We start from the raw sequence: 57,671 nt of genomic DNA, 5'->3' as shown, positions 1-57,671 counted from the left end.
TGGCAATACGACCATTGCCGCCGCCATCTGCCTTGCCCTGTTTGGCGGAGTTGCCGAGGACTGGGCAGGACCGGGCACCGGCTCGGTTGGCGAGCTAATGGAACGCAAGCTTGCCGCCATCCGTCAGGCGGTTGCACTGCATCAGGCTCACCTCAAGGATCCGTTTGAAGTCCTGCGCCGTCTGGGCGGACGTGAAATTGCCGCCATGGCAGGTGCCATTCTGGCAGCCCGCATGGAAAAAATTCCGGTCATCATTGATGGTTTCGTCGCAAGCTCTGCGGCCGCGATCCTCTTTGCCGCCAATCCGGAAGCTATTGACCATTGTTTGTTTGGTCATGTCTCGGCCGAGCCGGGTCATCGCCGCCTTTTGGACAGAATGGGCAAGAAGCCGCTGCTTGATCTGGGAATGCGTCTGGGTGAGGGCACGGGGGCAGCCGTTGCTGCCGGTATCGTCAAGGCCGCAGCCCTTTGCCATAGCGGAATGGCAACCTTTGAACAGGCTGGTGTGGCCAAGTCCCAGGCCTGATTGGAAAAAGCAAAAGCCCGGGATTGTCCGGGCTTTTGGCAATCGACTGCATACCTGATCCTGATCAGGCCGTTTCCTTGTCGAGGATCATATAGTCGAGCGGCAGCTCGGTCGTATATTTGATCTGCTCCATCGCAAATGACGATGACACGTCGCGGATTTCAATCTTGCTGATCAGTCGCTTGTAGAACTGGTCATAGGCGGCAATATCCGGCACGGCGACGCGCAGAAGATAGTCCACATCACCACTCATGCGATAGAATTCGATGACTTCCGGAAACTCCTGCACCACTTCGGAAAAGCGCTTCAGCCATTCGTGGCTGTGCGAGCCGGTGCGAATGGAAACGAAGACTGTCACACGGGCATTGACACGCACCGGGTCAAGAATGGCCACACGACGCTTGATGACCCCATCTTCTTCCAGTTTCTGAATGCGCCGCCAGCAAGGCGTGGTCGAAAGCCCCACTTTCTTGGCAATATCGGCCACTGCAAGGGTTGCATCTTCCTGCAGAAGGCGCAGAATTTTCCGATCAAGCCTGTCCATGCGTCTTCGTCCCGATTTTAGAAACTGTTTCCCGATTTACCTGCCTTGGTAAAAGTTAATACCTTATGGCGGGCTCCGCAATGAATGAACAGGAAAAATATTCTTGTGAGGATGTTTTTTGTAAAAATTAATTGTCAACATCAAGCAGGCGGCGAATTTTAGCGCGCAGCTCTGGCACAAGCTCGGTTTCAAACCATGGATTGCGCTTCAGCCAGCCGCTGTTGCGCCATGATGGATGCGGCAGCGGCAGGATGATGCGCCCATGTGCATCCGGCGTGAACAGAAACTGACGCCAGTTCTCGACTATCGCGCTGAGACGGGTGCCGCGATATTGCGGCAGGTGATAGGCCAGTGCATATTGCCCGATGACCAGAATGAGCTTCAGTTGTGGCATGGCGGCAAAAATGCGGTCATGCCAGATGCGGCGGCATTCACGCCGTGGCGGCAGGTCGCCGCCATGCTTGTCATAGCCGGGAAAACAGAAGCCCATCGGCACAATTGCCAGTTTGCGTGCGTCATAAAATTCTGCGCGGCTGGTTCCAAGCCATGCGCGCAGACGATCGCCGGAGGGATCATTGAAGGGCAGAGAGGTATTGTGCACGCGAATGCCCGGTGCCTGACCGCAAATGGCGATGCGGGCGGTTTGCGACAGGACGCAGACCGGGTTCGGTTCGTGCGGCAAGGGGGGCTGAAACATGGGCGCGTCGCGACAGATGCGGCAGGCTCTGATGTCTGATTGCAGATTTGCGAGCTTTTCCATCACCTCAGCCTGAAAATCCATCCGTTATATTCGGTCTGGGAATATGAGCGCGGGAAGAGCATGAACGCATCTGGCATCGTGTTCATGACCGGCGCTCATGCTGCCTGCGCCAGTTCCTGGGAGCTTCGAATGTACTTGCCCATATGCCGCGCCGGTTCTTCCGGGCTTCCTGCTCCTCTGTCTGATAGGCGCCATAGGAGACAGCCCATCCCTGTTCCACCATCCATTTGTTCAAGTCAACTGTGCCGAGAAAACATGTGCCCAGGGCGCGTTCATATTTGTCAGTGCCACTGATTTCACAGCGAATCGCCGCAGAGCCAATCTTGTCGGCCAATGCTGTCCTGGACTGATGACCACATTGGACACTGCTCTGATCCAGTCTGCACAATTGCTTGATTTCAGGCGCATCAATACCTTTCAATCGAATGCGCTTGCCTGCGATTCTGACTGTATCACCATCAATGATTGTGGCTCGCCCTGTAATGACTGCTTGGGCGCTGGACGTATTCTGAAACCTTAAAATGATTGCAATCAAAACAAAAAATATCAATAAAACCAAAAGGAAATCTAGCAATCTTAATGTTTTTCCTTTACTTTTCCAAAATCTCTGACGTTGCCGAAGGGAGCGCATGGTTCTGGATATCCGTGCTGGCGCGCTCATATTGCGCACCGTAAAGAGGAAAAGAAGCAATGGCCGATGGCAAGGATAAGGCCAATCATCATATGCGGAGAGAATGGCGAATTTGTTGTTAATCCGCAACAGTTGCAAAGGATGCTTCTTTCCGTTCAGTCAGGCGTTGCATTTTGCCAATTTCCCGCCACAAATCAGCGTCACCCGATAATCAAGGCAAAACTGTACGACATATCGTTTGGTCATCCTCCAGCTTGCATGAATGGGCTGAAACCATGACAGGACGGTCTGTGGGCAGTGGAGGTGTCGTGGTGGATTGGTTTCAGGAATTTATCCACTTGCCTGACCTCTGTGCTTGAATTGGGCAATGGCATTTTTCGGACAAGATCGGGTCTCAGTCTTGTCGAAATGAAAGGCTAGTTTGTCGAAGTGATTGTTTTGAACCAGTGTGAAAGACCGGCAAAGTGATGCGCAGTCGACGTTTTTCATATAGTGCAATGGCACTCCTGCTTGGCCTTTCCCTGGCCTGTGCCAATGCTGTCGCTTTCGACCTGAACGACGATACCGAAAAGTCGCGCAGCCCGTTCGAACTGTTCAAATTCGGTTTTTCCGCCTACAAGAACGGCCACAAGGATGAAGCGGTCAAGGCGCTGACCTATGCAGCAGAGCGTGGCCATCAGGGCGCCAAATGGAAACTCGCACGCATGTATGCCGATGGCGATGGCGTTGCTGAGAACGACTACGAGGCCTACAAGATATTCCAGAAAATCGTGCGCGAGGGCGCAGAGCCGGGTTCGGAAGATGGCCCCTATGTAGCCGACGCGCTTGTGGCCTTGGCCGGATATCATAGGACGGGCATTCCAGGTTCACCGATTCGGCCAGATCCGGCAATTGCGCGTGATCTTTATGTGCAGGCCGCATCCAATTATGGCGATGCATCCGCCCAGTATGAATTAGGCCTTATGCTGCTCAAGGGCGAGGGTGGTGAAAAGAATCCCGTGCAGGCTGCACGCTGGTTCCAGCTTGCTGCAAAGAAGGGCAATGCCAGTGCCCAGGCAATGCTTGGCAATATGCTGTTTCAGGCTGGCAAGACTGTGCGTGGCCTTGCCATGATGACCGCAGCCATTGCACGCTGTCCCGTGCAGGATTGCGACTGGATCCGCGATATGCAGGAGCGCGCATTTTCGATTGTGGGCGAGGCAGAGCGTCGCAATGCTATTGCACTTTCCGCCACTGTAGACACCAAGAGTGATTTCTGAGTTCAGGAATTTCCAAATCAAGGTGTGCGGCCTTTGGATGGCTGCACAATGATCATTCAAAGCGCCAGTGTAATGGCGACCGGAACGTGATCGGATGGCTTTTCCCAGCCACGTACATGTTTTTCGATATTGGCTGCGACAAGATGATTGGCTGCTTCCGGTGAGAGAAGCAGATGGTCGATGCGGATGCCATTGTTCTTTTGCCATGCGCCGGCCTGATAATCCCAGAACGTATAGACACCTTCATCATCCGTCGTGGCGCGGACAGCCTCGGTAAAGCCCAGATTCTTGAGCCGCCTGAAGGCCTGACGTGATTCTGGCTGAAACAGCGCATCCCCCCGCCAGGCTTTTGGGTTCCTTGCATCCTGTGGTTCGGGAATGACATTATAGTCGCCCGCAAGCACGAGTGGCTCTTCCAGGGCAAGCCGTTCCTTTGCCCAGTTTTCCAGCCGCTGCATCCAGCCGAGCTTGTAGGGAAATTTCTCTGTCTCGATCGGATTGCCGTTTGGCAGATAGAGAGACACGACACGGACGACTCCCTTGCCGGTCGAATAGACGCCTTCGATAAATCGCGCCTGTTCGTCGCTGTCATCGCCCGGAAGGCCGCGATTGACCTCATCCGGGGATTTTCTGGAAATCAGCGCAACGCCGTTAAACCCCTTTTGGCCATGGGTCTCAACGTGATAGCCAAGTGCCTCGATCTCCAGACGCGGAAACTGCTCGTCGACCGACTTGATTTCCTGTAGGCAGACAATATCGGGATCGGACTCCTTCAGCCAGTGCTGAAGGTTTTCGATGCGCGCCTTGACGCCGTTGATGTTCCATGTCGCGATTTTCATGCCTTCAGGATTAGGCCTTTGCCGGAGCAAGGGCAAGCACAACCACGCAACCGCCATCTTTCTCCACGCAGATTTTGCGTGCGGGCAGAAGCAAACCCCACTGTTTTGCCCAAAAGAAAACGGCTGAAACAGCCGGTTGCAATGGGTCTCTATAGTCTGACGGATTCAGATTGCAAAGCTTGTGCCGCAGCCGCAGGATGCCGTGGCATTGGGATTTCTGATCTGGAAGGATTGCCCCATCAGATCATCAACGAAATCGATTTCCGACCCATCCATATAGGGCAGGGAAACCGAGTCGATCAGCACCCTTGCGCCATCCTTTTCCAGCACGATATCGTCATCGGCCTGTTCGCTCACCAGATCATATTTATAGGAAAAGCCCGAACAACCGCCGCCTTCAACCGAGACGCGCAAGGCTGTCTTGTCCGGATTGGCGCTGAGAATCTTCGCAATGCGCTTGGCTGCTGCGTCGGAAACGGTAATGCCTGTCATGTCGATTTTTCCGTTTGCAATTGCGTCGATGCGGTTAATCTGTCGATGCTTCGACCAATCGCCGCTTGCCATTGATATTGGCTGATAGCTATGAACGCGACGATCGGAAGTCAATAACAGCTGCTGTTCATGTAATCATATTACGGTGAGGAGTTTATCGCAATGTCACTGGAAGGTATTGGCTTCGGCTACAGGGAACGCGCGCCTTATGCCTGTGACCCTGTGCAAAGCCGTGGCCGTCTGGTGCCGGAAGCAGAAAGCCCGACCCGTACGCCGTTCCAGCGCGATCGTGATCGCATCATTCATTCAACAGCATTCCGGCGTCTGAAGCACAAGACGCAGGTCTTTATCGCCCATGAGGGCGATCATTATCGCACGCGTCTTACCCATACGATCGAAGTGGCGCAGATTGCGCGTGCGCTGGCGCGTGCGCTCAGGCTGGATGAGGATCTGGCCGAAGCTGTGGCGCTGGTGCATGATTTTGGTCACACGCCCTTCGGTCATACGGGTGAAGACATGCTGAATGCCTGTATGAAGGATTATGGCGGTTTTGACCACAATGCGCAGTCGCTGCGCATCGTCACCAGGCTGGAACATCGTTATGCCGAATTCGATGGCCTGAATCTGACATGGGAAACGCTGGAAGGGCTGGTCAAGCATAATGGCCCGCTGACGGGCAAATATGCCATTCATGGGGATGTGGCTGTGCCGCAGCCCATTCTGGATTTCAATGCCCGTTTTGATCTGGAACTGTCGCGCTTTGCCAGTCTGGAGGCGCAATGCGCAGCCATCGCCGATGATATTGCCTATAATGCGCATGATATTGATGATGGCTTGCGTTCGGGCCTGCTGACGCTTGAGGCGCTGGATGAGGTGCCGCTGACGCACAGGCTCATGACTATCGTGCGCGAGCGCTATCCAGGGCTTGATGCCGACAGGGCGGGGCATGAACTGGTGCGCCGCCAGATCACGGTCATGGTCGAGGACGTGATTGCGGAATCACAATACCGCATCAGGCAGGTCAGGCCGCAAAGCGTTGCGGATGTGCGCTGCCAGGATCGCGCGCTGGTCGGTTTTTCCCCGGCCATGAAGGAAGATGAAAAGATCCTGAAACGCTTTCTGTTCAAGAATCTCTATCATCACCCCAGTGTCATGCTGCGCAGACAGGCTGCAGATCGCATTTTGCGGGATCTGTTTGAGGCCTGTATGGCAGATCCCTATATCATGCCGCCGGAGTGGTGTTCCGACATGGAAACGCTGGATGAAGCCGCACGTGCGCGCCGCATTGCCGACTATCTGGCGGGCATGACGGACAATTATGCCGTGCGCGAACACCGACGATTGTTTGACCACACACCAGAATTGGCTTAATCGGAACGCAACAAGGCAAAAGAACGCGGCATCATATGCCCGGTTTTCTGCTTCTCTTTACACGACCGATTCCGTCGCAAGCTGACAGCGTTGCAAAACGGGATCATGACAGGACAGACCATGAATATCTTTGCAGATTTCGGTACGCGTATCAAAAAGACGTTGCAAGATCTTGATCTGAAATCAAAAGATGGCAGCGCGCTTGACCTGTCGCGTATTGGTGTCGAACCGCCGCGTGATCCGTCGCATGGCGATATTTCAACCAATGCTGCGATGGTTTTGTCAAAGGCTGTCGGCCAGAACCCGCGTGAACTGGCAGCCACGATCGCCGCAGCCCTCAAGCAGGATGAGGATGTCGATTCGGTTGATGTCGCAGGCCCGGGCTTCATCAATCTGCGCCTGAAGCAGAGCTACTGGCAGCGTCAGCTTGCCAATATGCTTGCCGCAGGCACCGATTTTGGTCGCTCGACGCTTGGGCAGGGCATCAAGGTCAATGTCGAATATGTTTCGGCCAATCCGACCGGGCCGATGCATGTTGGTCATTGCCGCGGCGCGGTTGTAGGCGATGTTCTGGCAAATCTGCTGAAATTTGCCGGCTATGATGTCGTCAAGGAATATTACATCAATGATGCGGGCGCGCAGATCGATGTTCTGGCACGTTCCGCCATGCTGCGCTATCGCGAGGCACTGGGCGAACAGATTGGTGAAATTCCGGCAGGTCTTTATCCGGGCGATTATTTGGTGCCGGTCGGGCAGGCTCTGGCCAGGGAATTTGGCAACAAGCTTCTGGAAATGCCGGAAGATGAAGCCTTGAGTCTCGTCAAGGAGCGCACGATTGATGCGATGATGGCGATGATCCGCGCCGATCTGGACGCGCTCAATGTCCATCACGATGTGTTCTTTTCCGAACGCAAGTTGCATGCCGATCATGCCCGCGCAATCCGCAATGCCATCAATGACCTGACGCTGAAGGGGCATGTCTACAAGGGCAAGCTTCCGCCGCCGAAGGGCCAGCTTCCGGAAGACTGGGAAGATCGCGAACAGACCCTGTTCCGCTCGACCGAGGTGGGGGATGATATTGATCGTCCGCTGATGAAGTCGGATGGCAGCTTCACCTACTTTGCTGCCGATGTTGCCTATTTCAAGGACAAGTTTGATCGTGGTTTCAACGAGATGATCTATATTCTCGGTGCTGACCATGGCGGCTATGTCAAGCGTCTGGAAGCCGTTGCGCGCGCTGTCTCCAGTGGCAAGGCCAAGCTTACCGTTCTCTTGTGTCAGCTCGTCAAGCTGTTCCGCAATGGCGAGCCGGTACGCATGTCCAAGCGGGCAGGCGAATTCGTCACGCTGCGCGATGTGGTGGATGAGGTTGGCCGCGATCCGGTGCGCTTCATGATGCTTTACCGCAAGAATGACGCACCGCTTGATTTCGACTTTGCCAAGGTAACCGAACAGTCCAAGGACAATCCGGTCTTCTACGTGCAATATGCCTCGGCGCGCTGCCATTCGGTGTTCCGTCAGGCGGCCGAACAGCTCGGCCTGGCCGAGCTTGACCGGGCAACCATGGCCAAGCATCTGGGGGAACTGACCGATGAGAGCGAAATTGCACTGGTGCGCAAGCTTGCCGAATATCCGCGCCTGATCGAATCAGCTGCCATCCATCAGGAGCCGCACCGTCTGGCTTTCTACCTCTATGATCTTGCGAGTGCCTTCCATTCGCAATGGAACAAGGGTACGGAAAATCCGGACTTACGTTTTATTAAGGTTAACCAGCCTAATTTGTCATTGGCTAGGTTAGGGCTGGTGCAGGCTGTTTCCGATGTGCTGACCTCCGGACTGACGATTATCGGTGCGGACGCGCCAACGGAAATGCGCTAGAATAGCGTTTCAGGAACATCATTCTGGAGGCGCTGTTTGAACAGGATCCCGGCATTGACGCCCCGGTGATGCGGGGCGGGGCAATGGGATTGGTCGGCTGCCGCGCTTGTCGGTTTGTGACTGACAAGGCTGTGGCAAGGGTCGAACGGATGGGATGTCAGCGTTGACGCAAGTCGCAGGCCTCCCTTCGGCGCATGGCTGCTGTCAACTTTTGCCCATAATGCCTAGCTATAAAGCTTTGGTTGGGACGTATTGCGGCGTCCAGGGTTAGGGTTAGGAATCAAGTCATGACGGACAGCGGTGCCAAGTCAGGTCACGAAAATCGCCCGTTGCACGAAGATGATCCGCTGATGGAACTATCGCGGATTTTCAGCTTCGACAGGCCTGCTGCAGGCAGTGCTGATCAGAATGCGCGTCATGTGAATGATCCTTATGCTGGTGACGGGGGTGTTGACCCGGTACTTGATCTGGAACGGGAATTATATGGTGATTTTGACAATTTCCTGACGCCGTCACATCCAGCCGATGAACAGCCGCATATCACGGGCCGGCAGCCGTCTGATTTCCATTCGGAAGGCCATCATCCTGTGCTTGAACAGGAGTTTTCCCATCAGGATGCGGATATTGATTTCTCGCTCGATCCCCTGGAATTGAGTCTTGATGATGATCTGCCGCCTGCGCCGCAGGCACAGTCAGGCGCGCCTGAAGTCATGGAATTTGTCGATGTGGAGCAGGGCGAGGCCATCGATCCGTTCAATTTTGATGATGTGATCGAAGGCGGCTCCCATTATGCTGAGGAGACTGCGCAGCATTCTGTCCGTTATGAGGCGCAACCTTATGACGATACCGAGCCGCATTTCGCACATGAGCGGCATACGCCAGAACAGCATGATTATGCCGAGCATGAGCCGGTAGCGCATGTGGCAGAAACACATGATCATGCGCCGTCCGACAGGCAAGGGCATGAGCCGGAATGGCATGAGTCTGCGTCGGACTGGCAGTCGGATATACCGGTGCAGGCATATGATGTCGGCCATCAGGCTGCTGCGCCACAAGAACCTGCTCTATCGCTTGAAGACGAGTTGGAACGACTGCTGTTTTCCAGTGATGGCACTCATGATCCCGAGACACAGCAGCGGGATTACGCCGCAGCCCATCAGGACCATCAGCCGGTCGTAGAAGACAATCATGCCGCAGCAGTTGATTACCAGCCTGAGGCTGAACCGGATATCAGCTTTGATGAACATGATTTCCGGCTGGAAGAAGTCGATCTTGCCGAAGAAACGGTGCATGATGAGCCTGAGACAGGTGAAACGGCCGCTTATTCACGTCTGGTCGAGCCCTCCGGTTTCCCGCGCTACAAGCTGAGCAATTTTGCCACTGGTGAGCAGTCAACAAGCCGCCATGCGCAAGACGCATCGATGGGACAGGCAGGCGAAAATGCGTTTTCGTCAGGCGACGATGACGAGCATGACCTCTCACTTGACGATGATTTTGCCTTTGAGCCGCAGCAGACACAGGCGGCAGACGGCGCAGAGGCAACAGAGGATGATCTCTTCAGTCTGGACGGTCTTGAGCTGACCGATGATGATTTTGATTTCGAGCCATCCGGTGATCACCTTGCTGCTCAGCAGGATGAGATCAGTCTGACGACTGATGATCTCGACATGGATGATTTCTTCCAGTCGGATATGCGCAGGGTAGCTGAAGCAGACGAACACGCATTTGCGGATGCTTCGGCAGAACAGGTTGCCAGGGCGGATGATGACAGTGTGCCGTCTTTTACATCCCTGTCTGGCCAGAAGAGCGCGGCTTTCACTCCGCCGCCTGAGATTGAAACCCTCTCGGTTTCCGAAAGCAAGGTCGAGCAGACCCATGCCTTTGATCTGCCGGAAGTGGATTATGGTGAGGAAGAGCCTTCCGCCCGCCTTGCCGAGCTGGAAGCCGAGTTTGCCGACGTCTTCAACACGATTGAAGTGGATGAAACGGCAACCCAGACCGAAACACAAAGCGAAGCCGACAAGGCATTCGAGGATATTTTCCGCGAAAGCGCCTCAACCTATCTGCCGGGCGGAAAGCTTGCTGCCACAACCGCAATGGGACTTGATGCGGCCGCAGATTCCTATATTCGCGCCAAGACGGCGTCGCAGTCTTCCAGCAGTGCAACGGCAAGCTCGGAGGATTTCTACAACCATTGGGCCATGCAGGGTTCGCAGGCACTGGAAGGCGATGATTATGGCGCGCGTGCCAGCATGCCGGCCGAGGACGATCTGGGCAGGGCGGCAGATGCCTATCGCGAACGCCCGGTACGTGGCCGCCGCGGCTTGATCTTTGCCACGATTGCCGGCGTTGCCGTGTTGTTGGGCGGTGTGGGCTATCATTTCCTTGCCGATGGCGGTTCGGATGAGCCTGTGCTCATTCGCGCTGATGATCAGCCTGTCAAGGTACAGCCGGAAAATCCGGGCGGGGTTGTTGTGCCCAATCAGGACAAGGCAGTCTACGACCGTGTCAGCGGCACCTTGCCGGACAGCCCGGAACAGAAGCAGCTGATTACAACCGGAGAAGATCCGATTGATATTTCCGGTACGGATGACAGCGAATCACCTGAGGATGAGGGCCAGGGTGAAAATGTTGCCAGCGCACAGCCTCCTGCAGAGAGGTCGGAGCCTGAGCCTCTGATCAAGCCGCGTGAAGTGGAAACCATGGTTGTCCGCTCGGATGGAACGATTCTGCCGCCTTCAGCAAAAGAGCCGGCCGTCACGCAGCCTGCAACACCAGAACCGGAAGCAGTGAAGAGTGCTGAAAGCCCGGCCAGCGAAACGGCCGGTCGCGATCAGATCGCGGAAATTGCCGCTGGTGGCGATCCGGCGCCCGAGCCGATTAGGCCGCCGGAAACGGCTGCAAAACCTGAAGAGCAGACTAAGCCAGCAGAACAGGTCAAGCCGCCTGTCAAGGCGCCGCTTGTGCCATCGCGTCCGGCACAGCAGCCGGTCACTGTCGTGGCCAAGGTGCCGCAACGCGCACAGGCTGAAACGGCACCTGCCCAGGCGGCGCAACCGGCACAGCCTGCCGCGGCTGTGGGGGCTGCCAATGGTGGCGGTTATTTCATTCAGGTTTCCTCGCAGCCTTCCGCTGAACTTGCGCAGAAATCCTATGCCGATATTGCGCGCAAATATGGTAGCGTGATTGGCGGACGCAGCGTCGATATCAAGCGCGCCGATATTCCGGGCAAGGGCACATATTATCGTGTACGTGTCAGCGCCGGCTCGCGCGAGGATGCAACGGCACTGTGCAATCGCCTGAAAGCTGCCGGCGGAAGCTGCCTTGTAACGCGGTAATGGCCGTTGGCATGGATCATCTGATCCCAGGGCGCGTTCTCTGTATGAAAAAATGAGAAAAGGGGCGACTGGTTCGCCCCTTTCTTGATAGCAATGGTTCTGTCTCACTTGTTACGACGCAGCATGCATCGGCGAGCTTCAGGGGAATTTTCACATGGTTGAATGCAAGGCTTGGATTGCCGGTCTGTCCGGAACGAAACTGACGGCCGATGAAATTGCCTTTTTCCGGGATGAGGCTCCATGGGGCTTCATTCTGTTTGCCCGCAATATTGAAAGCCTTGAGCAGGTGGCTGATCTGACCGCGCATTTGCGCGATCTGACGGGTCGGCCGCAATTGCCGATCCTGATCGATCAGGAAGGCGGTCGTGTTCAGCGGCTGCGCCCACCGCTTGTGCCCAATTACCCGTCCGCATCTGAGATCGGGGCAATTTATGCGCGCAATCAGGAGGCCGGCCTGCGCGCGGCCTGGTTGCAGGCGCGTCTGCATGCCTTTGATCTGCTGAAGCTTGGCATCAATGTGGACTGTCTGCCTGTGCTGGATGTGCCGATCGAGGGCGCGAACGATGTGATTGGCACGCGCGCTTATTCGCGTAATCCGCATGCAGTGGCAACCCTTGGGCGCGCTGCGGCTGAAGGCTTGCTGGCGGGGGGAGTCCTTCCGGTCATGAAGCATATGCCGGGCCACGGTCGTGCCTTTGTCGATACGCACAAGGAACTGGCGCGGGTAAATGTGCCTTTGAGTGAGCTTGTTGCACATGATTTCGTGCCCTTCATGGCGCTGAATGATCTGCCGATGGCCATGACGGCGCATGTCGTGTTTGAATGTCTTGATCCGGCAAATCCGGCAACACTTTCGCCAACCATCCTGAATAATGTCATGCGTGATCTGATCGGCTTTGATGGCCTGATCATGAGCGATGATCTGTCGATGAAAGCGCTGTCGGGTGATCTGGGCGACCTGGCGGAAAATATCATCACGGCCGGTTGCGATGTCGTGCTTTACTGTGCAGGTATCATGGAAGAGCTGGTAAAAGTCGCAGCACGCGTTCCGCTCCTTGATGGGGTATCAAGGGAACGCGCCGATATTGCCGAAGTCTTCGCCGGTGAGCCGGATTTGTCTGACGAGGAGGAATTGCGCGAGGAATTCTCGCAATTCTTTGAATTGACAGCATAATGGGGCAGGCCGAGCTGTCAGCGTCGGGGCAGGGGGATGGCATTGGCCTGAAAACCATGGTCGTGATGTTCACTGCGCAGGCAAACAGGCCGGATTTCAGGCTGTTTTGCATTGACGTAAGTGATTTCTCACCTTAATTGAGTGTGCAAATCGCCGTGGGTTCGGTTATCAGCGTGTAGTTGTGCCACAAAAACGCTGCAAGGTGGGCCACAATGTTGGAACTTGATGATCGAAACCCCGATTTGCAAGGCTTTGTGTGACAGAAACGATAGTGAATGGCTGTCATTCACGCCTGTCGCATAAGGCAGAGGAATTTCTATCCCGCGATGTGGCGGATCGCCGGAGACGGCGGGACAATAAGAGAAGTGAAGGTTTGAACATGCAGGTTACCGAAACGCTCAATGAAGGGCTGAAGCGCGAGATTAAAGTCGTGGTTCCGGCCGGAGATCTCGAAGCCAAGCTCGCAGAGCGGCTCGAAACTGCGCGTGGCCGCGCTCGCATCAATGGCTTCCGTCCGGGTAAGGTTCCGGTCTCGCATCTGCGCAAGATGTACGGCAAGTCCTTCATGGCTGAAATCATCAACGAAATCCTGAACGATTCGACCCGTTCGCTTCTGGCTGAGCGTGGTGAAAAGTCGGCAACCCAGCCGGAAGTCATCATGTCGGAAGACGAGAAAGAGGCCGAAAAGGTTCTCGAAGGCAAGGCCGATTTCGTTTTCTCGCTGAACTATGAAGTTCTGCCGAAGATCGAACTGAAGGATTTCACCAAGATCGCGGTTACCCGCGAAGTTGTTGATATTTCGGACGAGGAAGTCGATGAGCAGGTCAAGCGCATTGCCGATTCGACCCGCACCTACGAACCCAAGAAGGGCAAGGCTGAAAAGGACGATCGTGTCACGATCGACTATCTCGGCAAGCTCGACGGCGAGCCGTTTGAAGGCGGTGCCGACAATGATGCCCAGCTCGTTCTCGGCTCCGGTCAGTTCATCCCGGGCTTTGAAGATCAGCTCATCGGCGTCAAGGCAGGTGATGAAAAGGTCATCACCGTAACCTTCCCTGAAGACTATGGTGCAACCCATCTGGCTGGCAAGGAAGCAACCTTCGACATCAAGGTCAAGGAAGTTGCCAAGCCGAATGAGCTTGTTCTCGATGACGAGGTTGCCAAGAAGCTCGGCATTGAATCGCTGGAACGTCTGCGTCAGATCGTTCGCGAGCAGATCGAAAGCCAGTATGGCCAGATCACCCGCCAGAAGGTAAAGCGTCAGATTCTCGACGCGCTTGATGCGGATTACCAGTTTGAAATTCCGCAGAAGCTGGTTGAGGCCGAGTTCAACAATATCTGGCGTCAGATCAATTTCGATCTGCAGCAGGCAGGCCGTACCTTTGAGGATGAGGAAACCACGGAAGAGGCAGCCCGCGAAGAATATCGCAAGCTTGCCGAACGCCGCGTCCGTCTCGGTCTCGTTCTGTCGGAAATCGGTGAAAAGGCTGGGGTAGAAGTCAGGGACGAAGAGCTGCAGCGCGCTGTTTATGATCAGGTTCGTCGCTATCCGGGTCAGGAAAAGGAAGTCTACGAATTCCTGCGTCGTACGCCGGAAGCCGTTGCCAATCTGCGTGCGCCGATCTTCGAAGAAAAGGTTGTTGACCATCTGCTCGCCAATATCTCGGTTACCGACAAGAAGGTCACCAAGGAAGAGCTGACGGCCGAAGACGACGAAGCTGAAGCAAAGCCTGCCAAGAAGGCCGCACCAAAGAAGAAGGCTGCGTCCAAGAAGAAGGCCGATGAGGGCAAGTCGGAAGAGGCCTGATCAAGTCTGTACCTGTCAGGAAAAGGCCGCGCCAAGCGCGGCCTTTTCGTTTGTCGCGTCATTTCGGGCGTGAAAAGCTTGCGTCATCTGGCGCTTTGTTCTAGCCAGTAATCAATCCATTTCAGCCCAATCAGAGTGTTGACGAACAAGAATGTCTATTATCGATACGCGCACGCCTGAACCCAAACGCTTCATCTCTGGCGCCACCGGCGACTGGGAAGTTGTCATCGGCATGGAAGTCCATGCACAGGTGACGTCCAAATCGAAGCTGTTTTCCGGCGCTTCGACCGAATTCGGTGCGGAGCCTAATTCCAATGTATCGCTCGTTGATGCGGCGATGCCTGGCATGCTGCCGGTGATCAACATCGAATGCGTCAAGCAGGCCATCCGCACAGGCCTTGGTCTGAAGGCCAAGATCAATCTGAAGTCGGTTTTTGACCGCAAGAACTATTTTTATCCTGACTTGCCGCAGGGCTATCAGATTTCGCAGTACAAGCAGCCGATTGTCGGAGAGGGCAAGATCACGATTTCGGTCGGCCCGGACAACAAGGGTCAGTTTGAGGATGTCGAGATCGGTATTGAACGTCTGCATTTGGAACAGGATGCCGGCAAGTCGCTGCATGACCAGCATCCGACCATGTCCTATGTCGACCTCAATCGCTCTGGCGTGGCGCTGATGGAAATCGTCTCCAAGCCGGATATGCGCTCATCTGACGAGGCACGTGCCTATCTGACCAAACTGCGCACCATCCTGCGCTATCTTGGCACCTGTGACGGAAACATGGATGAAGGCTCCATGCGCGCGGACGTGAATGTCTCGGTCCGTCGTCCGGGCGGCGAATTCGGCACGCGCTGCGAAATCAAGAACGTCAATTCGATTCGCTTTGTTGGTCAGGCGATTGAATATGAAGCCCGCCGCCAGATCGCCATTCTGGAAGATGGTGGCGTTGTCGAGCAGGAAACCCGTCTGTTCGATCCGGTCAAGGGCGAGACACGCTCCATGCGCTCCAAGGAAGAAGCGCATGACTATCGTTATTTCCCGGATCCTGACCTGCTGCCGCTTGAACTGGATCAGGCCTTTGTCGATGAACTGGCCAGGGACCTGCCGGAATTGCCGGATGAGAAAAAGCAGCGACTGATCGAAACCCAGGGCATTTCGGTTTACGACGCGTCGATTCTGGTCACGGAAAAGGCCATTGCCGATTATTATGAGGCTGTTGCTGCAGGACGCGATGGCAAGGCTGCTGCCAACTGGGTCATCAATGATCTGCTTGGCGCCCTCAACAAGGCCGGCAAGAGCATTGAAGAATCACCCGTCAGCCCTGAGCAGCTCGGTGCGATCATCGACCTCATCAAGGAAGGCACGATTTCGGGCAAGATCGCCAAGGATCTGTTTGAAATCGTCTGGAATGAAGGCGGTGATCCGAAGAAGCTCGTTGACGAGCGCGGCATGAAGCAGGTCACCGATACCGGTGCGATCGAAAAGGCTGTTGATGAGGTGATAGCCGCCAATCCGGACAAGGTCGAACAGGCCAAGGCAAAGCCGACGCTTGCTGGCTGGTTCGTTGGTCAGGTCATGAAGGCAACTGGCGGCAAGGCCAATCCGCAGGCCGTCAATGCGCTCGTCAAGGCCAAGCTCGGGATTGAAGAATAATGTGGGTCAGAAGCGCCAGTGAAGCCGATCTGCCAGCCGTACATGATCTGCTGGTGGCAACTTGGCGCGCCACATTTGATGATATTCTTGGCCGCGAGATCGTCGATGCCGTGACAGGACACTGGCATTCGATCGAGAGGCTGAAAGCCAATCTCTCCAAACCTTATTCGGAATTTCTTGTTGCGGATAATGGCAATGGCGTGATTGAGGGCATGGCATTTGCCTGTCAGACGGATGCAGACTACGCATCCCTGCATCAGCTCTATGTCGCACCGCAAGCGCAGGTGCATGGCATCGGGACGATGCTGCTTGCGGAAGCGGAAATGGCCTTTCCGGATGTGAAATCCATGCGCCTTGAGGTGATTGAACGCAATGTCAGGGCTGTGCGATTTTATGAACGCAAAGGCTATCAGCGCATCGGCCGCAATGAGGATTGGGGGGATCCGACCTGCAGGGAGCCGGTTCTGATCATGGAAAAGCCAATCGCAGGCTGGCGCATGTGAAGCATGGGATAGTGTAACATGAATGGCAACTTGGCTCTTGCCTTGAGAGCGCGATAGGGCCATAAGCGGAAAAAACCCGACGTATCGTTCGCGGTCAATTTGGATCTGGATAGGCCATGAAGGAATTTCTTAAGCAAGTCTTCACCTGGTGGAACGGTCAGACGATCGGTACGCGCTTTCATACCTGGCGCAAGGGTGAACGCGTTGGTGAAGATGAGTTCGGCAATGTTTATTATCAGGGCGGCAAGGACTCTGAAGGTCGCACCCGCCGTTGGGTAATCTATAATGGCTATGCGGAAGCAAGCGCCATTCCTCCCGGCTGGCATGGCTGGATCCACCACCGTGTTGATACGCCGCCAAGCCAGGAAGACTACAAGCCGCGTCCGTGGCAAAAGCCGCATCATATCAATCTGACCGGCACGCCGCTTGCCTATCGCCCGAAGGGAGCGATTGCACGCCCTGGTACCGAGCAGAAGGAACGTCCGCGCGTCACCGGCGAATATGATGCCTGGACGCCTGGCAACTAGGCTGGGCTTTGCGTCAAGCGGTTGCCTTCTGCCTGTTCCTGCACGCCGATGCATGGCCGGCGGCTCGGATGTAGGAAGGGTTGTATGGCTTCATATTCTCACCATTATGCGATGGCATGAATGGGTGCCCGCATAAGCCAGGATCAACAACGAGAGACGTGGATAGATTTTGAGCCTATATTCTTTCCATAAAAGTCGTTGTTTTCATAAGCGACTGTCGCGCCCTGCGGCAATGTCGCTTCTGTTGGCGCTGGCTGCAATTGCCTGGACGCCAAGGGCTGAGGCCGAGCGTATTTCCAATCCTGTGGCTGAATTTTCAGGGCTAGACAAGATTACGGGCCGTATCACGACCTTTGATGTCTACATAAATGAGACCGTGCAGTTTGGCGCCTTGCAGGTGACGCCAAAGGTCTGTTACTCGCGCACGGAAGATGAAAGCCCGCGTACGGACGCCTTTGTCCAGGTTGAGGAAATCACGCTCGATCGCAAGATAAGACGCATTTTCAATGGCTGGATGTTTGCCGACAGCCCGGGACTGAATGCAGTCGAACATCCCATTTACGACGTCTGGCTGAAGAGCTGCAAGCAAAGCTCGGATGTGCCGCCGCCGCAATAAGGCTGCTTCAGACTGTCAGCAGAACCGGGTTCCGGTTTGTGATGTGCCGTCACTGGCAATGCAAGACACAAGTCAGTCGGTGAAGCTGGCATATCCGTTCAGCGCTTCGGCGAGAAGTGTTTCATATTGCTTCCGTTCAATTTCGATCGCGCCGAATCGTTGCAGATGCGGGGTGATGAATTGCGTGTCGAGCAGGACAAAGCCGCGCTTTTTCAGATGATCGACCAGATGTACCAGACAGACCTTGGACGCATCTGTCATGCGTGAGAACATGCTTTCGCCAAAAAAGGCACGGCCGAGACTTACCCCATAAAGCCCGCCAACCAGTTTGTCCTCATGCCATGCCTCGACCGTGTGACAATGGCCGCGCTGAAAGAGCTTTGCATAGGCTTCACGGATAGGCTGGTTGATCCAGGTACGCGCGCGCGCGCCCGTTCCGCTGGCACAGCCGTCAATCACGCCGGCAAAGTCGCTGTTACGGCGGATTTCAAACCTGCCTTTGCGAATGGTCTTTTGCAGGCTTTTGGGGACGTGAAAATTGTCGAGGGGGATGATGCCGCGTTTTTCGGGGCGAACCCAGAAGATTTCCGGATCATCGGCATCTTCAGCCATGGGGAAGACGCCGCTTGCATAGGCGTGCAGGAGCAATTCCGGGTCTATTGCATATTCATCCGGTATTGCCCCTGCAGTCACTGTTTATGCGCTCTCGCTTTCAGTCTGTGATGCCAGATATTTTTCCAGCCAATGGATGTCATAGTCACCATTGGCAATATCCGGATTATTGATCAGATCCTGGAACAGCGGAAGCGTGGTCTTGACGCCATCGACCACAAATTCATCGAGTGCACGACGCAGGCGCATCATGCATTCAACGCGGTTGCGGCCATGGACGATCAGCTTGCCGATCAGGCTGTCATAGTAAGGCGGAATGCGATAGCCGGAATAGACGCCCGAATCGACGCGCACGCCAAGGCCACCTGGCGTATGATAGTGGGTGATACGTCCCGGCGACGGCGTGAATGTGCGCGGATCTTCGGCATTGATGCGGCATTCGATGGCATGGCCGGAAAAACGCACATCCTTCTGCTTGACCGACAGGCCAAGGCCAGCGGCAACGCGGATCTGCTCATGCACCAGATCAATGCCCGTGATGGCTTCGGTGACCGGATGTTCAACCTGAAGACGGGTATTCATTTCAATGAAATAGAATTCGCCATCCTCATAGAGGAATTCGATCGTGCCGGCGCCACGATAGCCGAGTTCGGCAATCGCATTGGCGCAGATCATGCCGATCTTGTCGCGTGCTTCCGCATTGAGGGCAGGGGAGTTGGCCTCTTCCCAGACCTTCTGGTGACGACGCTGCAGCGAGCAGTCGCGTTCGCCCAGATGGATGGCATTGCCTGCGCCATCACCCATGATCTGTACTTCGATGTGGCGAGGCTTTTCGAGATATTTTTCGATATAGACCGCATCATCGCCAAAGGCAGCCCCCGCTTCGGTGCGTGCCGTTGCAAGGGCAACAGAGAGCTCCTCTTCGGAGCGCGCCACCTTCATGCCGCGACCGCCGCCACCGGCCGAAGCCTTGATGATGACAGGATAGCCGATTTCAGCTGCAATGCGGGCTGCTTCCTTGTCATCCGTCACGCCGCCGTCGGAACCCGGCACAACCGGAATGCCAAGGCGCTTTGCCGTGCGCTTGGCCTCGATCTTATCGCCCATGATACGGATATGGGACGCGGTCGGGCCAATGAAGGTAATGCCATGTGCCTCAAGGATTTCGGCGAATTTGGCATTTTCCGACAGGAAGCCGTAGCCAGGATGGATCGCATCGGCACCGGTGATTTCACAGGCAGCGACGATCTGATGAATATTCAGGTAGCTATCGCGTGAAGGAGCCGGCCCAATGCAAACGCTTTCATCGGCCAGACGCACATGCATTGCATCGGCATCAGCGGTCGAATGGACGGCAACCGTCTTGATACCCAGTTCCTTGCAAGCCCTGAGCACGCGAAGAGCGATTTCACCACGATTGGCTATGAGAATCTTTTGAAACATTGCGCTTTGCTGCCCGTTCATTGAAAAGCTTAAGTCCGTTCATGCCGTTGATCGATTATTCGATCACGACAAGCGGTTCGCCAAATTCAACTGGCTGTGCGTCTTCCACCAGAATGGCGGTAACGGTGCCAGCGCGCGGCGCAGGAATCTGGTTCATGGTCTTCATCGCTTCGATGATGAGAAGGGTCTGGCCTTCCTTGACCTTGGTGCCGACTTCCACGAATGCGCGTGCGCCCGGAGCCGGAGCAAGATAGGCGGTGCCAACCATTGGCGAGGTCACGGCATTCTTTGCAATGTCAGCCTTGGGGGCTTCAGCGGCTGGAGCCGGGGTGGCCGCAGGTGCCGGAGCCGGTGCCGGCGCAGCTGCGGCAGCCGGAACAACGGTTGCAGATGTCTGCACCGTGACATGGCGGGATACGCGAATGCGCAGATCGCCATTTTCAATTTCGATATCGGTGAGATCGGTATCGTTCAGAATATCAGCGAGATCACGAATGGTCTGCTTATCGATAACGGAATTTTTGCTGGACATATCAGGCCCCTTTTACGCTTTGCCCGTTGTTTCTTCTTCTTTGGCAATTGCCGCAAGCGCGTTCAGACCGAGCAGGTATCCTTCCGCACCAAAGCCGCAGATCACCCCGCGGGCGACAGCGGAAACATAGGAATGATGGCGGAAAGCCTCACGCGCATGAATGTTCGATAGATGCACTTCGACAACCGTAACTTTGGCTGAACGGATCGCATCATGAATGGCAATCGATGTGTGGGTGTAAGCGGCAGGATTGATCAGCACATAGGCGCCTTTTTCCCCTGCCTCCTGAATCCAGCTTACCAGATCGCCTTCATGATTGGATTGACGAAAGTCAATGTCGAAACCCAGCCTTTGGGCTTCACGCTCACAGGCTGCGGCAATGTTTTCCAGCGTCGCAACGCCATAGATGCCCGGTTCCCTCTTGCCGAGAAGATTGAGATTGGGGCCGTTCAAAACAAAAACCGTTTTCGACATATCCGTCCGTAATTGAACTGTGTCTAACACAAAGTCAGCTACATCGCATTCCATATAGAGGGCTTGCTGGCAAGCTGAAACCCTCAAATTGGGTGTAGATTAGCAGTAAAATGCGTTTTTCCCGTATTTCCTGCTCTTCCCGCACGCTGCTGGCAGACTGTTTGGAAGCTGACTGATCAAGGGACGACCACCGCAAGTCTGCGCGCTCTATCCCTGTTTTGCCTCACGGGCAGCCGCAATACGCTCAACCAGACCATCCACACCGATTGCACCCGGAATGAGCTCTTCGCCCACGATATAGGACGGCGTGCCGTTGATATTGAGCTTGCGTGCAAGCTGGTAGCTGTTCTGGAACGCATCGGCAAGGGCCGGATCCTTCATTTTTTCACGCAGTCTTGCTTCATCGACTCCCATTTTGACAGCTTCCGCAATGGCGGATTCTTCCGTGCTGCGTGATTGTGCTGTCATCAGCGCCTGATGGTAATCAGCATATTTTTCCGGCATCAAGGCCTTGAATGCCTGTGCAACAATATGAGCGCGCACCGAATCGGGGCCAAGGATCGGGAATTCCTTCATCACGAAGCGCACATTCGGATCGTTCTTGATGATGGCCTGCATGTCGGGGAAGGCACGTTTGCAATAGCCGCAATTATAGTCGAAGAATTCGACAACCGTGACATCGCCATTGGGATTGCCGAAAACGGCATCGTACGCCGGATCAAACAGCATATCCTTGTTGGCGGCGAGGATTTGTCTCACCTGCTCCTGGGCTTCAGCCTGCTGCTTGGTTTCAAGCGCGGTTTGCACTTCGATGAGCAATTCAGGATTCTGGAGCAGATAATCGCGCACAACCCCTTCAATTGCTTCACTGCTGATGGGTACGGCAATGCTTGCCGCCTGTTCGGAAGGGGAGGCAACTGAACCCTTTTGGCCGGCAAAATAGCCTGCAGACAGTGCAACTGCACCGATAACAGCGCTGGCTATGGTGATGGATGCCGCATTTTTCATTGTACTCACTTTCAAAATGGTTGGTCTGAAGTCCGAATTGGTTGTCTCAGATCAGATCGGATTATTTCTTGGGTTTCCTGGCATTGATGATGTCTTGCGCACGTAGCCAGTCCGGTGATCCGGGTTTCATCTGCTTTTGTGCGCGGGTGGCAAAAATTTTCGCCTGCTGCAATTTGCCTGAATAATAATTCATATCGGCTGTGGCGAGATCGGCCCGCGCCATATCGCCCAGCTGGCCATAGGCCTGTGCCAGAAAACCATAGCCGACCGGATATTCCGGATCGGCGGCAATGCCGGCCTTCAGTTCCTTGATGGCGGCCTGCATGTTCTCCTTCTTGCCGGTCAGCATCAGCGCGCGGCCATAATTCATCCGCTGAATGGCAGGTTTGCGCGGGTCAAGCGACAGGGCCGTTTGAAATGCCTTGGCAGCCCCTGCCGGATCATTGGCCTTGAGCAGCACTTCGCCGCGCATTTCATGAAAATAGGGGTTCTTTGGCTGCTCCTTGATAAGCGCATCAAATTTCGGCAGGGCAGCCTTCGGCGAGCCATGCAGATAGGACACGATCGCGTTGCCATAGCGTGCCGGCAGGCCGGTTGGCTCCTTGCGAAACATGCTGTTCAGGGCGCGCATATTGTTGGAATAGGCGGCAATCTTTGCCCGTGCCAGATCGTGGCGCAATTGCAGGACAGGCGAATCCTTCCTGTCGAAATAGGGGCTCTTGCGCGCCAGCTCCTCCAGATTGGCAATGCGTTCACGCGGCAGCGGATGGCTGATGCGATACTGGTCAACCTGTGTACCGGACAACGAAAGCGCAGAGGCAAAGCGCTGGAATGTATCCAACATGCCCTTTGCTGATTGACCCGTGGCATTGAGATAGTTGATCGCCATGCGGTCAGCAGTTGCTTCCTCCGTGCGCTGATAGCTCAACAGCGTGCGCATGGCCGCTTCCGCACTGCCCATGGCAATGCCACCGCCGGCTTTGGCTGCTTCGCCATTGCCCGTAGCCGCACCCGCAACACCTGCCCCCACACCCAGAAGCGCGCCGATGACGGCCATGGTACGGGCCGATTTCAGCTGTTCGCGCAGACGATCCTGATGGCCGCCTGCCAGATGGCCTGCCTCATGGGCAATGACGCCGATGATTTCATTGGGCGTTTCCGCCTGCATGATGGCGCCGGTGTTGATGAAGATGCGTCGTCCATCGACAAAGGCGTTGAAACTGGGGGAATTGACCAGAATCACTTTCACGCCGCGACTGTTCAAGCCTGCCGCCTTGAGAATGGGGGCCGAATAGTCCGCAATCAGCGCTTCGATCTCGGCATCACGCACGACAGGCACGCTGCTCGTCTGCGCCTGAGCCGGAATGACGGTCGTGGCTGCAACAGCCAGAGCGCTTGCAACCGCAATCGTGCTGCGAATCACGCGCCCGAACAGGGACGGTCTTGAAGGCAATGCAGCAATCATCATGATCGAAACGCTCCTGAGGATGTGGTCAAGTTCGCATTACACCGGCAAGCTGTATATCCTGCTTGTGAAACAATAAAAAGCAACAGCTCCGCAAAACTGACCAACTTGGTTCGCATTCTGCCGCCAAGCCTATTGCTTTACCAATTCGGCGAATATAGGGCGTGGCTGGATTTGCTGCTTTCCCATATTACTGGAGGCTATATTGTTTACACTTTCTGATCGTGGTGCGGTTGAACCTTTTCACGCCATGGATGTATTGGCCGAAGCCAATCGTCGCCGTGCGGCCGGCCATCCGATCATTTCCATGGCGGTTGGTCAACCGGCTGATCCTGCGCCGCAGGCCGTGCTTGCAGCCGCAGAACGCGCCCTGAAGGATGGACGCATTGGCTATACCGATGCGCTTGGCCTGATTGAACTGCGCGAGGCAATCGCAAGCTATTATAGCGATCATTACAGTGTGAACGTATCACCAGAGCGCATTGCCGTTACGACCGGATCATCGGCAGCCTTCAATCTTGCCTTTCTTGCCTTTTTCGATCCGGGCGACCGGGTTGCCATCACCCGTCCGGGCTATCCGGCCTATCGCAATATTCTGACCGCGTTTGGCCTTGAGGTCGTTGAGATTGCAACGGGTGGTGAGGGTGCAAACAACATGACCGCCGAGGCCATTGCCAATGCGCACCGGGAAAAGCCGTTGAAGGGCGTCCTGTTTGCAAGTCCGGCCAATCCGACCGGCGCTGTGATCGACAGGAAGGAATTGCAGGCCATCATCGAAACGGCGCAGTCGCTTGGAATCCGGGTGATTTCCGACGAAATTTATCATCGCCTGTCTTATGAGACCGATGATGTTACTGCACTGGAATTGTCCGACACCGTGACGGTGATCAATTCTTTCTCCAAATATTACTGCATGACCGGCTGGCGCATTGGCTGGATGGTACTGGCCGAGCAGGATGTGCGCGCCATCGAGCGGCTGACTCAGAGCCTTTACATTTCAGCGCCGGAACTGTCGCAGCGCGCCGCCATCGAGGCCTTTCACGCCACAGAAGAACTTGAACGGGTCAAGGATCGCTATCGGCACAACCGGTCAATCCTGATGGAGCATCTGCCGCGCATGGGGCTGACGCTTGCTGCGCCCATGGATGGTGCCTTCTATGCCTATTGCGATGTCTCGCGCTTTACTAATGACAGTATGGAATTTGCCCGCCGCATGATTGCCGAGGTTAATATTGCCGCAACACCGGGGCGGGATTTCGATCCGCTGAATGGCCACAGGACAATGCGCTTTTCCTACGCCGGCAAGATCGAGGACATGGAAGAGGCCGTACGCCGACTCGAAGCCTGGCTGCCGCTGCAATCAGCCTGAGACAGCGGGCGCTTTCCGGCAAAGCCCTGGCATGCGAGGCTGAAAGCATGCCATGCCGGCCAAATCTTGGCCGACATGGCAGAGACGAACTTCAAAAGACTTTGGTATTTACATCAAAAAACCGGCGTTTCCGCCGGTTTTGTTGAATTGCCTATCAGAAAAAGCCCTTGCGCTGCCACCAGCCAACGCGTTTTGGTTTTTGTTCCTCGGAGTTGCTGGAGGTGACACTCGGCTCGGCCGGTTTTGTTTCCTCGGCTGCCGTCTCTTGCGGTGTCGCCGCGTTCTTGACCGTCTCTTCTTCAACGGCCGTCACTGCTTCTGCAGCAGCCTTCGGGGCAGCCTTGCGAGTGCGGCGCTTCGGCTTTTCGCTGGTTTCAACCGCTTCAGCTGCTGCCACATCGGCTTCTTCGACCACCTTCTTGCGCGAGCGCGTCTTGCGGGCAGGCTTTGCGGCTGCTTCCTCGCTGGTGGCTTCGCCGGCCGTTTCAGCGCTCTTTGCGCTCTTGCGGGCGCGCGTCTTGCGGGCAGGCTTTTCCACAACGGCTTCTGCTTCAACGGCTTCTGCTTCCGTGACCATTTCGGCTGTTGTTTCTGCAACCGATTCAGTCGTGACAGTTGTTTCCACGGTCACTTCTTCCGCGACCGTCTCGACCACGACTTCCGGCAAATCTTCGGTTGCAGGCGCTTCTTCGACCTTTACCGGGAAGACTGGCGTATAGCCAACCGGCTCCGGATCCGGAATGCGCGCCATACGCAGATCATCGTCACGACGATTCTTGCGGCCACCACGGCGGCCGCGACGACGCTTCTTGCGCCGTTCTTCCTCATGCGCGGCAGGTGCGGCTGCAGCCGTTTCGCTGTCTTCGGATTCGCCATTGGCGTCGTCGGAAGCAGTCTCGCCCTGGGCAAGCTGCTCGCGCGCCTCGCGATCCTTGCCACCGCGGCGGCGACGGCGGCGACGGCGTTTGCGCTCGGATTCGCTGCCGCGCTCCTCTTCAGCCGTGACTTCAGCTTCCACAACCTCTTCGCTTTCCTCTTCATCGAGTGGAATATCCGGATCTTCGATGTCGTCATCGGCATAGTTGCTGAGCTGAACTGGCGGTATGGTGACCGGACGTGTCGATGGTGCGCCCTTTTCGATGACAAAATGCTGGTTGCCAACACTCTCATCAGCGTCAATGGTGATTTCGACACCAAAACGGCCTTCGAGATCGGCCAGAAGCTGACGCTTGTGGTTAAGGACATAAAGTGCAGAGGCTGCCGGCGTGCGCACCTTGATGTCATAGCCGGGATGGCGCAACAGATAGTCCTCAATGCCGCGAATAATGTGCAGCGCAAGCGAGGAGTCCGAGCGGACATGGCCGGTACCGCCACAATGCGGGCAGACCTTCATCGTGCTTTCCAGAACAGAGGCACGAATGCGCTGGCGCGACATTTCCAGAAGGCCGAAATGCGAAATCCGGCCGACCTGAATGCGGGCACGATCGTCCTTCAGGCAGTCTTTCAGCCGCTTTTCGACCGCGCGATTGTTGCGCTTTTCTTCCATGTCGATGAAGTCGACGACGATCAGACCGGCAAGGTCTCGCAGGCGCAGCTGACGGGCGACTTCTTCGGCAGCTTCCAGATTGGTCTGCAGCGCCGTGTCCTCGATCGAGTGTTCACGCGTTGAGCGGCCGGAATTGACGTCGATGGCAACCAGTGCTTCGGTCTGGTTGATGATGAGATAGCCGCCGGATTTCAGCGTCACCTGCGGCTGCAACATGCGGTCAAGCTGGGCCTCGACGCCATAACGCGTAAAGATCGGAATCTGCTCGCGATAGGGCTGGACGACCTTGGCATGGCTCGGCATGAGCATGCGCATGAAATCCTTGGCCTCGCGATAGCCTTCCTCGCCGGCCACAAGAATCTCGCTGATATCCTTGGTGTAAAGGTCGCGGATCGAGCGCTTGATCAGGCTGCCTTCTTCATAGACAAGGGCAGGTGCCTGCGATTGCAGGGTCAGTGTGCGGACATTTTCCCACAGTCGCATCAGATATTCATAGTCGCGCTTGACCTCGGCCTTGGTGCGGTTGGCGCCGGCCGTGCGCAGGATCACGCCCATGCCCTGCGGCACGTCGAGTTCCTTGACGATTTCCTTCAGACGCTTGCGATCCTGCGGATTGGTGATCTTGCGTGAAATGCCGCCGCCACGCGCCGTATTGGGCATCAGCACCGAATAACGGCCGGCAAGGGAAAGATAGGTGGTCAGGGCAGCACCCTTGTTGCCGCGCTCTTCCTTGACGACCTGCACCAGCAGGATCTGGCGGCGCTTGATCACTTCCTGAATATTGTACTGGCGGCGATGCGTGCGGGTCGGTGTCGGCAATTCTTCCATTGCGTCTTCCGAACCGACCGATTCAACAATGTCCTCTTCATGTTCGACATCATGGTCGTCCGAATCATCAAGATCATTGTCGATTGATTCGGAAATGACATCACCTTGCTGCATCAGGGCAATCGCAGGTGTGCCCGGTACATAATTGTCGAACATCGGGCCGACAGGTTCTGCCGGCGGCACGCCATTGGCGCGCGCCTCGCCATTGCGTTCATCACGGCGACCGCGGCGGCGGTTGCGGCGAGAGCGGTCATTCTTGTCGACCTTGGCGCGTGGTTCGTCATCGTCATCTTCGGCACGCGCGGCTTTGGCTTCGGCTTCAAGCAGGGCCAGACGGTCAGCGACCGGAATCTGGTAATAGTCCGGATGAATTTCCGAGAAGGCAAGGAAGCCGTGGCGATTGCCGCCATATTCCACGAATGCAGCCTGCAGCGAAGGTTCGACGCGGGTGACACGTGCGAGATAGATATTGCCTTTCAGCTGCTTCTTGTGTTCCGACTCGAAATCAAACTCTTCAATCTTGTTCCCGCGCGTGACGATGACGCGCGTTTCCTCCGGGTGGGAGGCATCGATAAGCATTTTGTTGGACATAGATGTTTTTCCTGCCGGAGCGCAAACCGCGTAAGCCAGGCGAGACCATTAGGGCCCTTGTTCTGATCGCGTTGCGTCTGCCGGGTAATTTTAGGTTCGTCGGGTAAACAGCATTCACCTCCGCGTGCGACGGTCTTGCGTCGATCACGGTATTCAAGCTGGAAATGGTCAGACTTGCTTGACCCATAACTGTTCCGAACGAAACGACCTCGTATATGACCCGGAAACACCGGGTCGACCTCACTTGCGCTCTATTCAGAGCAATGGCGACAGCGCGGATGGCGCGCAGTCGGCCGGTTGAAACGGAGCGGCTATAGGCCATAGCTCCGCCGAATTCTGTATCGGTTGCCGCAGCGGTTAAATGATATGCCGCTGTTTTCACTGCCGATCTTCGTGGCTCTTGTCCAAACCTGCCAAAGATTCTGTCAGTTAGTCCGTAACCTAACTAGCTTTTATGACCTCACAGGTAGGATGACAAGCACGAATATCAGTTGACACTGCTATCGCAATTGCGGCCAAACGCCATCATGGGCAAGAACGAACGCGTGGTTGAAGTATTCATTAATCAACCTTCTGTAGTTGTAATTCATGCCGGGGCAGGGCAAAACGCCATAAATGTGCTATGCGCATTTGTGGCATATTTCATCAAGTGTTTCGATTGTGACGATAGATGCATATTGGGACCAGACATTGTGAGTCATTGGGCAAGACAGCGCTGCGGGTGATTGCCGCATTGTTTGTCCTGCTGTTTTGGCTGCCGGCATCGCATGCCGCAGCCAGCATGGCGCCCAGCCTGTCTGCGCTGACATTCCGCATGGCAGGCGACGCCCAGCGCACGCGCGTGATCGTCAATTTCGATCAGGAACCGCAGATCTCATTGCTGCTGCTTGCCAATCCCTATCGTCTGGTGCTCGACATGCCGGAAGCCCGGTTCGGCTTTGATGACAGCAGTCTGGCTGCCCGTGGCCTGGTCACCAGTGTGCGCTATGGTCTGGCCGGCAAGGGCCGCTCACGCATCATCCTGACCATGAAGGGGCCATTCAAGGTTGAGAATCTGAATGTCTATCGCCTTGATGAAACCAGAGGCTACCGGCTGATGGCTGATATTGTGGCTTCTACCGAAGAAGAATTCCGCACGGCCATGACAGGTAATCGCACGGGCAGCAGCTTTGGCCTGTCCCGGCAAACGAGTCCGCTTGCCTCGCGTCTGTTCGGGGATGAAAAGCCCTTCACCGTCATGATTGATCCTGGCCATGGCGGCATCGACAGTGGCGCTGAAAGCGTAGGCAACCTGAAGGAAAAGGATCTGACGCTGGCCTTTGCACGGGAATTGCGTGACCGCCTGGCGCAGGAGAAGGGCATGCGTGTCCTGATGACACGGGATGATGATATTTTTCTGCGTCTGTCGGAGCGGGTGCGTCTTGCGCGCGAAAGCGGGGCGGACCTTTTCATCTCCATCCACGCCGACAAGATCAACCAGAGTGATATTCGTGGCGCAACCGTCTACACGATTTCGGACAAGGCCTCTGACGCAGTGGCACATGCCATGGCCGAGCGCGAAAACAAATCGGACACGCTTGGCGGCGCAGTGCCGGAAGAACAGCCTGAAGTGGCCGATATTCTGCTCGATCTGATGCGGCGGGAAACGCACAGTTTTTCACTCATCTTTGCTGAAGACGTGGTTGCGAATCTGCGCGGCAAGATTGCACTCATCAACAATCCGCATCGCTTTGCCGGTTTTCAGGTTCTGCGCGCGCCGGATGTTCCTTCGGTCCTGATCGAACTCGGCTATCTCTCCAATAAGGAAGATGAAAAATTGTTGACTGATCCGGAATGGCGGAAACTCTTTGCCGACAGAATCGCGTTGGCTGTCAAAAATTTTGAAACAGGCAAACGCGTTACAACGCTGTCCAAACAGTGAGTTGCCTTTTCAAAACAGTGCTCTTTTTTAAATGACAGCCATCTTGTTCAGGATTTTTGCCCGATATGCGGTTTTGGAATGGCGCTGTTCAAACTTTTGACATTTTATTTCTGGAGCACGTTTAATTGCTAAAATATTGTAACCGTCTTGCCTTTGTCGTAATTGCTGGTCACTAGAACGCTGATCTTTGTTGTAAATATCCGGTGCTTCGCGAATCCTGTTCCTGGAGATCGTTGACGAAATGGCAGATAGATGGATTTGAGTTTTGGCGATCAGGGTGAGATGTCGTCGGCAGCCTTGAAACGGCTATAGTCTTAAGGTGAGAAACCGGAACAATGGTTAGGCTAATCGGATATTTCTTTGGAATTGGAACCGTGCTGCTTCTCCTGGTAGCAGGCGGTGTGGCAATTTTCATTGCAAGTATCTCAAAGGATCTGCCCGATTATGAATGGCTGGCCAAATATGAGCCGCCGGTCATGACCCGCGTTCATGCCAATGATGGCAGTCTCATGGCAGAGTTTGCGACGGAGCGTCGTATGTATCTGCCAATCCAGGCTGTGCCGAACCGGGTCAAGGCTGCCTTCATTTCGGCCGAGGACAAGACCTTCTATGAACATCATGGTCTTGATTTTGGTGGTCTTGCCCGTGCATCCCTGACCAATGTCGTCAATCTGATCCATGGCCGCCGTGCCGTCGGTGCATCGACCATCACGCAGCAGGTTGCCAAGAACATGCTGCTGTCCTCCGAACGCAGTCTGGAGCGCAAGGCCAAGGAAGCGATTCTGTCCATGCGCATGGAGCAGGCGCTCTCCAAGGATCGTATTCTCGAACTCTATCTCAATGAGATTTATCTCGGTCTTGGCGCCTTTGGCATCGCCAATGCCGCACAGACCTATTTTGACAAGGCCGTCAGCGAACTGACCTTGGCCGAGACAGCCTATCTTGCCGCCCTGCCGAAGGGGCCAAACAATTATAATCCGTTCCGCTATCCCGAACGCGCCATCGAGCGCCGTAACTGGGTTATCGATCGTATGGTCGAGAACGGCTATGTGACGCGGGAAGAGGGCGAAGAAGCCAAGCAACAGCCTATTGGCGCCAAGCCGCGCACCGATACCAATTATGTGTTTGCGGCGGAATATTTTACCGAAGAGGTACGCCGCCAGATCATCCAGAAATACGGCGTCGATACGCTATACAAGGGTGGTCTGTCCGTTCGCACGACGCTTGATCCGCGCCTGCAGGCTGCAGCGCGCAAGTCATTGCAGGCAGCCTTGCTGCGCTTTGATGAGGCGCGCGGCTGGCGTGGCCCGATCAAGAATGTCGAGATTGGCGATGACTGGGGTACGGCCTTTGGTGATCTTCAGCCCTATTCCGACGTGCCGGAATGGAAACTTGCCATTGTACTGAATGTATCGGCTGCCGGTGTTGATATTGGAATGCAGCCGCCACGCGAGGCCTCCGGCAAGCTCAGCAAGGAACGCGATCGTGCCTTCATTGCCGCCGACGACATGAAATGGGCCATGCGCGTCGTCAATATTGGCAACAAGCGTGTCAGCGCCAAATCGCCGGAAGGCGTGCTGAAGGTTGGTGATATTGTTTTCGTGTCCAAGGTCTCTGATGGACGCTACCGTCTGCAGCAGCCGCCGAAACTGGAAGGCGCCATCGTTGCCATGGATCCGCATACAGGCCGCGTTCTGGCCATGGTGGGGGGCTTTTCCTTCGGTGAATCGCAATTCAACCGTGCCACGCAGGCCTATCGTCAGCCGGGTTCCTCCTTCAAGCCGTTCGTCTATGCTGCAGCGCTGGATAATGGCTATACGCCGGCTTCCGTTGTGCTTGACGGCCCGCTGGAAATCGATCAGGGCGGTTCGCTCGGAATCTGGGCACCCAAGAACTATTCCGGCAAATTTTCCGGCCCATCGACGCTGCGCTACGGTATTGAGCAGTCGCGTAACGTCATGACCGTCCGTCTGGCGCAGGATATGGGCATGAAAATGGTGGCAGAATATGCTGAGCGTTTCGGCATTTACGACAAGATGCTGCCGGTGCTTTCCATGTCGCTGGGTGCTGGTGAAACCACGGTTCTGCGTCTGGTAACGGCCTATGCGGTCATTGCCAATGGCGGCAAGAGCATCACCCCTTCTCTGATCGACCGCATTCAGGATCGTTACGGCAAGACGATTTTCAAGCATGATGTGCGCCAGTGCGAAGGTTGCAATGCCGCCGAGTGGAACAATCAGGATGAACCTGTTCTGATTGATGATCGCGATCAGGTGCTCGACCCGATGACGGCCTATCAGATCACCTCGATGATGGAAGGAGTGATCCAGCGTGGTACCGCACAGATTCTGAAGAGCCTCGATCGTCCGATCGCCGGCAAGACGGGTACCAGTAACGATGAAAAGGATGCCTGGTTCGTGGGCTTTACCCCGGATCTCGTCGTTGGTGTCTTCATGGGCTATGACACGCCAGCTCCGCTTGGCAGGGGCAATACTGGCGGTGGTCTGGCTGCCCCCGTATTCAAATCCTTCATGGAACAGGCGCTTGCTGGTACGCCGAAAGTGGACTTCCGCGTTCCGGAAGGTATGACCGTCATTGCCATCAACCGCAAAACCGGCATGCGCACCAGTCCGGGCGACCCGAATCTCATCATGGAGGCTTTCAAGCCGGGCACCGGACCATCGGATACCTATTCCGTGATCGGCATGGATACGTTCCAGGAAGGATCACCCATCGTGCCGCAATCTCCACAGGCAACGAAGGCCATCAATTCAGGCGCTGGCGGCCTTTATTAAGCCGCCGGTCCAATACTTTGTTTTCTGGATCTTTACATGGTGAGGCCTGCTCACTATGTTCCCGGCGGCTGAACCGGCCGGTCCGGGCAGTTTCAGGAAAGGTGGGACCGGTTTCTGTCTGCAACTGTGGAAAAGCAGATTGTCAGGGCAATTCAGAGTGTCGATGGGAAGCTGAATTGCTAGGCAGTGGTTCACTGCAAAAGCGGCTTTTGTGTTCGACATGTCTGAAAGAATCGGGTTTCCGCATTCATGATGGGCATGCGTCGGACGAGAAGGCGAAAGCCGTTATCATCGGAATGCAATTTGAAGGAACGATTTACCCATGCGCGCGGAAATCGAGACGTTGGTCGACGAAATCCAGCAGGCCATAAGCCTGCTGAGGAGGCATCTTTGACTGGGATCAGGCAGTCAAACGCCTCGGCTATCTGAACCAGAGAGCCGAAGATCCTGAGCTGTGGAATGATGCACAGGAAGCCCAGAAGCTGATGCGCGAGCGTCAGCAGCTGGAAGACAGCATTAACGGCATCAACCATCTTACCCAGTCGCTCAATGACAATATTGAGCTGATTGCCATGGGTGAGGAGGAAGGTGACAAGGCGATCGTGGAGGAAGCGGAAAATGCCATCCGCGAGCTGAAGTCGGAGATCGACCGTCGCCAGATCGACATGCTGCTTTCTGGCGAAGCGGATGCAAATGATACCTATCTCGAAATTCACGCCGGTGCCGGCGGAACCGAGAGCCAGGACTGGGCATCCATGCTGTTGCGCATGTATACACGCTGGGCAGAACGCAGTGGCCGCAAGGTCGAGGTGCTGGAAGTGCATGAAGGCGAAGAAGCAGGTATCAAGTCTGCGACCATTCTCGTGAAGGGGCATAATTCCTACGGCATGCTCAAGACCGAGTCGGGGGTTCATCGTCTGGTGCGCATTTCGCCTTATGATTCCAATGCGCGTCGTCACACATCCTTTGCCAGTGCCTGGGTCTATCCGGTCATTGATGACAATATCGATGTGCAGGTTTCTGAAAGCGATGTGCGCATCGACACCTATCGCGCATCTGGTGCTGGCGGCCAGCACGTTAACACGACTGACTCTGCCGTACGCATCACGCACCTTGCGACAGGCATTGTCGTGCAGTGTCAGGCCGAGCGCTCACAGCATAAGAACCGTGAAAAGGCCTGGGCGATGCTGCGGGCGCGCCTTTATGAAGAAGAGCTGAAGAAGCGTGAAGCTGCAACCGATGCAGCCAATGCCAGCAAGACGGATATCGGCTGGGGTCACCAGATCCGCTCCTATGTCTTGCAGCCTTATCAGCTGGTGAAGGATCTGCGCACCGGCGTTGAAAGCACTAATCCGCAGGAAGTGCTGGATGGCGCGCTCACTCCGTTCATGGAAGCAGCCCTTGCCCACCGCATACACGGCGGCAATGAGGTCATTCAGGATATTGACTGATATTTCAGCTACTTGTCTAACAAAAGCCCGCCAGACCGGCGGGCTTTTGTTTGTCCTGATTGCAGTTCAGATATTCCTGCTGCCTTTATTGGCCTTGCTGTAGGGTACGGGGCCGGTGATGATCGGGTCAATTGCAGCCTCGATGCCGTCCTGCTCCGGGCTGAGGGCATTCGACTCGTCTGTATGCGGCCTTTCCTTGGGCATGGCAGGGAAGGGCTGGGTTCTGGCAACAAGCGTTTGACTGGACGGAACTTCGTGCTTTTGGTGCAAGGCTGCCAGCACCAGCTGATTGTTGGTTGTGGCATAGGCGGCAAGACTGCTCATGCAGAGCAGAAAAATGACCACGCATGCCAGCAGAAGTTCGGTTGCCAGAAACCAGAACGGGTATGGCCCGGACACAGAAAGCTGCAAGGCAGCATGTGGGGCATGATGGGCATCTACTGTCTGCTTAACTGTTCTGCGCGCCATGGCTGTCTTCCCGGTTTTCGCCATTTCTGTCAATGGAGCCAATCTAATGGCCGATTGTGGAGAGCCTGCGTTCATGCAAGCACAAACGCGCACTTTTGGTCACTTTTGCAGTCAGTGGTTAATGATGGGTTAAGCCGGGATGCGCATTCCGATCAGAGCGCGCGGGCAGCCTCAAGCACGGCTTCGGCATGGCCAGCAACCTTGACCTTGTTCCAGATTCTGGCAATGTGGCCGCTTGCATCAATGAGTACAGTCGTGCGCTCAACCCCCATATATTTGCGCCCGTAAAGGCTCTTTTCGACCCAGACACCATAGGCCTCCAGCACCTTGCGTTCGACATCTGCCGCCAGATCAACTGTCAGGCCATGTTTGCTGCGAAACTTGCCATGTTTTTCGGGGCTGTCGGGTGAAATGCCGATGACACGCACGCCAAGCTTGTCGAAGTCAGGCTTGAGTGCGGAAAAGGCAATCGCTTCCTTGGTGCAGCCCGACGTATCATCCTTGGGATAGAAATAGACGACGACTGGTTTGCCGGCGAGTTGCGCCAGTGAAATCATGTTGCCCTGATCATCCGGCAGGCAGAAATCCGGTGCTTTGTCGCCGACCTCTAAATGAGACATAGTCACGCCTCTTTCTGTTGTTATGAGCGCCATTCCGTTACGCCCTGCAATGACGACGTAACCGATCCATTGTTCAGATATATCTGTTTGAAGTCGTATTTTGCAAGTTATGGTGCGGATGAACATGGAAGGCGAGCAAAGAGCTTGCCATTATTGCGATAATAGTGGGATTTTGCACGGTACTGATTGCTGATGCTCTTTTCTCACCTTAAAAAGTAAACCGAAACGGGAGTGCCTTGCCGGCATTATTCGGTTCTGGAGCAGTTTCAGGAAAGGACCGGTTTCCCATCCGGAACTGCGAAAATAATATGCGAGAGCCATCCAGAGTTTCTATGAAAACCTGGATTGCTCAAGCTGCGTGATTTGGGATCTGGCTGAATTATTGAAAGCAAAACTGCGCAACATTCGCTTTACGAAGCAGGAATTGAAGAGGATTGAACGTCTCGCTTCTGACGATGCGGGGGCGTTTGTTTCGCCTGCAAAGCGCAGGAAACGTGGTCTTGTTTCGCGATTGGCCCATGCCATCTTTTCCCTGTTTATTCTGCTCGCTCTGCTGGGCGGGCTGGGTTTTGTCGTGCTGCGCGGCGGCGTGGACAGCGATCTGTTGCGCCGGGAAGCGCAAAACAGCCTCACCCATATTCTGGGTGCAGGGGCTTCAGCCTCGATTGGCAATACGGAACTGTCGCTCGATGCCTCCAGCTATGTTGCCATAGAGGCAACCGATGTCTCCATTGATGATCCCAAACAGGGTGTTCATCTTGAGCATGTTCGCTCTGTCCGGCTGGGGCTTTCCCCGCTTGGGCTGCTGACCGGGCGGGTGCGGATTGCTGCCCTCGAAGTTTCCGGCTTTTCCTTTGAATTGCCGGTCGTGGAAGGGGCGGGTTTCTGGAAATCCTTGCCCTATACGCCATCGGGCCATGTCAATATGGATGCTGTCGCGGCAGAAATTTTTAACCTGATGCGACGCAGTCTGGAATTGCTTGACGCACAGGAAACTCGCTCCATTCGCATTTCCGATGGCGAACTGGGATTCATGGCGGGCGAAACGCATCACAGCCTTACCATTCGCAATCTGGATCTGACGGATAGCAATGGCAAGCTTGCCATTGCCGGTGCCGTGGAATGGCAGGGCAAGACAATTGAAGTCACTGGGCAGGCTGACCGCAAGGCCAAGGACAAGGCACTGCACGCCTTCAGTCTTGAGCTCAGCAATATTCCCGTTGCTATCGGCTCATCCCCGGCAGTTGCACCTGTCATTGAGGGGCAGGGCGCCAATCCAGCGCATTTTTCATTGCTGTCGAAAGCACAGCTTTCCCTTTCCGGCTCTATCGCAAGCGATTCTGCGTCAGAACAGATTGATGCCTCGTTTGCGCTTGACGACATTGATCTTGATATGGGCCGTATCGGGCAGATGCATGGTTCGGCGGCTGTCAATCTGCGTTTTGTCCAGGGCAGCGACAAGATCGAGATTCTGGAGTCCAGCTTCCAGCTTGGTGGCCTGAAGACCTCCTTCAATGGCGCCTTTGGCCCGCAGCCCTTGAGCGATAATACAACCGACCAGCCCGCTTATCGTTTTGAAGTCCTGACCAATGATGCCGTGAGCAAGCCGGCGGAATCCAACGATGTGCCCCTCCAGTTCGCCGCTCGGATTGGCGGGCGTTTTCTGGTCGAGCAACAGCGCATTGAATTTGGCAATCTCGATATAAAGACCAAGGACGGTGAGCTATATGGTCAGGGCAGCATGGGCTTTGGCGCAGGCTCGCCCGAAATGATCTTCATGCTGCGCATCCCTAAAATGCCGGTCGCCGATGCCAAGCATCTCTGGCCGGTTGATGTGGCCGATGGCGCGCGCAGTTGGGTGCTGAAGAATCTGTTTGGTGGCTATCTCTATGACAGCCGGATCGATATTTCGCTGCCCGGCGGACGTTTCAATGGCCCGGGCCTGCCAGCCCCATTGACGGGTGAGGAAATCAAGGCGGATTTCAGGATTGCCGATACGCGTTTTGACGTGATTGGCGATCTGCCCGCCGTGCGCGATGCGGATGGGGAAGTCTCGGTTCGCGGTGCGTATACCACCATCAGGCTGGACAAGGGCATTGCCTATACCGCAAACAACCGTCAGGTGAATGTCGGGGCTGGCACCCTGATCATTCCATGGGGGGCGCAGCGCCCGGTTATCGCCAGCCTGGATCTGGGTCTGTCGGGCGATGCGGCGGCGATCATGGAACTTGCCGGCTATAAGCCGATCGATATTCGCAATTCCGTTCCCTTCAGCCCGTCTGACATAAGCGGTGAGGTCAATGGGCATGTCAAGGTTGCTTTCTCGGTCACGCGCAATCCGCCCCCCGGCACATTGAAATGGAGCGCCGATTTCGCTTTCAAGGATGTTGATATTGGCAAACCTGTTGGCGGTTCGCTGGTGGCGGATGCCTCAGGCACGATCAAGGTTGACCAGTCCGCCGCCTTCATTGCCGCGGATGCAAAGCTCGATGGCATTCCGGCCAGAGTCACGATCACGGAACCGATCAATCTGTCAGGCGCGGTCAAGCGCGATCAGAAAGTCACGCTTTCGCTTGACAACAAGGCGAGAGACATCATGCTGCCGGGCACGGATACGATTTTTTCCGGTCTTGTTACGGTTGATATCGGTATGGCCCAGGGCGGAAAGCGCCCTGTCAGCGTTGATCTGACCAAGGCGGGCATTGATCTGGTCTGGCTTGGCTGGCGCAAGGGCGTGGGGGTTCCTGCCAGGGCCAGTTTTGATCTCATTCAGAGCGTGGGAGAAAATGGCCAGCCCGACAAGCGCAGGATCGAGATCAGCAATCTTGTCCTGACAGCGGATACGTTTGGCGCACGCGGCAATATCGTGATCGCAAATGGTGATCTGCAAAAGGCTGACTTTACCGACGTAAGACTGAACCGTAATGACAATCTGCGCGTGACGGTAGGCCGGAACGGCAATGGCTACCGCGTCAATGTGCTGGGCAGCCGGTTTGATGCGCGAGCCTTGATCCGGCAGGCGACCGAACTTGGCGAAAAATCAAATGGCAGGAAATCTGATGCTCCCCGTATTGTCGTCAGCGCCCATATTGATGAGGTCGACGGTTTTAATGGCGAAGCGTTGCGCAACGTAAATCTTTCTTATGAAAGCTCCGGCAACAAGATTTCTGGTTTTTCCGTCAATGCCCAGACAATGTCAGGAAAAGCCTTCGTGGTGACGAACAATGAGCAGGGCAATGCGCGATCGATTTCGCTGCAATCCGATGATGCGGGGTCGGTGCTGCGTTTCTTTGATTTCTACGACAAGATGCACGGAGGCAAGATCACGGTGGGGCTGGCAGCGCAAGGCGATCGGCCACTCACCGGCCAGATTGATGCGCGCAATTTCTCCATCATCAATGAGCCGCGTCTGGCAAGTCTGGTTTCCAGCGCACCTGCCGGTGGCAAGAGCCTCAATCAGGCAGTCAAGCGCAATATTGATGTCTCCCGTGTTGATGTTGAACGCGGTTTTTCCCTGATCGAAAAAGGCAAGGGCTATCTTAATCTTTCCAAAGGGGTGGTGCGCAGCCCGACCATTGGCACGACCTTTCAGGGCACGCTCTACGACCAGAAAGGCAATATGTCGATTACGGGCACCTTCATGCCAGCCTATGGGCTGAACCGAATCTTTGGCGACATTCCGATCGTTGGCGCCCTGCTTGGCAATGGCCGTGACGGCGGCCTTATCGGCATTACCTATAAGCTGACGGGCAATGCCAAGCATCCGCATGTTACGGTCAATCCGATTTCCATCATTGCACCAGGTATTTTTCGTTCGATCTTTGAGTTCTAAAAAATTATTAAAAATCAATAATATATATTATAGTCCTGATAATGAGATTTAATAAAAAAAGCCGGATCTTGCGACCCGGCTTTTAAAAGCATTGCATATGATCTCAGGCTGGGCGGATCAGCACATGGCGCTTCTTGCCGAGCGACAGCTTGATGACGCCCTGTTCATTGAGCGCTGACGCATTCACCACCATGCGCGGATCGCCGACCGGCTCATCATTGATGCGGACGGCGCCACCTTCCACATGGCGGCGTGCCTCACCATTGGTGTTGCACAGTTCCGCCAGTACCATCAGCGACAGAACGCCAATGCCATCATTCAGCGTTGCCTTATGCACGCCGACGGTCGGCAGGTTTTCCGAAAGCTCGCCTTCCTCAAAGGTCTTGCGTGCGGTTTCGGCTGCTTCTTCAGCCGCAGCACGGCCATGCAGCATTGCCGTTACCTCGGTGGCGAGGATCTTCTTTGCTTCGTTGATTTCCGATCCGCCAAGGGCTGCAAGCTTGGCGATCTCGTCCAGCGGCAGTGTGGTATAGAGCTTGAGGAAGCGCTCGACATCGGCATCCTCGGTATTGCGCCAGTACTGCCAGAAATCATAGGGGCTCAGCATGTCGGCATTGAGCCAGACTGCGCCGCCCAGCGACTTGCCCATTTTCTGACCGGAAGCCGTGGTCAGCAGCGGCGAGGTGAGGGCATAAAGCTGTGGCGTACCCATGCGATGGCCAAGATCAATGCCATTGACGATATTGCCCCACTGGTCTGAGCCGCCCATCTGCAGACGCAGGCCATAGCGCCGGTTGAGTTCGACGAAGTCATAGGCCTGCAGAATCATGTAGTTGAATTCGAGGAAGGAGAGCGACTGCTCGCGCTCAAGCCGCAGCTTGACCGAATCAAAGGACAGCATGCGGTTGACCGAGAAGTGCCGGCCAACATCACGCAGGAATTCGAGATAGTTGATGTTGCGCAGCCAGTCGGCATTGTTGACCATGATCGCATCGGTGGGACCTTCACCGAAGGTAAGGTAATTGGCAAAAACGCGCTGAATGCCGGCAATGTTTTCGGCAATCGTCTCTTCGGTCAGCAGCTTGCGTGCTTCGTCCTTGAAGGAGGGGTCGCCGATCATGCCCGTACCGCCGCCCATCAGCGCAATCGGCTTGTGGCCGGTCTGCTGCAGCCAATAGAGCATCATGATCTGGATCAGCCCGCCTGCATGCAGGCTTGAGGCCGTCGGGTCAAAGCCAATATAGGCCGCAACCGTTTCCTTGGACATCAATTCGTCAAGGCCGCTCTCATCGGATATCTGATGAATAAAGCCGCGTTCGGAAAGCGTGCGAAGAAAATCGGATTTGAAACCGGACATGCCCATTTCCTGACTAAGAGGCGAGATTGTAACTGGAAGGCAAGCAAGCGCTTGCCGCATTGTGATATACAGGCCTTTATCATCAAATATGCCAGAATAACAAGGATCGTCAGCATGGTTGAATTAAAGCGCGCTATCGGATTGATGAGCGGCACCTCTATGGATGGTATCGACATTGCGCTTTTGACTACTGATGGCGAAAACCGGGTCGAGCGTGGGCCTTCCGCATCCGTGTCTTATGATTCTGCCTTCCGCAACCGGCTGAAACAGGGGCTGCAGGATGCACGGGAAATTTCCGTGCGCACTCAGCGTCCCGGCCTGCTTGCCCGTCTCGAACGAGATCTGACGCTGCTTCATGCCGTTGCCGTGCATGATTTTCTGCATGTGCATGGTTTGCGGCCGGATGATATTGATGTGATCGGCTTTCATGGCCAGACAGTCCTGCACAGGCCTTTGCAGGCACTGACCGTGCAGATCGGAGATGGTGCGCTTCTGGCGCAGGAAACCGGCATCAATGTTGTCTTTGACATGCGTGCGCAGGATATGCGTCATGGCGGGCAGGGCGCACCACTCGTGCCTGCCTATCACGCAGCCCTTGCCCGCAATCTGCCGCAGGGTCTTGGGATTCCTGTTGTTTTTGTCAATATTGGTGGCATATCCAATCTCACTTTTGTCGGCAGTTCAGGCGAGCTTGTTGCCTTTGATTGCGGCCCTGGCAATATGCTGATCGATCAGTGGATGGAGCTGAACAATGCCGGCAGTTACGATGCCGGCGGAAACATTGCCATGAGCGGCCTTGTCGATGAAACGGTGGCCGCACGCTATCTTGGTCATCCCTTCTTCAGCGGCAATGCGCGCATATCACTCGACCGCGGCGATTTTGTCGTGCCGGAACGTGGCGAGATGAGCCTTGCCGATGGTGCGCGCACGCTTGCCTTTGTGACCGCGGCAGCGATTCTCAAATCCGCCACCCATTTGCCGGAACAGCCGCGAACCTATGTTGTCAGCGGCGGCGGCTGCAGGAATGCTGCCATCATGGCGGAGCTGACTGCGTTGGCTGAAAGGGTTGGTGCACGTGTGATGACTGCGGAGAGTGCCGGTCTTGATGGCGATGCGATGGAAGCTGAAGCCTGGGCCTATCTGGCGGTACGCTCTCTGCGCGGCCTGCCCTTGACCTATCCTGGCACGACGGGATGCATTGAACCGGTGAGCGGTGGCATTCTCGTCCGCCCGCATAAATGAAAATCCGGCCAGATGGCCGGATTTACTGAATGGCTTGTTTAGCGCAGGCGCTTCTGGCGTACTTCAACCAGTTCACCTGCAAGGCGGCGTTCCAGATATTCGGCACATTCCGCAATCAGCTCATCGCCCTTGCCGGCGAAGAAGTGATTGGCGCCCTCAATCGTCTTCTGGGTGATAGTGATGCCTTTTTGTGTCTTGAGCTTGTCGACAAGCGCCTGCACGTCCTTGGCCGGGGCAACCTTGTCCTGATCGCCGTGAATGATCAACCCCGAAGACGGGCAGGGTGCGAGGAAGGAGAAGTCATAGGTATTCGGCTGCGGCGCAACCGAGATAAAGCCTTCGATCTCCGGACGGCGCATCAGAAGCTGCATGCCGATCCAGGCGCCGAAGGAATAACCGGCCACCCAGCAGGTCTTGGAATCAGGGTGCAGTGCCTGTACCCAGTCAAGTGCACTGGCTGCATCCGACAATTCGCCCGTGCCATGGTCGAATTCACCCTGACTGCGGCCAATACCGCGGAAGTTGAAGCGCAGCGTGGTAAAACCGCGCTGCTGGAACATGTAGAACAGATCATAGACGATCTTGTTGTTCATCGTGCCGCCAAATTGCGGATGAGGATGCAGGATAAGCGCAATCGGGGCATTCTTTTCACGCGAAGGCTGATAGCGGCCTTCGAGGCGTCCGGCAGGTCCGTTAAAAATGACTTCTGGCATGGTTACTCCGCTGGTGACGGGAAGACCGGTTGCGAACTTGACGTGGTGTGACGTCGCTTCTAGAACCGGTCAGGAATTCATATGGCTGGACACATGCTTTCTGATCGACATTTGAATATGCAGCCTGCATTTCAAAAGCCGGTCTGGCGAAAACATGTGTTTCAGCTCCTGTAGCGGTTTAATAGGCTTTTCTTGACTGAAAATACAAGAAAATTGCGCGTCCGCTTCATCGTATAGGAGATAGGTAAGGTGAGCGCTAGCGGCAAGAGGCTATATCTGGACTATAATGCCAGTGCGCCTTTGCTTGACGAGTCGCGCAGTGCCATCATCAGCGCACTCGACATGATAGGCAATCCCTCATCCGTGCATCGCGAAGGGCGCGCTGCCCGCGCCATTGTGGAGGCAGCACGGCGCAATGTGGCAGCCCTCGTCAATGCCAGGCCTGAGCATGTCTTCTTTACTTCCGGCGCAACCGAGGCTGCTTCCACACTGCTTACCCCGCATTACATGATGGGGCGCGCGCCCGTGCGCGCGTCGCATCTTTATGTCAGCGCGACGGAACATCCCTGCATGCTGGCCGGTGGTCAGTTTTCCTCGGAACAGATCACGATTCTGCCGGTTGATGCGAATGGCATTCTGCGTCTGGACGCCTTGCGTGCCGCCCTTGACGCACATGACCGGGAAAACGGCCTGCCGCTTGTTGCCGTTCAGGCAGCCAATAATGAAACGGGCATTCTCCAGCCGATCCGGGAGATAGCCGGAATTGTCAAGGCTGCAGGTGGCATCTATGTCGTTGACGCCGTTCAGGCAGCAGGGCGAATTCCGCTCGATATTACAGATAATTGCGGTGATTATTTCATCATCTCCGCGCACAAGATCGGTGGCCCCAAGGGCATTGGCGCGGTCATTTCCATCACCGATCTGATGATGCCACGCCCGCTTGTGCGTGGTGGTGGACAGGAAAAGGGCCATCGCGCAGGTACGGAAGCCTTGCCGCTGATTGCCGGTTTTGGTGCGGCGGCCGAAGTTGCAAAAGCACGTCTGGAGACGACAGGCTGGTCGAATGACATGCGCGACGTTTTGGAAAAGGGCCTGATGGCAATAGCCCCCGATGCGACCGTTCACGGGCTGAATGTCATCCGGCTTCCCAATACCACTTTCTTTTCACTCAATGGCCAGAAGGCGGAGACAGTGCAGATCGCCTTTGATCTTGCCGGAATCGCCTTGTCGGCAGGGTCAGCCTGTTCGTCAGGCAAGGTGGGGCCAAGCCATGTTCTGGCTGCCATGGGGCATGCCGATGGGCCGGGGGGGCTGCGCGTGTCTCTGTCGCCGGATACGGACATGGCTGCTGTTGAGGCTTTCCTGCAAGCACTGAAAATCATCGTCGAGCGTCACAAGAGGACAACGCATCAGGACATGGCGTGATCACCACGGCTGCATTACCGACACTTCAGAGAATCGCAGGCAAGCGTCCGGAACGATCGTGCATGCCCGTGCAATTGGCACGATCAATGCTTCATACAGCCCCTCATCGTGAATTGCTGATGTGATCGTGAAAAAGTTGAACAGATTTATCGTGATTTTTCTGTCAAATTTGGCTGACGCGCTTGAAATTTAGTTTAGAGAGGTTTTAAAGAAGCGTCACGCACACTATATTGTGGCGGCAGCCATGCGGCTGTTGCCCTGTGACGTTTGCAACTGTTGGGCCTTGACCCCGACGAGGATGGAGAACGCCAATGCCTGCCGTGCAGGAAACCATCGATCAGGTCCGCGGACTTGACGTGGATCAGTACAAATATGGTTTTGAAACCGAAATCGAAACCGAAAAAGCCCCAAAGGGCCTGAATGAAGACGTTATCCGCTATATTTCGGCCAAGAAGAATGAGCCGGAATGGATGCTGGAATGGCGTCTGAAGGCCTATGAACGCTGGCTCACCATGGAAGAGCCGACTTGGGCGCGCGTCAATTATCCGAAGATCGATTTTCAGGACGCCTATTATTATGCGGCGCCAAAGAACCAGACAGGCCCAAAGTCACTGGACGAAGTCGATCCGGAACTGCTCAAGACCTATGAAAAGCTTGGCATTCCGCTGCGCGAGCAGGAAATTCTGGCCGGCGTGCGCAAGCAGGGTGAGCCGAGCGAGATCGACGGCAATCCGTCGGACAATGTCTATGCGTCTGGCCGTGTGGCGGTTGACGCCGTGTTTGACAGTGTTTCGGTCGTTACGACCTTCAAGGAAGAGCTCGCCAAGGCTGGTGTGATCTTCTGCTCGATTTCCGAAGCGATCCGCGAGCATCCGGAACTGGTGCAGAAATATCTGGCATCGGTTGTGCCAGTGACGGATAATTTCTACGCGACACTGAACTCGGCCGTCTTTACCGATGGTTCCTTCGTCTATGTGCCGAAGGGCGTACGCTGCCCGATGGAGCTTTCGACCTATTTCCGTATCAATGAACGCAAGACGGGTCAGTTTGAACGCACGCTCATCATTGCTGATGAGGGCGCCTATGTGTCCTATCTGGAAGGATGCACCGCACCGCAGCGCGATGAAAACCAGCTTCATGCTGCAGTTGTCGAGCTGATTGCGCTTGATAATGCCGAAATCAAATATTCCACCGTCCAGAACTGGTTCCCGGGCGACAAGGACGGCAAGGGTGGCATCTATAATTTCGTGACCAAGCGTGGCGATTGCCGTGGTGTCAATTCCAAGATTTCCTGGACTCAGGTTGAAACCGGCTCTGCGATCACCTGGAAATATCCGTCCTGCATTCTGCGCGGTGACAATTCGCGTGGCGAATTCTACTCGATCGCCGTTTCCAACGGTCATCAGCAGATCGACAGCGGCACCAAGATGATCCATCTGGGCCGGAATACGTCGAGCCGCATCATCTCCAAGGGTATTTCTGCCGGCAAGTCCAACAATACCTATCGCGGTCAGGTGACAGCTCACCGCAAGGCGGAAAATGCCCGCAACTTTACCCAGTGCGACTCACTTCTGATCGGCAATGAATGCGGCGCCCATACCGTGCCTTACATCGAGGCGAAGAACGCGACCGCGCAGTTCGAACATGAGGCAACCACCTCGAAGATCTCCGAAGACCAGCTGTTCTATGTGATGCAGCGTGGCATTCCGGAAGAAGAGGCGATTGCCCTCATCGTCAATGGCTTTGTCAAGGAAGTCATTCAGGAACTGCCAATGGAATTCGCCGTCGAAGCACAGAAGCTGATCGGCATCTCGCTTGAGGGCAGCGTCGGCTGATTTCTGCCGACGGCCACCTTCGCCATCCCGTTTTTGCGGCTGGACGATGCCAGCCGGACAATCCAAGGTTTATACCCATGCTTGAGATCAAGAACCTTCATGCAAAGATCGCCGACACGGACACCGAAATCATCCGTGGCCTGAACCTCACCGTCAACAAGGGGGAAGTGGCTGCGATCATGGGGCCGAATGGATCGGGCAAGTCGACCCTTTCCTATATTCTGGCCGGTCGTGAAGACTATGAAGTGACCGAAGGCGACATTCTCTACAATGGTGAGTCGATTCTCGCACTCGACCCGGCAGAACGTGCTGCCAAGGGCATTTTCCTGGCCTTCCAGTATCCTTTGGAAATTCCGGGCGTTGCCACGATGGAATTCCTGAAGGTTGCCATGAACTCCCAGCGCAAGGCGCGCGGAGAGCCGGAACTGAAGATCCCGGAATTCATCAAGCGCGTGAAGGAAGCCGCTGCCGGCCTCAATATCGACATGGACATGCTGAAGCGTCCGCTCAATGTCGGTTTTTCGGGCGGTGAAAAGAAGCGTGCGGAAATCCTGCAGATGCAGCTTCTGGAGCCAAGCCTCTGCGTTCTCGATGAAACCGACTCCGGCCTTGATATTGATGCGCTGAAGATCGTCTCTGACGGTGTCAACGCACTGCGTTCGCCGGATCGTGCCGTGATCGTGATCACCCACTATCAGCGTCTGCTTGAGCACATTGTTCCTGATACCGTGCATGTTCTTTACAAGGGGCAGGTCATCAAGTCTGGCGACAAGAACCTTGCGCTGCATCTTGAACAGAATGGTTATGCCGATGTGATCGGCGAAGCGGCCTGAGGAGGGTTGGATCATGAATATCCAGACCGCCGCAAGGCCGAGAACACCGGCTGAAACGGTTCTGATCGACCGTTTTGCTGACCGTATCGGCGAACTGGCTGGCAATGGCGATGTCATTACTGCGCGTGATGCGGCTCTTGAGCAGCTCAAGCTCAATGGTCTTCCATCACGCCGCATTGAGAGCTGGCACTATACCGATTTCCGTACCCTGCTGAAGGGTGTTCCGGCCTTTGATAATGCGGCAGGCGAACAGCCACGCGCGCCGCTCATTGCCGGTTCATCCGTTATTGCCACAAGCAATGGGGTAGCGCTTGCTTCCAGGGCGCCGGAAGGTGTTTCGTTGCGTGCAGTACGTGATGCTCTGGCTGATGGCACGATTGCCGGTCAGCTTGGCACGCGCGGCTGTGACGATGCGATCGGCCAGATCAATGTGGCATATGTCAGCGATGGCTGGCTTGTGTCGATTGCTGAAGGTGCTGAACTCGAAGCTCCACTGGAAATCCAGAATGTCCAGAAGAGTGGTCAGGGTCATACGCGTTTTCCGGTTGAGATCGGCGCCAATGCCAAGGCCACCATCATTGAACGCCAGACGGGCGGTGAGGGTGATGCCTTCTCCACTACAGTCAGCCATGTGAAGGTTGGCGATGGCGCAGAAATCATCTGGGTCATCCTGCGCGATTTTGGTCAGTCCACGCAACTTGCACAGTTCAATGCAACCCTTGGCAAGGGCGCGAAGCTCACGCTTTATGTCGTGAATGCCGGTGGCAAGCTCATCCGTCAGGAAGTGCATGTCAATGTCGAGGGCGAGGATTCCGACTTCGAATTGCGTGGCCTTAATCTTCTCGCCGATGACAGCCATACCGATGTCACCATGACCGTTGGTCATCTGGTGGAAAACACCCGCTCTTCGGAAATCGTACGCAATGTGGTGAAAGACCGCGCGCGCGGCGCCTTCCAGGGCATGATCCGTGTTGCCCAGATCGCCCAGAAGACTGATGCGCGCATGGCCTGCAACACGCTGCTTCTGTCTGATGAGGGCGAGTTTGACGCCAAGCCTGAGCTTGAAATCTTTGCTGATGACGTTGCTTGCGGCCACGGCGCAACGGTTGCCGAACTGTCGAAGGACTATCTGTTCTATCTGATGGCGCGCGGCATTCCGGAAAATGAAGCCCGTGGTCTCCTGATCAAGGCTTTCATTGCCGAAATCATTGAGGAGCTGGAAGACGAGACACTGGTCGAGGCACTGGAAAATGTGCTGTCCGACTGGCTTGCCGTCCATGCCTGATTGATTGAGATGGGGCGCATTATTGTGCCCCGTTTATCTGCCGAATGGCTGAAGGAACGATCATGGACCAGAAGAAACCGCTCAATGCAGCTTATGACGTCGAAGCTATTCGCCGGGATTTTCCGATCCTGTCGCGTACGGTGCATGGCAAGCCATTGGTCTATCTCGACAATGGTGCCTCGGCGCAAAAGCCGCAATGTGTGATTGATGCGGTGACATCTGCCTATTCCAGCGAATATGCCAATGTGCATCGCGGCCTGCATTTCCTGTCCAATGCCGCGACCGATTCTTATGAGAAGGCGCGCGAAACGGTTCGCCGTTTTCTGAATGCCGGTTCGGTGAACGAGATCGTTTTCACCAAGAATGCAACCGAAGCGATCAATACGGTCGCTTATGGCTATGGCATGCCGCATATCGGCGAAGGCGATGAAATCCTGCTCTCGATCATGGAACATCACTCCAATATTGTTCCGTGGCATTTCATCCGCGAGCGCCAGGGCGCAAGACTGGTTTTTGCGCCGGTCGATGATGATGGTGTGTTTCATATCGAGGAATTTGAAAAGCGCCTGACCGAGCGCACAAGGCTTGTTGCCATTACCCACATGTCCAATGCGCTTGGCACAGTCACGCCGATCAAGAAGATCGTCGAGCTTGCCCATGCGCGTGGTATTCCGGTGCTGGTCGATGGCAGTCAGGGTGCGGTGCATCTGCCGGTTGATGTGCAGGATCTCGGTTGCGACTGGTATGTTTTCACTGGCCACAAGGTCTATGGCCCGTCGGGCATTGGCGTGCTTTATGGTCGCGCCGAAATGCTGGAACAGATGCGCCCGTTTCAGGGTGGCGGCGAAATGATTGAGGAAGTGACGGAAGAATACGTCACCTATAATCATCCACCGCATCGTTTTGAGGCGGGAACACCGCCGATCGTGCAGGCAATTGGCCTTGCGGCTGCACTGGAATATATGGAAAAGATCGGCCGTCATGCCATTCTCGCGCATGAGGAAGATCTGCGCAAATATGCGCATGAGCGGCTTGGCGTCATCAATACGCTGCGCATTTTCGGCAATGCGCCGGACAAGGGCGCAATCATCTCCTTTGCGCTTGAAGGCATTCATGCGCATGACGTATCGATGGTGATTGACCGGGCAGGGGTTGCGGTACGGGCTGGCACGCATTGCGCACAGCCACTTTTGAAGCGTTTCGGTGTAACATCGACATGCCGCGCATCCTTTGGCCTTTACAATACGCGCGCTGAAGTGGATGCCTTGGCGGAAGCCCTGGAAAAGGCAAGAAAGTTTTTCGGATGACCGAGATGGATCACAAAACGCAGGATAATGCCGACCATGCAGCCCCAGCGGATCAGCGGGCTGAAAACAAGACGGATTTTTCGGCCTCCGCCATTCCGCAGGATGAGTTGCTGCGCATGACAGACGACATTATCGCTGCGCTCAAGACTGTTTATGATCCGGAAATTCCCGCCGATATTTACGAGCTGGGCCTTGTTTACAGGATCGACATCGAGGATGACCGCACGGTCAAGATCGAAATGACGCTGACTGCACCGGGCTGCCCGGTTGCCGGAGAAATGCCGGGTTGGGTTCAGAATGCCGTGGGTACGGTCGAAGGCGTTTCCAATGTTGAGGTCACCATGACATTCGATCCGCCCTGGACGGCTGATCGCATGTCGGAAGAAGCCAAGATCGCTGTTGGCTGGTATTGATAACAGTTGGCGCTCCACGCGCACGGTCATCCACCCGTGACTGCATCAGTTGCCATATATGGTATTATAATGATGCGTGCGATGACCTTTCAGGCAATCGATGAGGCCGATGATGGCGCCGAGTGATTTGCTGGCGCTCAGAATGGAGCGTCCCCCCGTGAATGGAATTGCCAATACGGCGAGCAGGAATTTCAACGAACGTATAATGAAATAAAGCGGCCATTTCAGCAGGGCCTTGCGTGGATTGCGGCGATAAAGCAACCAGAACTGTGTGTTGGCATGATCCCGGTTGCGTTTGAACTGATAGGAAAATTTCAATCGCGTCGCGGGAACCGTCTCATAAACGATCGCATCCGGGGCCCAGCCGGTCTTTGCGCCCTGCGCTTGCGCTTCATGAAACAGTTTCCAGTCTTCACCACCCGACAGACCCAGTCCGGTATCGAATCTGAGACCGGTTTCTTCGAAAAAGGCGATCCGTCCCAGCCAGCTTCCGGTTGCAATCTTGATGCGGTGATCGAGCCCCTGTTCACATAATTTTCGATGCCGGGTTTCCGTTCTGGCACTATGACATTCAATGGATCGCCAGACCAGACATTGCTGCCAGGTCAGATCGTCACTGAAGGGTTTTGGCAGGACGAGTGAGCCGACAAGGTCGAGATCAGACTTTTCCTGTCTGGCCAGGAGATTGGCAAGCCAGTCAGGATCCACAAATTCATCGTCATCGACAAAGATCAGAAAATCATGCCTGTTTGCAATGGCATATTCGATTGCCCGGTTGCGGGCAAAGGAAATGCCGATATCGTTTTCAACGATATATTCCAGACGAAGATTGCAGGTGTTGATAATATCCTGCACGACATCATGCAGCGTCGCCGTCTGGTTGTTTTCGACGATCAGAAAACTGATCCGGTATTCTTGTATATCCGCAATATTGCTCAGAGAATGATACAAGTTCCTGAGCATCAGTGGGCGGTTGCGTGTAACGGTTGCAATGCATATGGATCTTGTGTTCACTGAGCGCCCCACTGAAACCTGTATTTCTTGGTTGATTATTGTTGATATTTTGCTTGTGGTGAAATTATGGAAGGCCGACCAGAATGGCGCGAACGCACCCGACACGATAAATCCAGACAATATGCCTATATGCAGGAATGTCAGTCATAATGACAAATGCACTTTGTCTGGTAGTTTGAAATAGTCTACATTCAACCACAGATTGCGGCAAGGTTTTTCACTGGCTGCAGATATTCCCCCCCCCTCTTATATAATAATATCATAAATATATAGAATACTGAATAATGGATTAATTACTATGTCGCGGACATGCCGATTGGGCAGCTGCAGGCTGGAATATGCCAGTTTGGGGGCGTATTGGCCGGATTTCGTTATTGAGGAAGGCTTGTCACAGGATTTTGTGCGGAATGGAATGTGCTTTGTTCTTGACCTTGCCACGATGGAGAGGTTTAGCCTTCGCTCGTGTTGTACCGGGGGCAATTCGGATTTGCACGTTAACTCTGAAACGCTCTAACATATTGGTTTTCTGCAACTCCAAACGGAAAACCGGTTTTCACTTTTCCTGAAACTGCTATGGGTGGCAATCAAATGAAATTGCTGATTGAAAAAATGAAATGCAGTGGTTGCGTCGACAATATCACGCGGGTTCTCTCCAGTCTTGATCCGGTAGCAAAACCTGCTTTTGATCTAAAAGCGCATACGGTTGAAGTGGAAACCGCGGTTGACCGTCAGGTGATGCTCGATGCATTGGCGGCTGCGGGTTATCCTGCGACTGTTCTCTAGGAGCAGAATTGTCAAAAGGATGGCTGGCGGGGTGGAAAACGTTCGCTTTCCATCTCTGGTAGTGTGCACCTGAAGCTGTTAGTTTCTCCGGGATTGATTGACTGTCTGGGCGAATTTTGCGAAACCTGCTGTGGTTCTGATTTCGGATTTTGATGGTGATTTGCATGGTTTGCCCATTCATCTGGCCATCATGATAGTCATCTGGAAACTTCGGTTTTCGGTTCACATAAACTGCAGAAACTGTTCGATGGCGAACTCTGAGTGGCGTCAATCGGAAACAGCATTGCGTAAATGACATGGCATGAAAGCCGCATTGTGCGGCAAGGAAGGGTTAGGGCTATGACAGCCGATTTCCACGATCTTCGCACCAAGATGGTCGACAACCAGATTCGCACCACCGATGTGACGGATCACGGTGTTATTGACGCGTTCCTGACTGTCCCCCGCGAAGTTTTTGTTCCGGCTCACCGTCAGCTCCTGGCTTATATTGATGAAGACCAGCCGGTTAAGGGCGAGGGCCCGAATACCCGCTACATCATGGAGCCTTCGCCGCTTGCAAAGCTGATCCAGCTTGCCCGTGTCGGCAAGAAGGATGTTGTGCTCGATGTCGGTTGCGCGACCGGATATTCGTCGGCCGTGCTCTCCAGACTTGCGGGCTCGGTTATTGGGCTGGAAAGCGATTCAGAACTCTCGGATATTGCCACGGCGCGGATGCGTGAACTTGGTTATGACAATGTTGTGATCGTGACAGGCGACCTCAAGGAGGGTTATGCATCCGAAGCGCCATATGATGTGATTTTCGTGGAGGGGGCGGTCGACTTTGTGCCGGATCCCCTGTTTAATCAGCTGAAGGATGGCGGTCGTCTCGTTGTCGTTGAAGGACAGGGGAATGCCGGTGTCGCACGTATTTATGTGAAGGAAAGCGGTGTGGTCGCAGGTCGCACGGTTTTCAATGCTGCGGTCAAACCTTTACCAGGTTTTGAGAAGGTGCCTTCATTCCAGTTCTGATCAAGGCTTTGATACATATCTGCAACATCATGATTTTGTTTGCAGCGGGGCTGACGATGACGGTGGAAATTGAAGCACGTGGACATTAATAATGCGACTTCGAACCAATCGGTTCGATCTGCAGGATTTGGATTTGGAAGAGGTATAAGGTGTTAAAGGCTTGCAAAGGGCTTCTCGCGGCAGCAGCACTCCTGTCTGGTACCATGTTGATCAGCCCGTTGGCTAATGCTGAAACGCTGCAAGGTGCTTTGATAAAAGCATACAAGAATAATGCCTCGTTGAATTCTGCACGTGCTGGCGTGCGCGTTCAGGATGAAAATGTTCCAATTGCCAAGTCTGGCTATCGCCCGCAAATTACTGGCAGCTACAGTGTGAACAGTACGACGTCCAGTGGAACCAATCGTACCACTGGTTCCTTTGGCATTCAGCTGAACCAGATGCTGTTTGATGGTTTTCAGACCAAGAACAATGTTGCTGCTGCGGAAACAGCAGTTTTTGCTCAACGCGAAAACCTGCGCAATACGGAGCAGAATACGCTTCTGGAAGCCGTGACGGCCTATATGGACGTCTATATGTATCGCCAGATTGCCGCGCTTTACGAAAAGAATCTGGCGGCAATGAATGAACAGGTTCGCGCCGCTCAGGCGAGGCTTGAAGTCGGAGAGGGCACACGCACCGATGTTGCACAGGCACAGGCAAGTCGTTCATCGGCCATTGCAAAGCTGAATGGCGCCCGTGCGACCCTGAAATCGGCCGAAGCGCAATATCTGCAGGTGATCGGGCAGCAGCCGGACAAGCTTGCGGCGGCAAGTGCTGCAAAGAATCTGCCCAAATCGCCAGATGAAGCCTTCAGGACGGCGCTTGTTGAGCATCCTGGCATTCTGGCAACCCGATATGCGGTCAATGCACAGGGCTATGATGTGAAGTCCAAGGAAGGTGCCTTGCTGCCGGGGGTTGGCCTGTCGGCCAGTGCAAGCCGTCTGGAGACTTATGGCGGCTCGGTCACTGCAGGCGATGGCAATACTGCTTCGGTTGGCATCAATGTCACCATCCCGATCTATACGGGCGGTCGTTCATCGGCTCTCGTTCGCCAGTCAAAGGAAAAACTGGGGCAGGCTCGCATTGAAGTGGATGTGACGCAGGACAAGGTTCGTCAGGCCATCGCTGCGGCATGGTCACAGCTTGAGGCTGCACGCGCCAATGTGAAGGCAAGCCGCGACGGTATCGTCGCACGCCAGCTCGCCTTGAATGGCGTCATTGAAGAACGCAAGGTTGGCCAGCGTACGACGCTTGATGTCTTGAATGCGCAAAATGATCTTGTGGATGCGCAGATCGCCCTTGTTCAGGCTGAGCGTGATGTGGTTGTGGCAAGTTATGCACTGCTCAATGCAACGGGCTGGCTCACGGTCCAGAAGCTGCGTCTCAATGTGGCGGAATACAAGCCTGAAGAACATTACAAGGCCGTCAAGGACAAGTGGATCGGTCTTCGTACCCCGGACGGGCGATAATTGATCCTAAAGGGACGAATGGCGCCATCGGGCGCCATTTTCGTTTCTGGCTGGTCCTGCATAAAGCTGTGGGTACGATTTTCCTGTACCTGCAGGGGGATTCTCAAAACCTTAAAGCTTCGTTAATTTCAATTCGATGATTCCCTGCTCACAGTAGGCAGCAATTGAGAGAGACGGAAGCTATGGCACAAATATCCAGCGCAGCGCGTGAACCGTCTATGGAAGAAATTCTGGCATCAATTCGTCGGATTATCGAAGACAGCGATGTGGTGCGCCATCCGGTGACAGAAAACATGGCCGCACCGGCGCATGCGACGGTATCCGAGCTTCGCCGCTCTTCTGCTGAGGAAAAAAGGAGCATTTCTGAAGACAGGCAGGGTGTTGAAGCCCTGAATGTGCCCGAAACTGTTTCCACCGTGCCTGCCGAAATGGAAGCCAGCGCAGAAGTCCCCGCGGTCAGCGTGGCCATTGAGGAAGAGTCCTGCGCGGCTTCAATTTCTGAGATGATTGCTGCTGAAGCAGACGAAATCCATGAGGCGGAAGAAGAAGGCATGGACGTGCCTCAGGCTGCCCTTGCAACGCATGAGCCGGTTGCGGCAACTGCCGATTCTGAGCCTGTCACGGCTGCACCGGAAGTCGAAGAAGCAGAGGAGATGGCGATGACAGAGGAAGATGCCGGACGTATTCTTTCACAAGCGACGGCGCGTCATGTATCGGCTGTCTTTCAGGATCTCAATCATGCGGTTCATTCCGGGCCGCGCCGTTCCTTCGATGAAATTGCATCGGATGTTCTGCGTCCGATGTTGCAGGACTGGCTGGACAAGAATTTGCCAGAACTGGTGGAGCGTCTGGTGCGCGAGGAGATCGAGCGCATCGTGCAAGGGGCACGTTAAAGCTGTTCCAGGAGAAGCGGGTACCGTTTTCGACCTGAATTGCAGGAATACAATATGCAGGATTGGCGCGCGTCATGCGTAAGGCCGCATTGACTGCCTTGTAAGCCATATTTCGTGACATAATGACCCGTCTGCTTGGCAGATGGGTTTGTTTTTACTGCAATATGGGTGTTCTGGTGCACTTTTGAAGTGATTTGTCAGCCGTTAATTGCTATTGAGCCTCAACTCTTTGATTGCGAAAAGACCGGATAAATCCATGCTCGACAAGACCTATGATGCTGCGGCGATAGAACCGAAAATTGCCGAACGCTGGGAAAAGGCAGGGGCTTTCAAGGCAGGCGCAGGTGCCAAGCCCGGTGCAGATCCTTTCGCCGTTGTGATTCCGCCGCCAAACGTGACTGGATCGTTGCATATGGGGCATGCCCTCAACAATACGATTCAGGATATCATGGTCCGTTTTGAGCGCATGCGTGGCAAGAATGTATTGTGGCAACCGGGCATGGATCATGCCGGTATTGCCACCCAGATGGTGGTGGAGCGCCAGCTTGCGCAGCGCAAGGAGCCAAGCCGCCACGAAATGGGCCGCGAGAAATTCGTTGAACGCGTCTGGCAGTGGAAGGCTGAATCGGGCGGTATGATCGCCAACCAGCTGCGCCGCCTTGGTGCGTCCTGCGACTGGTCGCGTGAGCGCTTCACCATGGATGAAGGGCTGTCGCGTGCTGTTCTGGAAGTCTTTGTGACGCTGTACAAACAGGGCCTGATCTATCGCGACAAGCGCCTTGTCAACTGGGATCCAAAACTGCTGACGGCAATTTCGGATATTGAGGTTGAGTCGCGCGAAATGAAGGGCCATCTGTGGCATTTCCGCTATCCGCTGGAAAATGTCGCTTTTGATCCTGAAAATCCGCAGACCTATATTGTCGTTGCCACCACGCGTCCGGAAACCATGCTGGGTGATACGGGTGTGGCGGTGAATCCGAATGATGAGCGCTATCAGGCACATGTCGGCAAGAATGTCGTTCTGCCGCTTGTCGGTCGCCGTATTCCGATCGTTGCCGATGATTATGCCGATCCGGAAGCCGGCTCCGGCGCGGTCAAGATAACGCCTGCCCACGACTTCAACGACTTCGAAGTCGGCAAGCGCAATAATCTGCGCGCCATCAACATCATGACGGCGAATGCGTCAATCACGCTCAGGGACAATGCCGATTTTCTTGAAGGCTTGTCGCTCACGCCGGAACTGAAGGCGCTGATTGATGAGCTGGATGGCCAGGATCGATTCAAGGTTCGTGTCCGCATTGTCGAACTGATGCAGGAACGCGGCTATCTGGAAAAGATCGAGGATCATGTTCATGCCGTGCCGCATGGTGACCGCGGCGGCGTGCCGATCGAACCTTATCTGACCGATCAGTGGTATGTGAACGCTGCCGAGCTGGCCAAGCCGGCCATGGCCGCCGTTCGCGAAGGCCGCACGCAGATTGTGCCGAAGAACTGGGAGAAGACCTATTTCGACTGGATGGAAAACATTCAGCCATGGTGTGTGTCGCGCCAGTTGTGGTGGGGACACCAGATCCCGGCTTGGTATGGTCCGGATGGCACATGCTTCGTGGAAAAAAGTGAAGATGAAGCCAAAGCCGCCGCACGTGCGCATTATGGCAAGGATGTCGAGCTTGAACGCGACAGCGACGTGCTCGACACATGGTTCTCGTCAGCACTCTGGCCATTCTCGACGCTTGGCTGGCCGGATCAGACGCCTGAGCTTGCAACCTATTACCCGACCAGCGTTCTGGTGACAGGCTTTGACATCCTGTTCTTCTGGGTCGCGCGCATGATGATGATGGGCCTTCATTTCATGAAGGAAATCCCGTTCCATACCGTCTATCTGCATGCTCTGGTGCGCGACAAGCACGGCGCGAAAATGTCGAAGTCGAAGGGCAATGTCATCGATCCATTGGAACTGATGGATGAATATGGCGCGGATGCACTGCGTTTCACCCTCGCCATCATGGCGGCTCAGGGCCGTGATGTGAAGCTCGATCCGGCACGCATTGCCGGTTATCGCAATTTCGGCACCAAGCTGTGGAATGCAACACGTTTTGCCCAGATGAACGGTGTCAGGCTTGATCCGGATTTCCGTCCGGACAATGCCAAGCTAACCGTCAATCGCTGGATCCTCACCGAATTGACCAAGGCATGCCGCGCCGTCACCGAAGGTATAGCTCAATACCGCTTCAATGATGCGGCCAGTGCGGCCTATCGCTTTGTCTGGAACCAGTTCTGCGATTGGTATCTTGAGCTGCTGAAGCCAATCTTCATGGGCGAGGATGAAGCCGCCAAGGCAGAAGCACAGGCAACGTCTGCTTACTGTCTGGATCAGATCTACAAGATCCTGCATCCGTTCATGCCGTTCATGACGGAAGAGCTCTGGGCGCTTACTGCAGGCGAAGGCAAGGAGCGTGAGACCGTTCTGGCGCTTGCTTCCTGGCCGGAGCTTTCCTTCGAGGATGAAGAGGCTGCAAGCGATATAAATTGGCTGGTCGATCTGGTCAGTGGCATTCGTTCTGTGCGTGCCGAAATGAATGTCCCGGCTGGCGCGGTTGCGCCAATCGTCGTACTGGATGCGAATGCGCAGACCAGGGACCGCTTTGCCCGTCATGATGCGGCGATCAAGCGTCTTGCCCGCGTCGAAAGCGTCACGTTTGAAGCTGTCGCCCCGAAGGGGGCAGCCCAATTGCTGCTCGGCGAGGCCACCATTGCCATCCCGCTTGGCAACCTGATTGACCTCAAGGCCGAAGCAGCTCGCCTTGCAAAGGAGGCAGCCAAGGTGACAGCCGACATTGAACGCACGAAGGGAAAGCTTGCCAATGAAAAGTTCGTTGCCAATGCGCGTGAAGAGGTTGTCGAGGCTGAACGCGAACGTCTGGCTGAGCTGAAGGAAACGCTTGAGCGTATTGAAGTTGCTCAGGCCCGCATCAGGGACGCAGGCTAGTTTCAGCTCTCAAATCGAATCAAAAAGCCCGGAAGCCAACACTTCCGGGCTTTTTGTTTTGATAATCCCGGACAGGATTCCATACTTCAGGCGTAACCATTTGTGCTAACTAGAGCATTTCACTTTTTGATGGAACCATATCCAGCACTGGCGAAGTAGTTTAAGCATTCGCCAGGTTGGATTGTCTGAATG

Annotated in this window: 44 protein-coding genes and 1 pseudogene (1 of these 45 running past the window's edge); 28 read left to right on the top strand and 17 right to left on the bottom strand. The window is 55.0% G+C overall.

All coding sequences use genetic code 11. The features are described 5' to 3' along the window. On the top strand, window positions 1–526 hold the 3' portion of the coding sequence (gene cobT / locus ACFO1V_RS13555; RefSeq protein WP_374832473.1) for a nicotinate-nucleotide--dimethylbenzimidazole phosphoribosyltransferase. Its footprint begins 497 nt before the window's first position; only the last 526 of its 1,023 coding nucleotides appear in the window; its start codon lies off the left edge, out of view; the stop codon is at window positions 524–526. Window positions 527–590: 64 nt separating this feature from the next. Here the strand turns inward: cobT and ACFO1V_RS13550 are convergent, their stop codons facing one another. The 3 genes from ACFO1V_RS13550 to ACFO1V_RS13540 all read right to left on the bottom strand — a co-directional run bounded on the left by ACFO1V_RS13550 (window position 591) and on the right by ACFO1V_RS13540 (window position 2,599). Beyond that, window positions 591–1,070, bottom strand: coding sequence for an Lrp/AsnC family transcriptional regulator (locus tag ACFO1V_RS13550; RefSeq protein ID WP_374832471.1), 480 nt, complete (start codon window positions 1,068–1,070; stop codon window positions 591–593). A 127-nt stretch (window positions 1,071–1,197) separates the two neighbouring features. Continuing rightward, complete coding sequence (locus ACFO1V_RS13545; protein ID WP_374832469.1) at window positions 1,198–1,830, bottom strand: uracil-DNA glycosylase family protein; 633 nt, start codon at window positions 1,828–1,830, stop codon at window positions 1,198–1,200. 82 nt (window positions 1,831–1,912) lie between these two features. Beyond that, window positions 1,913–2,599: a thermonuclease family protein gene (locus ACFO1V_RS13540; protein WP_374832467.1), complete on the bottom strand. Its 687-nt coding sequence runs from the start codon at window positions 2,597–2,599 to the stop codon at window positions 1,913–1,915. A 329-nt stretch (window positions 2,600–2,928) separates the two neighbouring features. Here ACFO1V_RS13540 and ACFO1V_RS13535 point away from each other — a divergent pair, with 329 nt between their 5' ends. Beyond that, entirely contained in the window at window positions 2,929–3,720 is a 792-nt protein-coding gene (locus ACFO1V_RS13535) for a tetratricopeptide repeat protein (RefSeq protein WP_374832465.1), read from the top strand. 56 nt (window positions 3,721–3,776) lie between these two features. Here ACFO1V_RS13535 and xth read toward each other — a convergent pair whose 3' ends face one another. Next, window positions 3,777–4,559: an exodeoxyribonuclease III gene (gene xth / locus ACFO1V_RS13530; protein ID WP_374832463.1), complete on the bottom strand. Its 783-nt coding sequence runs from the start codon at window positions 4,557–4,559 to the stop codon at window positions 3,777–3,779. A gap of 165 nt (window positions 4,560–4,724) precedes the next feature. Further along, window positions 4,725–5,051: an iron-sulfur cluster insertion protein ErpA gene (gene erpA, locus ACFO1V_RS13525; RefSeq protein WP_374832461.1), complete on the bottom strand. Its 327-nt coding sequence runs from the start codon at window positions 5,049–5,051 to the stop codon at window positions 4,725–4,727. A 162-nt stretch (window positions 5,052–5,213) separates the two neighbouring features. Between erpA and ACFO1V_RS13520 the strand changes: the two genes are divergently transcribed. From ACFO1V_RS13520 to ACFO1V_RS13480, 9 genes are all read left to right on the top strand, one after another. Then, window positions 5,214–6,422 carry a deoxyguanosinetriphosphate triphosphohydrolase gene (locus ACFO1V_RS13520; protein ID WP_374832459.1) on the top strand — a complete coding sequence of 403 codons (1,209 nt, stop codon included), beginning with the start codon at window positions 5,214–5,216 and terminating at the stop codon, window positions 6,420–6,422. A 120-nt stretch (window positions 6,423–6,542) separates the two neighbouring features. Continuing rightward, entirely contained in the window at window positions 6,543–8,300 is a 1,758-nt protein-coding gene (gene argS / locus ACFO1V_RS13515) for an arginine--tRNA ligase (RefSeq protein WP_374832457.1), read from the top strand. 287 nt (window positions 8,301–8,587) lie between these two features. After that, complete coding sequence (locus ACFO1V_RS13510; RefSeq protein ID WP_374832455.1) at window positions 8,588–11,638, top strand: SPOR domain-containing protein; 3,051 nt, start codon at window positions 8,588–8,590, stop codon at window positions 11,636–11,638. 154 nt (window positions 11,639–11,792) lie between these two features. Beyond that, entirely contained in the window at window positions 11,793–12,812 is a 1,020-nt protein-coding gene (nagZ, locus tag ACFO1V_RS13505; protein ID WP_374832453.1) for a beta-N-acetylhexosaminidase, read from the top strand. Window positions 12,813–13,191: 379 nt separating this feature from the next. Continuing rightward, the gene (gene tig, locus ACFO1V_RS13500; protein ID WP_374832451.1) at window positions 13,192–14,619 is read left to right on the top strand and encodes a trigger factor; all 1,428 of its coding nucleotides are present in this window, start codon (window positions 13,192–13,194) and stop codon (window positions 14,617–14,619) included. 151 nt (window positions 14,620–14,770) lie between these two features. Next, complete coding sequence (gene gatB, locus ACFO1V_RS13495; RefSeq protein WP_374832449.1) at window positions 14,771–16,273, top strand: Asp-tRNA(Asn)/Glu-tRNA(Gln) amidotransferase subunit GatB; 1,503 nt, start codon at window positions 14,771–14,773, stop codon at window positions 16,271–16,273. Beyond that, entirely contained in the window at window positions 16,273–16,776 is a 504-nt protein-coding gene (locus ACFO1V_RS13490) for a GNAT family N-acetyltransferase (protein ID WP_374832447.1), read from the top strand. Before gatB ends, ACFO1V_RS13490 begins: the two co-directional genes overlap by 1 nt. Window positions 16,777–16,892: 116 nt before the next feature. Further along, window positions 16,893–17,303 carry an NADH:ubiquinone oxidoreductase subunit NDUFA12 gene (locus tag ACFO1V_RS13485; protein ID WP_374832445.1) on the top strand — a complete coding sequence of 137 codons (411 nt, stop codon included), beginning with the start codon at window positions 16,893–16,895 and terminating at the stop codon, window positions 17,301–17,303. A 232-nt stretch (window positions 17,304–17,535) separates the two neighbouring features. Beyond that, window positions 17,536–17,919 (top strand): DUF2155 domain-containing protein, encoded by a 384-nt coding sequence (locus tag ACFO1V_RS13480; protein WP_374832443.1) that lies wholly within the window; start codon window positions 17,536–17,538, stop codon window positions 17,917–17,919. Window positions 17,920–17,991: 72 nt separating this feature from the next. Here the strand turns inward: ACFO1V_RS13480 and aat are convergent, their stop codons facing one another. The 6 genes and pseudogenes from aat to ACFO1V_RS13450 all read right to left on the bottom strand — a co-directional run bounded on the left by aat (window position 17,992) and on the right by ACFO1V_RS13450 (window position 23,456). Beyond that, the gene (aat, locus tag ACFO1V_RS13475; RefSeq protein ID WP_374832498.1) at window positions 17,992–18,567 is read right to left on the bottom strand and encodes a leucyl/phenylalanyl-tRNA--protein transferase; all 576 of its coding nucleotides are present in this window, start codon (window positions 18,565–18,567) and stop codon (window positions 17,992–17,994) included. 48 nt (window positions 18,568–18,615) lie between these two features. Continuing rightward, the gene (accC, locus tag ACFO1V_RS13470) at window positions 18,616–19,974 is read right to left on the bottom strand and encodes an acetyl-CoA carboxylase biotin carboxylase subunit (RefSeq protein WP_374832441.1); all 1,359 of its coding nucleotides are present in this window, start codon (window positions 19,972–19,974) and stop codon (window positions 18,616–18,618) included. A 55-nt stretch (window positions 19,975–20,029) separates the two neighbouring features. Next, window positions 20,030–20,506: an acetyl-CoA carboxylase biotin carboxyl carrier protein gene (gene accB / locus ACFO1V_RS13465; protein ID WP_374832439.1), complete on the bottom strand. Its 477-nt coding sequence runs from the start codon at window positions 20,504–20,506 to the stop codon at window positions 20,030–20,032. A gap of 1 nt (window position 20,507) precedes the next feature. After that, window positions 20,508–20,980: pseudogene (gene aroQ / locus ACFO1V_RS13460) on the bottom strand (type II 3-dehydroquinate dehydratase). Between the two features lie 207 nt (window positions 20,981–21,187). Beyond that, the gene (locus tag ACFO1V_RS13455) at window positions 21,188–21,988 is read right to left on the bottom strand and encodes a DsbA family protein (protein WP_374832437.1); all 801 of its coding nucleotides are present in this window, start codon (window positions 21,986–21,988) and stop codon (window positions 21,188–21,190) included. A 61-nt stretch (window positions 21,989–22,049) separates the two neighbouring features. Next, a complete protein-coding gene (locus ACFO1V_RS13450) occupies window positions 22,050–23,456 on the bottom strand; it encodes a M48 family metalloprotease (RefSeq protein ID WP_374832435.1) in 1,407 nt (468 codons plus the stop codon). 202 nt (window positions 23,457–23,658) lie between these two features. Between ACFO1V_RS13450 and ACFO1V_RS13445 the strand changes: the two genes are divergently transcribed. Beyond that, window positions 23,659–24,822, top strand: coding sequence for a pyridoxal phosphate-dependent aminotransferase (locus ACFO1V_RS13445; RefSeq protein ID WP_374832433.1), 1,164 nt, complete (start codon window positions 23,659–23,661; stop codon window positions 24,820–24,822). A gap of 154 nt (window positions 24,823–24,976) precedes the next feature. On the opposite strand, the gene ACFO1V_RS15500 is transcribed toward ACFO1V_RS13445, so the two are convergent. Further along, window positions 24,977–27,787: an Rne/Rng family ribonuclease gene (locus ACFO1V_RS15500; RefSeq protein WP_445438788.1), complete on the bottom strand. Its 2,811-nt coding sequence runs from the start codon at window positions 27,785–27,787 to the stop codon at window positions 24,977–24,979. A gap of 670 nt (window positions 27,788–28,457) precedes the next feature. On the opposite strand from ACFO1V_RS15500, the gene ACFO1V_RS13430 reads away from it, so the two are divergent. The 3 genes from ACFO1V_RS13430 (at window position 28,458) to prfB (ending at window position 33,954) form a co-directional block, all read left to right on the top strand. Continuing rightward, window positions 28,458–29,708: an N-acetylmuramoyl-L-alanine amidase gene (locus ACFO1V_RS13430; RefSeq protein WP_374832431.1), complete on the top strand. Its 1,251-nt coding sequence runs from the start codon at window positions 28,458–28,460 to the stop codon at window positions 29,706–29,708. A 335-nt stretch (window positions 29,709–30,043) separates the two neighbouring features. Then, window positions 30,044–32,503: a penicillin-binding protein 1A gene (locus tag ACFO1V_RS13425; RefSeq protein WP_374832429.1), complete on the top strand. Its 2,460-nt coding sequence runs from the start codon at window positions 30,044–30,046 to the stop codon at window positions 32,501–32,503. A 322-nt stretch (window positions 32,504–32,825) separates the two neighbouring features. Then, a protein-coding gene (prfB, locus tag ACFO1V_RS13420) for a peptide chain release factor 2 (protein ID WP_374832427.1) occupies window positions 32,826–33,954 on the top strand; the annotation gives its coding sequence in 2 pieces (ribosomal slippage) (window positions 32,826–32,894 and window positions 32,896–33,954; 1,128 coding nt in all). Between the two features lie 66 nt (window positions 33,955–34,020). Here prfB and ACFO1V_RS13415 read toward each other — a convergent pair. Together ACFO1V_RS13415 and bcp are read right to left on the bottom strand one after the other, a co-directional pair. Further along, window positions 34,021–34,422 carry a hypothetical protein gene (locus ACFO1V_RS13415; protein WP_374832425.1) on the bottom strand — a complete coding sequence of 134 codons (402 nt, stop codon included), beginning with the start codon at window positions 34,420–34,422 and terminating at the stop codon, window positions 34,021–34,023. Window positions 34,423–34,574: 152 nt separating this feature from the next. Then, on the bottom strand, window positions 34,575–35,042 hold the full coding sequence (gene bcp, locus ACFO1V_RS13410; protein WP_374832423.1) for a thioredoxin-dependent thiol peroxidase: 468 nt from the start codon (window positions 35,040–35,042) through the stop codon (window positions 34,575–34,577). Window positions 35,043–35,466: 424 nt separating this feature from the next. Here bcp and ACFO1V_RS13405 point away from each other — a divergent pair, with 424 nt between their 5' ends. After that, complete coding sequence (locus ACFO1V_RS13405; protein WP_374832421.1) at window positions 35,467–38,874, top strand: RNA-binding protein; 3,408 nt, start codon at window positions 35,467–35,469, stop codon at window positions 38,872–38,874. A 103-nt stretch (window positions 38,875–38,977) separates the two neighbouring features. On the opposite strand, the gene tyrS is transcribed toward ACFO1V_RS13405, so the two are convergent. Next, the gene (gene tyrS, locus ACFO1V_RS13400; protein WP_374832419.1) at window positions 38,978–40,231 is read right to left on the bottom strand and encodes a tyrosine--tRNA ligase; all 1,254 of its coding nucleotides are present in this window, start codon (window positions 40,229–40,231) and stop codon (window positions 38,978–38,980) included. A gap of 114 nt (window positions 40,232–40,345) precedes the next feature. On the opposite strand from tyrS, the gene ACFO1V_RS13395 reads away from it, so the two are divergent. Beyond that, window positions 40,346–41,473 carry an anhydro-N-acetylmuramic acid kinase gene (locus tag ACFO1V_RS13395; RefSeq protein WP_374832417.1) on the top strand — a complete coding sequence of 376 codons (1,128 nt, stop codon included), beginning with the start codon at window positions 40,346–40,348 and terminating at the stop codon, window positions 41,471–41,473. 38 nt (window positions 41,474–41,511) lie between these two features. Here ACFO1V_RS13395 and ACFO1V_RS13390 read toward each other — a convergent pair whose 3' ends face one another. Then, a complete protein-coding gene (locus ACFO1V_RS13390) occupies window positions 41,512–42,186 on the bottom strand; it encodes an alpha/beta hydrolase (protein ID WP_374832415.1) in 675 nt (224 codons plus the stop codon). 249 nt (window positions 42,187–42,435) lie between these two features. On the opposite strand from ACFO1V_RS13390, the gene ACFO1V_RS13385 reads away from it, so the two are divergent. The 6 genes from ACFO1V_RS13385 (at window position 42,436) to ACFO1V_RS13360 (ending at window position 49,284) form a co-directional block, all read left to right on the top strand. Next, window positions 42,436–43,611, top strand: a complete 1,176-nt coding sequence (locus ACFO1V_RS13385) for a cysteine desulfurase family protein (RefSeq protein WP_374832413.1) — start codon at window positions 42,436–42,438, stop codon at window positions 43,609–43,611. Between the two features lie 311 nt (window positions 43,612–43,922). Then, on the top strand, window positions 43,923–45,446 hold the full coding sequence (gene sufB, locus ACFO1V_RS13380; RefSeq protein WP_374832411.1) for a Fe-S cluster assembly protein SufB: 1,524 nt from the start codon (window positions 43,923–43,925) through the stop codon (window positions 45,444–45,446). Between the two features lie 77 nt (window positions 45,447–45,523). Beyond that, complete coding sequence (sufC, locus tag ACFO1V_RS13375) at window positions 45,524–46,279, top strand: Fe-S cluster assembly ATPase SufC (protein WP_374832409.1); 756 nt, start codon at window positions 45,524–45,526, stop codon at window positions 46,277–46,279. Window positions 46,280–46,292: 13 nt separating this feature from the next. Continuing rightward, window positions 46,293–47,564 carry a Fe-S cluster assembly protein SufD gene (sufD, locus tag ACFO1V_RS13370; RefSeq protein ID WP_374832407.1) on the top strand — a complete coding sequence of 424 codons (1,272 nt, stop codon included), beginning with the start codon at window positions 46,293–46,295 and terminating at the stop codon, window positions 47,562–47,564. A 62-nt stretch (window positions 47,565–47,626) separates the two neighbouring features. After that, window positions 47,627–48,871 carry a cysteine desulfurase gene (locus ACFO1V_RS13365; protein WP_374832405.1) on the top strand — a complete coding sequence of 415 codons (1,245 nt, stop codon included), beginning with the start codon at window positions 47,627–47,629 and terminating at the stop codon, window positions 48,869–48,871. Next, entirely contained in the window at window positions 48,868–49,284 is a 417-nt protein-coding gene (locus ACFO1V_RS13360; protein ID WP_374832403.1) for an SUF system Fe-S cluster assembly protein, read from the top strand. The genes ACFO1V_RS13365 and ACFO1V_RS13360 overlap by 4 nt, the downstream gene beginning before the upstream one ends. 45 nt (window positions 49,285–49,329) lie before the next feature. Here the strand turns inward: ACFO1V_RS13360 and ACFO1V_RS13355 are convergent, their stop codons facing one another. Beyond that, window positions 49,330–50,298, bottom strand: coding sequence for a glycosyltransferase family 2 protein (locus ACFO1V_RS13355; RefSeq protein ID WP_374832401.1), 969 nt, complete (start codon window positions 50,296–50,298; stop codon window positions 49,330–49,332). 588 nt (window positions 50,299–50,886) lie between these two features. On the opposite strand from ACFO1V_RS13355, the gene ACFO1V_RS13350 reads away from it, so the two are divergent. From ACFO1V_RS13350 to ACFO1V_RS13330, 5 genes are all read left to right on the top strand, one after another. After that, entirely contained in the window at window positions 50,887–51,081 is a 195-nt protein-coding gene (locus tag ACFO1V_RS13350) for a heavy-metal-associated domain-containing protein (RefSeq protein ID WP_374832399.1), read from the top strand. A gap of 339 nt (window positions 51,082–51,420) precedes the next feature. Then, entirely contained in the window at window positions 51,421–52,089 is a 669-nt protein-coding gene (locus ACFO1V_RS13345; protein WP_374832397.1) for a protein-L-isoaspartate O-methyltransferase family protein, read from the top strand. Between the two features lie 149 nt (window positions 52,090–52,238). Next, window positions 52,239–53,597 (top strand): TolC family outer membrane protein, encoded by a 1,359-nt coding sequence (locus ACFO1V_RS13340; protein ID WP_374832395.1) that lies wholly within the window; start codon window positions 52,239–52,241, stop codon window positions 53,595–53,597. A 182-nt stretch (window positions 53,598–53,779) separates the two neighbouring features. Continuing rightward, complete coding sequence (locus ACFO1V_RS13335; RefSeq protein ID WP_374832393.1) at window positions 53,780–54,490, top strand: PopZ family protein; 711 nt, start codon at window positions 53,780–53,782, stop codon at window positions 54,488–54,490. 256 nt (window positions 54,491–54,746) lie between these two features. Beyond that, window positions 54,747–57,479 carry a valine--tRNA ligase gene (locus tag ACFO1V_RS13330; protein ID WP_374832391.1) on the top strand — a complete coding sequence of 911 codons (2,733 nt, stop codon included), beginning with the start codon at window positions 54,747–54,749 and terminating at the stop codon, window positions 57,477–57,479. Window positions 57,480–57,671: the final 192 nt, after the last annotated feature.

Source organism: Daeguia caeni (assembly GCF_042653845.1).
Taxonomy (GTDB): Bacteria; Pseudomonadota; Alphaproteobacteria; order Rhizobiales; family Rhizobiaceae; genus Brucella; species Brucella caeni.
The sequence above is the reverse complement of the archived record's forward strand: the minus strand, read 5'-3'. Positions and strand labels throughout refer to the sequence as shown.

Coding starts and splice junctions, on each gene's coding strand:
- ACFO1V_RS13550 (WP_374832471.1), bottom strand. CDS start 1,070: ATGGACAGGCTTGATCGGAAAATTCTGCGCCTTCTGCAGGAAGATGCA.
- ACFO1V_RS13545 (WP_374832469.1), bottom strand. CDS start 1,830: ATGGAAAAGCTCGCAAATCTGCAATCAGACATCAGAGCCTGCCGCATC.
- ACFO1V_RS13535 (WP_374832465.1), top strand. CDS start 2,929: ATGCGCAGTCGACGTTTTTCATATAGTGCAATGGCACTCCTGCTTGGC.
- xth (WP_374832463.1), bottom strand. CDS start 4,559: ATGAAAATCGCGACATGGAACATCAACGGCGTCAAGGCGCGCATCGAA.
- erpA (WP_374832461.1), bottom strand. CDS start 5,051: ATGACAGGCATTACCGTTTCCGACGCAGCAGCCAAGCGCATTGCGAAG.
- ACFO1V_RS13520 (WP_374832459.1), top strand. CDS start 5,214: ATGTCACTGGAAGGTATTGGCTTCGGCTACAGGGAACGCGCGCCTTAT.
- argS (WP_374832457.1), top strand. CDS start 6,543: ATGAATATCTTTGCAGATTTCGGTACGCGTATCAAAAAGACGTTGCAA.
- ACFO1V_RS13510 (WP_374832455.1), top strand. CDS start 8,588: ATGACGGACAGCGGTGCCAAGTCAGGTCACGAAAATCGCCCGTTGCAC.
- nagZ (WP_374832453.1), top strand. CDS start 11,793: ATGGTTGAATGCAAGGCTTGGATTGCCGGTCTGTCCGGAACGAAACTG.
- tig (WP_374832451.1), top strand. CDS start 13,192: ATGCAGGTTACCGAAACGCTCAATGAAGGGCTGAAGCGCGAGATTAAA.
- gatB (WP_374832449.1), top strand. CDS start 14,771: ATGTCTATTATCGATACGCGCACGCCTGAACCCAAACGCTTCATCTCT.
- ACFO1V_RS13490 (WP_374832447.1), top strand. CDS start 16,273: ATGTGGGTCAGAAGCGCCAGTGAAGCCGATCTGCCAGCCGTACATGAT.
- ACFO1V_RS13485 (WP_374832445.1), top strand. CDS start 16,893: ATGAAGGAATTTCTTAAGCAAGTCTTCACCTGGTGGAACGGTCAGACG.
- ACFO1V_RS13480 (WP_374832443.1), top strand. CDS start 17,536: ATGTCGCTTCTGTTGGCGCTGGCTGCAATTGCCTGGACGCCAAGGGCT.
- accC (WP_374832441.1), bottom strand. CDS start 19,974: ATGTTTCAAAAGATTCTCATAGCCAATCGTGGTGAAATCGCTCTTCGC.
- accB (WP_374832439.1), bottom strand. CDS start 20,506: ATGTCCAGCAAAAATTCCGTTATCGATAAGCAGACCATTCGTGATCTC.
- ACFO1V_RS13455 (WP_374832437.1), bottom strand. CDS start 21,988: ATGAAAAATGCGGCATCCATCACCATAGCCAGCGCTGTTATCGGTGCA.
- ACFO1V_RS13450 (WP_374832435.1), bottom strand. CDS start 23,456: ATGATGATTGCTGCATTGCCTTCAAGACCGTCCCTGTTCGGGCGCGTG.
- ACFO1V_RS15500 (WP_445438788.1), bottom strand. CDS start 27,787: ATGTCCAACAAAATGCTTATCGATGCCTCCCACCCGGAGGAAACGCGC.
- ACFO1V_RS13430 (WP_374832431.1), top strand. CDS start 28,458: ATGCATATTGGGACCAGACATTGTGAGTCATTGGGCAAGACAGCGCTG.
- ACFO1V_RS13425 (WP_374832429.1), top strand. CDS start 30,044: ATGGTTAGGCTAATCGGATATTTCTTTGGAATTGGAACCGTGCTGCTT.
- ACFO1V_RS13415 (WP_374832425.1), bottom strand. CDS start 34,422: ATGGCGCGCAGAACAGTTAAGCAGACAGTAGATGCCCATCATGCCCCA.
- bcp (WP_374832423.1), bottom strand. CDS start 35,042: ATGTCTCATTTAGAGGTCGGCGACAAAGCACCGGATTTCTGCCTGCCG.
- tyrS (WP_374832419.1), bottom strand. CDS start 40,231: ATGTCCGGTTTCAAATCCGATTTTCTTCGCACGCTTTCCGAACGCGGC.
- ACFO1V_RS13395 (WP_374832417.1), top strand. CDS start 40,346: ATGGTTGAATTAAAGCGCGCTATCGGATTGATGAGCGGCACCTCTATG.
- ACFO1V_RS13390 (WP_374832415.1), bottom strand. CDS start 42,186: ATGCCAGAAGTCATTTTTAACGGACCTGCCGGACGCCTCGAAGGCCGC.
- sufB (WP_374832411.1), top strand. CDS start 43,923: ATGCCTGCCGTGCAGGAAACCATCGATCAGGTCCGCGGACTTGACGTG.
- sufC (WP_374832409.1), top strand. CDS start 45,524: ATGCTTGAGATCAAGAACCTTCATGCAAAGATCGCCGACACGGACACC.
- sufD (WP_374832407.1), top strand. CDS start 46,293: ATGAATATCCAGACCGCCGCAAGGCCGAGAACACCGGCTGAAACGGTT.
- ACFO1V_RS13365 (WP_374832405.1), top strand. CDS start 47,627: ATGGACCAGAAGAAACCGCTCAATGCAGCTTATGACGTCGAAGCTATT.
- ACFO1V_RS13360 (WP_374832403.1), top strand. CDS start 48,868: ATGACCGAGATGGATCACAAAACGCAGGATAATGCCGACCATGCAGCC.
- ACFO1V_RS13350 (WP_374832399.1), top strand. CDS start 50,887: ATGAAATTGCTGATTGAAAAAATGAAATGCAGTGGTTGCGTCGACAAT.
- ACFO1V_RS13345 (WP_374832397.1), top strand. CDS start 51,421: ATGACAGCCGATTTCCACGATCTTCGCACCAAGATGGTCGACAACCAG.
- ACFO1V_RS13335 (WP_374832393.1), top strand. CDS start 53,780: ATGGCACAAATATCCAGCGCAGCGCGTGAACCGTCTATGGAAGAAATT.
- ACFO1V_RS13330 (WP_374832391.1), top strand. CDS start 54,747: ATGCTCGACAAGACCTATGATGCTGCGGCGATAGAACCGAAAATTGCC.